This is a genomic window from Paraburkholderia sp. BR10937, assembly GCF_040965695.1.
GTDB lineage: Bacteria > Pseudomonadota > Gammaproteobacteria > Burkholderiales > Burkholderiaceae > Paraburkholderia.
Window position 1 is genome coordinate 114,171 of record NZ_JBFRCL010000013.1, and the last position, 57,175, is coordinate 171,345.

40 protein-coding genes and 2 pseudogenes (1 of these 42 running past the window's edge) are annotated in these 57,175 nt (G+C 63.1%); 26 read left to right on the forward strand and 16 right to left on the reverse strand.

Translation table 11 applies throughout. The features are described 5' to 3' along the window. A protein-coding gene (locus AB4Y44_RS13435) for an AAA family ATPase (protein ID WP_368699837.1) crosses the window boundary here: on the forward strand, positions 1-3,959 show its 3' portion. Its footprint begins 1,579 nt before the window's first position; the window shows 3,959 of its 5,538 coding nt (coding positions 1,580-5,538); its start codon lies beyond the left edge, outside the window; the stop codon is at positions 3,957-3,959. A gap of 31 nt (positions 3,960-3,990) precedes the next feature. On the opposite strand, the gene AB4Y44_RS13440 is transcribed toward AB4Y44_RS13435, so the two are convergent. Beyond that, on the reverse strand, positions 3,991-4,587 hold the full coding sequence (locus AB4Y44_RS13440) for a cytochrome b (protein WP_368699838.1): 597 nt from the start codon (positions 4,585-4,587) through the stop codon (positions 3,991-3,993). Beyond that, positions 4,584-5,645, reverse strand: coding sequence for a catalase family peroxidase (locus AB4Y44_RS13445; RefSeq protein ID WP_368699839.1), 1,062 nt, complete (start codon positions 5,643-5,645; stop codon positions 4,584-4,586). Before AB4Y44_RS13445 ends, AB4Y44_RS13440 begins: the two co-directional genes overlap by 4 nt. Before the next feature lie 230 nt (positions 5,646-5,875). On the opposite strand from AB4Y44_RS13445, the gene AB4Y44_RS13450 reads away from it, so the two are divergent. Beyond that, positions 5,876-6,253 (forward strand): BON domain-containing protein, encoded by a 378-nt coding sequence (locus tag AB4Y44_RS13450; protein ID WP_368699840.1) that lies wholly within the window; start codon positions 5,876-5,878, stop codon positions 6,251-6,253. A gap of 104 nt (positions 6,254-6,357) precedes the next feature. Here the strand turns inward: AB4Y44_RS13450 and AB4Y44_RS13455 are convergent, their stop codons facing one another. Then, entirely contained in the window at positions 6,358-7,047 is a 690-nt protein-coding gene (locus AB4Y44_RS13455) for a type 1 glutamine amidotransferase domain-containing protein (RefSeq protein WP_368699841.1), read from the reverse strand. A gap of 121 nt (positions 7,048-7,168) precedes the next feature. Further along, complete coding sequence (locus AB4Y44_RS13460) at positions 7,169-7,804, reverse strand: SDR family oxidoreductase (protein WP_368699842.1); 636 nt, start codon at positions 7,802-7,804, stop codon at positions 7,169-7,171. Between the two features lie 510 nt (positions 7,805-8,314). Between AB4Y44_RS13460 and katG the strand changes: the two genes are divergently transcribed. Beyond that, positions 8,315-10,579 carry a catalase/peroxidase HPI gene (gene katG / locus AB4Y44_RS13465; protein ID WP_368699843.1) on the forward strand — a complete coding sequence of 755 codons (2,265 nt, stop codon included), beginning with the start codon at positions 8,315-8,317 and terminating at the stop codon, positions 10,577-10,579. 44 nt (positions 10,580-10,623) lie between these two features. Here katG and AB4Y44_RS13470 read toward each other — a convergent pair whose 3' ends face one another. From AB4Y44_RS13470 to AB4Y44_RS13485, 4 genes are read right to left on the reverse strand one after another with little or no spacing between them, the layout of a single operon-like run. After that, positions 10,624-11,787, reverse strand: a complete 1,164-nt coding sequence (locus AB4Y44_RS13470) for a response regulator (protein ID WP_368699844.1) — start codon at positions 11,785-11,787, stop codon at positions 10,624-10,626. Continuing rightward, positions 11,775-14,774, reverse strand: coding sequence for a response regulator (locus AB4Y44_RS13475; protein ID WP_368699845.1), 3,000 nt, complete (start codon positions 14,772-14,774; stop codon positions 11,775-11,777). The genes AB4Y44_RS13470 and AB4Y44_RS13475 overlap by 13 nt, the downstream gene beginning before the upstream one ends. A 12-nt stretch (positions 14,775-14,786) precedes the next feature. Further along, the gene (locus tag AB4Y44_RS13480) at positions 14,787-19,790 is read right to left on the reverse strand and encodes an AAA family ATPase (protein ID WP_368699846.1); all 5,004 of its coding nucleotides are present in this window, start codon (positions 19,788-19,790) and stop codon (positions 14,787-14,789) included. A gap of 29 nt (positions 19,791-19,819) precedes the next feature. After that, entirely contained in the window at positions 19,820-20,500 is a 681-nt protein-coding gene (locus AB4Y44_RS13485) for a response regulator transcription factor (RefSeq protein ID WP_368699847.1), read from the reverse strand. Positions 20,501-20,945: 445 nt separating this feature from the next. Between AB4Y44_RS13485 and AB4Y44_RS13490 the strand changes: the two genes are divergently transcribed. From AB4Y44_RS13490 to AB4Y44_RS13500, 3 genes are all read left to right on the forward strand, one after another. Beyond that, on the forward strand, positions 20,946-22,400 hold the full coding sequence (locus AB4Y44_RS13490; protein WP_368699848.1) for a winged helix-turn-helix domain-containing protein: 1,455 nt from the start codon (positions 20,946-20,948) through the stop codon (positions 22,398-22,400). 51 nt (positions 22,401-22,451) lie between these two features. Then, entirely contained in the window at positions 22,452-23,999 is a 1,548-nt protein-coding gene (locus AB4Y44_RS13495) for an ATP-binding protein (protein WP_368699849.1), read from the forward strand. 149 nt (positions 24,000-24,148) lie between these two features. Beyond that, positions 24,149-25,579 carry an NAD-dependent succinate-semialdehyde dehydrogenase gene (locus AB4Y44_RS13500; RefSeq protein ID WP_368699850.1) on the forward strand — a complete coding sequence of 477 codons (1,431 nt, stop codon included), beginning with the start codon at positions 24,149-24,151 and terminating at the stop codon, positions 25,577-25,579. A gap of 68 nt (positions 25,580-25,647) precedes the next feature. Here the strand turns inward: AB4Y44_RS13500 and AB4Y44_RS13505 are convergent, their stop codons facing one another. Further along, complete coding sequence (locus AB4Y44_RS13505) at positions 25,648-25,875, reverse strand: hypothetical protein (protein WP_368699876.1); 228 nt, start codon at positions 25,873-25,875, stop codon at positions 25,648-25,650. On the opposite strand from AB4Y44_RS13505, the gene AB4Y44_RS13510 reads away from it, so the two are divergent. The 4 genes and pseudogenes from AB4Y44_RS13510 to AB4Y44_RS13525 all read left to right on the forward strand — a co-directional run bounded on the left by AB4Y44_RS13510 (position 25,844) and on the right by AB4Y44_RS13525 (position 31,504). Beyond that, entirely contained in the window at positions 25,844-26,650 is an 807-nt protein-coding gene (locus AB4Y44_RS13510) for an alpha/beta fold hydrolase (protein WP_368699873.1), read from the forward strand. The two genes, AB4Y44_RS13505 and AB4Y44_RS13510, sit on opposite strands and share 32 nt — an antisense overlap. Positions 26,651-27,030: 380 nt before the next feature. Then, positions 27,031-28,441: pseudogene (locus AB4Y44_RS13515) on the forward strand (class II fumarate hydratase). 187 nt (positions 28,442-28,628) lie between these two features. Then, complete coding sequence (locus AB4Y44_RS13520) at positions 28,629-30,641, forward strand: FUSC family protein (protein ID WP_368699851.1); 2,013 nt, start codon at positions 28,629-28,631, stop codon at positions 30,639-30,641. Between the two features lie 110 nt (positions 30,642-30,751). Then, a complete protein-coding gene (locus AB4Y44_RS13525; protein WP_368699852.1) occupies positions 30,752-31,504 on the forward strand; it encodes a phosphate/phosphite/phosphonate ABC transporter substrate-binding protein in 753 nt (250 codons plus the stop codon). Between the two features lie 43 nt (positions 31,505-31,547). Here AB4Y44_RS13525 and AB4Y44_RS13530 read toward each other — a convergent pair whose 3' ends face one another. Beyond that, on the reverse strand, positions 31,548-32,270 hold the full coding sequence (locus tag AB4Y44_RS13530) for an enoyl-CoA hydratase/isomerase family protein (RefSeq protein ID WP_368699853.1): 723 nt from the start codon (positions 32,268-32,270) through the stop codon (positions 31,548-31,550). A 165-nt stretch (positions 32,271-32,435) separates the two neighbouring features. On the opposite strand from AB4Y44_RS13530, the gene AB4Y44_RS13535 reads away from it, so the two are divergent. The 7 genes from AB4Y44_RS13535 to AB4Y44_RS13565 all read left to right on the forward strand — a co-directional run bounded on the left by AB4Y44_RS13535 (position 32,436) and on the right by AB4Y44_RS13565 (position 41,242). Further along, on the forward strand, positions 32,436-34,661 hold the full coding sequence (locus tag AB4Y44_RS13535; protein WP_368699854.1) for an ABC transporter permease subunit: 2,226 nt from the start codon (positions 32,436-32,438) through the stop codon (positions 34,659-34,661). A gap of 62 nt (positions 34,662-34,723) precedes the next feature. Further along, positions 34,724-36,007, forward strand: a complete 1,284-nt coding sequence (locus AB4Y44_RS13540; RefSeq protein ID WP_368699855.1) for a sugar ABC transporter substrate-binding protein — start codon at positions 34,724-34,726, stop codon at positions 36,005-36,007. 43 nt (positions 36,008-36,050) lie between these two features. Further along, positions 36,051-37,487: an alpha-glucosidase/alpha-galactosidase gene (locus tag AB4Y44_RS13545; RefSeq protein ID WP_368699856.1), complete on the forward strand. Its 1,437-nt coding sequence runs from the start codon at positions 36,051-36,053 to the stop codon at positions 37,485-37,487. 64 nt (positions 37,488-37,551) lie between these two features. Continuing rightward, positions 37,552-38,613: a LacI family DNA-binding transcriptional regulator gene (locus AB4Y44_RS13550; RefSeq protein ID WP_368699857.1), complete on the forward strand. Its 1,062-nt coding sequence runs from the start codon at positions 37,552-37,554 to the stop codon at positions 38,611-38,613. A gap of 538 nt (positions 38,614-39,151) precedes the next feature. After that, on the forward strand, positions 39,152-39,919 hold the full coding sequence (locus AB4Y44_RS13555) for an H-NS family nucleoid-associated regulatory protein (protein ID WP_368699858.1): 768 nt from the start codon (positions 39,152-39,154) through the stop codon (positions 39,917-39,919). Positions 39,920-39,990: 71 nt separating this feature from the next. After that, entirely contained in the window at positions 39,991-40,635 is a 645-nt protein-coding gene (locus AB4Y44_RS13560; RefSeq protein ID WP_368699859.1) for a DUF429 domain-containing protein, read from the forward strand. A gap of 91 nt (positions 40,636-40,726) precedes the next feature. Then, positions 40,727-41,242, forward strand: coding sequence for a gamma-glutamylcyclotransferase family protein (locus tag AB4Y44_RS13565; RefSeq protein ID WP_368687009.1), 516 nt, complete (start codon positions 40,727-40,729; stop codon positions 41,240-41,242). 35 nt (positions 41,243-41,277) lie between these two features. Here the strand turns inward: AB4Y44_RS13565 and AB4Y44_RS13570 are convergent, their stop codons facing one another. Further along, complete coding sequence (locus AB4Y44_RS13570; protein WP_368699860.1) at positions 41,278-41,817, reverse strand: EF-hand domain-containing protein; 540 nt, start codon at positions 41,815-41,817, stop codon at positions 41,278-41,280. A gap of 135 nt (positions 41,818-41,952) precedes the next feature. Next, positions 41,953-42,738, reverse strand: a complete 786-nt coding sequence (locus tag AB4Y44_RS13575) for an IclR family transcriptional regulator (RefSeq protein ID WP_368699861.1) — start codon at positions 42,736-42,738, stop codon at positions 41,953-41,955. A 188-nt stretch (positions 42,739-42,926) separates the two neighbouring features. Between AB4Y44_RS13575 and AB4Y44_RS13580 the strand changes: the two genes are divergently transcribed. The 7 genes from AB4Y44_RS13580 to AB4Y44_RS13610 all read left to right on the forward strand — a co-directional run bounded on the left by AB4Y44_RS13580 (position 42,927) and on the right by AB4Y44_RS13610 (position 49,915). Continuing rightward, the gene (locus AB4Y44_RS13580) at positions 42,927-44,210 is read left to right on the forward strand and encodes an MFS transporter (protein ID WP_368699874.1); all 1,284 of its coding nucleotides are present in this window, start codon (positions 42,927-42,929) and stop codon (positions 44,208-44,210) included. A 4-nt stretch (positions 44,211-44,214) separates the two neighbouring features. Beyond that, entirely contained in the window at positions 44,215-44,661 is a 447-nt protein-coding gene (locus AB4Y44_RS13585; protein ID WP_368699862.1) for a type II 3-dehydroquinate dehydratase, read from the forward strand. Between the two features lie 147 nt (positions 44,662-44,808). Then, complete coding sequence (locus AB4Y44_RS13590) at positions 44,809-45,669, forward strand: MurR/RpiR family transcriptional regulator (RefSeq protein ID WP_368693060.1); 861 nt, start codon at positions 44,809-44,811, stop codon at positions 45,667-45,669. A gap of 201 nt (positions 45,670-45,870) precedes the next feature. Further along, positions 45,871-46,950: a C45 family peptidase gene (locus AB4Y44_RS13595; RefSeq protein ID WP_342920885.1), complete on the forward strand. Its 1,080-nt coding sequence runs from the start codon at positions 45,871-45,873 to the stop codon at positions 46,948-46,950. A gap of 28 nt (positions 46,951-46,978) precedes the next feature. After that, complete coding sequence (locus tag AB4Y44_RS13600; protein WP_368699863.1) at positions 46,979-48,325, forward strand: aspartate aminotransferase family protein; 1,347 nt, start codon at positions 46,979-46,981, stop codon at positions 48,323-48,325. A 115-nt stretch (positions 48,326-48,440) separates the two neighbouring features. Next, entirely contained in the window at positions 48,441-49,007 is a 567-nt protein-coding gene (locus AB4Y44_RS13605) for a carboxymuconolactone decarboxylase family protein (protein WP_342920883.1), read from the forward strand. 620 nt (positions 49,008-49,627) lie between these two features. Continuing rightward, entirely contained in the window at positions 49,628-49,915 is a 288-nt protein-coding gene (locus AB4Y44_RS13610) for a YodC family protein (RefSeq protein WP_342920882.1), read from the forward strand. 110 nt (positions 49,916-50,025) lie between these two features. On the opposite strand, the gene AB4Y44_RS13615 is transcribed toward AB4Y44_RS13610, so the two are convergent. Both AB4Y44_RS13615 and AB4Y44_RS13620 read right to left on the reverse strand, forming a co-directional pair. Beyond that, positions 50,026-50,658, reverse strand: a complete 633-nt coding sequence (locus tag AB4Y44_RS13615) for a LysE family translocator (protein WP_368699864.1) — start codon at positions 50,656-50,658, stop codon at positions 50,026-50,028. Positions 50,659-50,859: 201 nt separating this feature from the next. Continuing rightward, complete coding sequence (locus AB4Y44_RS13620; RefSeq protein ID WP_342920880.1) at positions 50,860-51,180, reverse strand: superinfection immunity protein; 321 nt, start codon at positions 51,178-51,180, stop codon at positions 50,860-50,862. Between the two features lie 171 nt (positions 51,181-51,351). Here AB4Y44_RS13620 and AB4Y44_RS13625 point away from each other — a divergent pair, with 171 nt between their 5' ends. Further along, positions 51,352-52,812, forward strand: coding sequence for a M20 family metallopeptidase (locus AB4Y44_RS13625; RefSeq protein WP_368699865.1), 1,461 nt, complete (start codon positions 51,352-51,354; stop codon positions 52,810-52,812). Between the two features lie 15 nt (positions 52,813-52,827). On the opposite strand, the gene AB4Y44_RS13630 is transcribed toward AB4Y44_RS13625, so the two are convergent. Then, positions 52,828-53,313, reverse strand: coding sequence for a Cd(II)/Pb(II)-responsive transcriptional regulator (locus AB4Y44_RS13630; RefSeq protein WP_342920878.1), 486 nt, complete (start codon positions 53,311-53,313; stop codon positions 52,828-52,830). Positions 53,314-53,500: 187 nt separating this feature from the next. Here AB4Y44_RS13630 and AB4Y44_RS13635 point away from each other — a divergent pair, with 187 nt between their 5' ends. Next, positions 53,501-55,957, forward strand: a complete 2,457-nt coding sequence (locus tag AB4Y44_RS13635) for a heavy metal translocating P-type ATPase (protein ID WP_368699875.1) — start codon at positions 53,501-53,503, stop codon at positions 55,955-55,957. Between the two features lie 33 nt (positions 55,958-55,990). On the opposite strand, the pseudogene AB4Y44_RS13640 reads toward AB4Y44_RS13635, so the two are convergent. Then, positions 55,991-57,175: pseudogene (locus AB4Y44_RS13640) on the reverse strand (ATP-dependent DNA helicase); the annotation flags it as partial.

Below are 57,175 nucleotides of genomic sequence, written 5' to 3' on the forward strand. Positions count from 1 at the left end.
CACCGCTCGCGAATCTGCACCTCGAACAACTCGTGTGTGACGCGTTGCATTGCCCCACCACACGCGCCGTGCCGCTGGCCCGCTTGCTGCACAAGAAGACCGGCGGCAATCCCTTTTTCACGCTCCAGTTCCTTTCGGCGCTTGCGGATGAGGGCTTGCTGACGTTCGATCACGTCGCCAGCCGATGGTCGTGGGACCTGCAGCAAATTCATGCCAAAGGCTACACGGAGAACGTCGTCGCGCTGATGCTGGACAAGCTGGGCCGGCTGCCCGAGCGCACGCAGGTCGTCCTGAAGCAGTTTGCCTGCATCGGCAATGCCGCGAACGTCGCGCTGCTCGAGACGATCTGCGAGTTGCCGGATGAGGCAATACGCGAAGCGCTTGCGCCTGCGGTGCAGGCGGGACTGGTACTTTGCGCCGGCGGTGCCTATCGCTTTCTTCACGACAGGGTGCAGGAAGCCGCGTACACGCTCGTTGACGAATCGGCGCGACCGTCGATGCATTTGCGCATCGGCAGGCGACTGCTCGACAATACGCCTCCGGTGAATCGCGAAGACGCCATTTTCGACATCGTCAGCCAGTTCAATCGCGCCACGCGGCAACTAGAAGGGCGCGCGGAACGCGAGCAGGTGGCGCAACTCAATCTCATGGCGGCGCAACGCGCAAAGGCCGCGACGGCGTTCGATTCCGCGCTTGCCTATCTTGGCGTCGGCCGGTCGCTGTTGACGGACGCCGACTGGATCGCTAACTACGACCTGCTTTTCTCCATCGAATATCTGCTCGCCGAGTGCGAACTGCTGAGCACGAAGACGCATTCGGCGCAGGCGCGGCTCTCCGGGCTCGTGCGGCGTGCGAGAACGAGGCATCATGCTGCGAGGGTGACGCGGCTGCGCATCACGCTCTATACGACGCTGGACCAGAGCGAGCGCAGCGTCGAGATCTGCCTGCAATATCTGCGGGAACGCGGAACGGACTGGTCGCCTCATCCCGACGAAAAGGCGGTCCGGTGCGAATTCGAGCGGATCGCCGCGCTGCTCGGCGAGCGGGAGATCGAGGACCTGATCGATTTGCCGTTGCTCGACGATCCCGAAGTGCAGGATACGCTCGACGTGCTGACGGAAATCGTGACGCCGGCGTTCTTCACCGACCAGCATCTCTGCGCATTGGTACTGTGCCGGATGGTCAATCTGAGCCTCGAATACGGCAATAGCGACGCGTCCTGCTATGCATACGTGTGGCTCGCGACGTATGCCGGTCCGGTTTTCGATCAATACGAGGCCGGCTATCGCTTTGGCCGCCTCGGCCTCGATCTGGTGGAGAAAAAACACCTCACGAAGTACCGCGCCCGCACCTATACCTCGTTCGGCAATATCGTGGTGCCCTGGGCGCGTCACGTCCTCGAAGGACGCGAGCCGATCCGGCGGGCGCTCGAGATGGCGAACGAAAGCGGCGACCTGACTTATACGCTGTATATCCTCTGCGATCTGACTCAGAATCTCGTTTCGGTCGGGGACAATCTCGAAGACGTGCAGAGCGAAGTGGACAGGGCAGTGGCGATTTCCGAACGCGTCCGGTTTCAGCTCGTCACGGACATGCTCGTCACGTATCGGGGGCTCGTGAGGACCCTGCGCGGGGAGACCGAACGCTTTGGCTCGTTCGATGACGCGCAATTCGACGAGGCGGCATTCGAAGACCATTTGCGCAGCTCCCCGACCCTGGCGCTCCCCGCGTTCGACTACTGGACGCGCAAATTGCAGGCGAGATATCTCGCCGACGAATTTGCCGAGGCGCTCGCTGCGGAACAACACGCCGAAAAGGTGTTGTGGGTCGCGACCTCGCAGTTCGAAACGGCGGAGTTTCACTTCTACGGCGCGCTCAGTCATTCGGCCTGCTGGAGCGAAGCGGGCATGCCGGAGCGGCAGGCGCATGTCGATGCGATCCGTGCTCATCTGGCCCATCTCGAGAAATGGGCTTTGCATTGCCCGCAGAATTTCGTGAACCGCGCGGCGCTCGTGGGTGCGGAAATGGCGCGCATTCGTGGGGACATTGCGCAAGCGGAACAGCTTTACGATCTCGCGACCCGCTCTGCGCGCGAAAACGGCTTCGTCCACAACGAGGCTGTAGCGTGTCAGGCGGCCGCGCGTTTCTACGCTGCGCGAGGGCTGGCGGAAATTGGCGACATGTATCTGGGGAACGCGCGGCAGGCGTTCGCGCGATGGGGCGCGAAAGGCAAGGTTCGGCAACTCGATGCGTTACATCCGCGCATCGAGCAGCCCAATCCGCCTTACTCGGTGGTCAGCAGCATGGAAGCGTCTGTCGAGCATCTCGATCTCGCCACGGTCATCAGGGTCTCGAAGGCGATTTCGAGCGAGATCGTGCTCGACAACCTGATTCAGACGGTGATGCGCACGGCCGTCGAACATGCGGGCGCGGACCGCGGTCTGTTGATCGTCGTAAGCGACGCCGCCTTTCATATCGAGGCCGAAGCGACGACAGGCGACGGGGTGATCGCGGTCAGTCTGGAAAAACGGACCGCGGAGAGCGGGCGCTTGCCCGTGTCGATATTCCAGTATGTGACCAGGACGCGCGAGAACGTCATCATTCACGACGCGAGCGCCCGGCACGACTTTTCGTCGGATCGATATTTTCTGGAGCGCCATACGCACTCGGTGGCCTGCATGCCTTTGCTGCACCAGGGCAAACCAATTGCCTTGCTCTACCTCGAAAACAATCTCGCCACCAGCGTGTTCACCGCGAGCCGGGTGGCCGTGCTGAAGCTGTTGGCTTCCCAGGCGGCGATTTCGTTCGAGAATTCCCGCCTGTATCGCGATCTCGCGGAGCGCGAGGCGAAAATTCGCCGTCTTGTCGATGCGAATATCGTGGGCGTCTTTATCTGGGATTTCGTGGGCCCGATTTACGAAGCCAACGAGGCGTTTCTGCGCTTGATCGGTTACAGCAAGGACGATCTTGCGGCGGGGCTCGTCGACTGCAGGCGGATTACGCCCGACGAGTGGCATGAGCAGGATCTGGCGGCCATTGCCGAATTGCGAAAGAAGGGTGTGCTGCCGCCTATCGAGAAGGAGTATATCCGCGCCGACGGCAGCCGCGTCGCGGTGCTGCTGGGTGCCGCGATGTTCAGCAGTTCACCGGAGCAGGTAGTGGCGTTCGTCGTCGATCTCACGGAGCGCAAACGCGCCGAGGCGGACGCAAGGAGCCATGAGCAGCGCTCGCACGAAATCGAAATGGAGCTGACCCACGCGAACCGCGTTGCCTCGCTGGGGCATCTCACCGCTTCGATCAGTCATGAGATCACGCAGCCTATCGCATCGGCGGTGTTCAATGCGCAAGCCGCCACGCACTGGCTGGACGCAAGCCCGCCCAATCTGGGCGAGGTGCGTGCGGCTATCGCGCGCGTCGTGAAGAACGGCACGCGCGCCAATGACGTGATTCGACGGATCAGGGCGCTCGTCAAAAAGCAGCTGGCGAAGCAGGAGTTATTTCTGGTCAACGACGCGATTCGCGAGGTCATCGTGTTAACGCGCGGCGAAGCGTCGAAACACCGTGTTACGTTGCACGAAAACCTGGAGGCGGATGTGCCGACGGTGGAGGGCGACCGCGTCCAGTTTCAGCAGGTCGTCATGAACCTGATCATCAACGCGTTCGAGGCAATGAGTGATTGCGCCGACGGCGTGCGGCAACTGACGATCGCCACGCGCGCCGGCGACGCCAACACCGTGCGGATAACGGTAAGCGATACGGGACCGGGCATCGGCGAAGCGGATGCCGAACGGCTGTTCGAACCGTTCTTCACCACGAAGGCTGCGGGCATGGGGATGGGCCTGTCGATCTGCCGTTCCATCGTCGAAGCGCATGGTGGCACGTTGCAGGTCCACGCGAACGTGCCCACGGGCGCCGTATTCGAGTTCGAATTGCCGGGCGTCGACTACGGCGTGCCGTGACCCCTCGGGCATGCCGGTGTGCCGCCGTGACCTAGTTGCGGCTGGAGGTCTTGCCGGCGACGAGGCCGTTATCGACTGGCATGCCCGAAACGGTATCGCCCCACGGCGCCATGGCTTCGAATACGCCGTCGCGCCGGATCAGCGCGTGCAAAAGCGCGGCAGCGATATGAGCGACGATAAGGAAGAAAAACAGTAGCGCGAGAAATTTGTGCGAATTCCAGAACAGCGTGTGCAATATGTCGCTGTGCGGCGAAATGGGGGGCAAGCGCACGCCGGCAACCACCACCGGATAGTCCCCGGCAGAGAGCATGCTCCAGCCAAGCAGCGGCAACGCGATCATCAAAAGATAGAAGGCAAGATGCGAGAGATGCGCGGCGAGCTTCATGACGGGCGGCATCCCGGCGGGCAACGGCGGCGCACCTTTTACCAGTCTTACCGCAAGGCGAATCAGGGCGAGCACGAGAATCAGAATGCCGAGCGGCTTGTGGATGGAAAGCAGCGTGAGATGGTCGGAGCGAATGGTGGACACCATACCCACGCCGATGAACAGCATGGCGAGAATCGCAAGCGCCATGAGCCAGTGGAGCAGGCGCTGCAGCGTCGAGAAGCGTTGGCCGGTCGGGTTCATTGTGCGACTCCTGCCGCGGCGGTATGGGGATAGTCGCCGGCTTCGGCGGCCCTTCTGTTGAACGACACGGAATACGCGGCCGAGCGTGCCGCAGGGAACGGATCGTCCGAGACATGCATGCCGGGCGGAAGCACCGTCGGGTCGAAGTTGAGATCGCGGCACGGGCCGTCGGCTTCGGGCTCGATCGCTTGCACGACCAGCGTGCCTGCTGAAATCTTGCGGCGATCGTCGGGCCATGCCTTGCTCGGATCGGCGCTCGGGTCGCCGGGATTGGCGACGGTGACGATCATCGTCCATCGTTGCGGCGCATTGGCTACGCGCTGCACGATATCCGCGTCGAGAAAATTGGGCCCGCGCTGCTTCAACTGGTCGGCAGAGAGCAGTTCAGGCTTCGCAGAAGGCACGAAGGACCAGCGCACCGTGCTGTCCTGCCCGGCCGTATTGGTAAACACAAAGCTGTCGAGGCTGTTGAACTGCTCTTCGGCAAACGAGGACGTCATCGGCGTTTTCGTGAGCCACGCGCCGAACGCGGGGAACTCCGGGTGAGCCGCAATGAACTGCTTCATCGCGTCGGGGTCGTCCTTCTTTCCCAACGCCTGCAGCAACGCATAGAACGCCTCGGGCGTCGACACCGCGAAGAACGGCGCATCGATCATCGCCGAGCGCCACTCGCTGCCGTCAGGCGTGACGACGCGCAGGCCGAGCCCGCGCACGCGAACGGCCGCATCGGCCGCCTTGGGGTCGGGGGACCCGAGATTGAAACGTCCGGTCACGGGATAGGTGCCGGCAACGAACATCGGCGCCTTCGAGACGGATGCCGCTGCGCCACTGGACTCGAAAACGCCCGTGAAGCAGATCCCCTTGGCGTGATTTCGCCGGAATCCGGGCGCCGCTCCACCGGGCGGTGCGAGCGCGTCGATGAGTTTGGCCGGCGTCAGCCGGCCGGGAGAAAGCCAGCCCGCCGTGAAGCAAAACGCGATGACGAGCACCGCAGCGACAAGCACGATGATGACGAGCGAACGTGTCCCCGAGCGCGCGGTATTCGGCTTGGTATCCATCTGGCTCTCCCGACCAACAAACCGGTGATGTCTGCTCGCAGGTTAGCCGCTTCCGCGAAACGGCGCCGCGCTCAGTGCGCCTGCGCAAAACGTGCGAATAAGGAATATCGGGCACTACCGTTCATCTCCGCAATCCCTCGTATGTTTTCGAAAGAAGCTCGGTGACGTGCGGCGTAGTATCAACGCGGATTCATCTGGATTTCGTTTCACCCAACAATGGAGGTGCCGCGATGAAGCTTCAAACGGTAATGACCGGGTGTTTCGCACTGCTGTTTTCGTCGATGGTTTTTGCGCAGAACGCGGTCGAGTCGTCGGGTATGGTGGGCGCCGAGGCGAACGGCGATGCGGTGCAGAAGGCGTCGAGCAAATCATCCGCACGCGAGGCGAATCGTCAGTTTGCACGCACCGTTCAGCGCGCGATCTACAAGGACCGTGCACTGGGCGAAGCGGACATCGTCGTTTTTGCGAATGCAGGCACGGGCAAGGTGGTTCTCGTCGGGCTGATCAACGATCCCACCCAGGAGCGAACCGCAATCGATGCGGCGCGTCAGGTTGCGGGGGTCACGGGCGTCACGAGCAAACTCAGTCTGCACGAGGAAGGCAATTGACGAGCGTTTGCGCCTTTGCGCGCGATTGACTTCGAATCTGGTTCGAATCGCCCTTGGTCCGCGAGGCGGCCTTGGGCGTTTCGAACCAGTCTGTTTTGCCGGGTCTATTTGTTCATGCTGTCCAACTTTTTCAGCAAGGCGTGAGCGCCTGGCCCCGAAGATGCCGGATTCTGCCCCGTGATGAGCAGCCCGGCTTCGAGAACGTACGGCTGCCAGTCTGCGACGCTCGAATAATTGCCACCCTTTGCCTTGAGTTCGTCTTCCACGAGAAATGGCACGACGTGTGTCAAACCAACCGCGGCTTCCTCGGAATTGGAAAAGCCTGTCACCGGCTTGCCTTTGACCATCGGTTCACCGTCCGCTCCCTTTACGTGACGCAGCACGCCGGGCGCATGACAGACGAGCGCGACGGGCTTGCCTGCGCCTATCGTGCGCTCGATGAGCGAGATCGAATCCGCGTCTTCGGCGAGATCCCACATCGGACCGTGGCCACCCGGGTAGAAAACGGCGTCGAACGCGTCGTGGGCAATATCCTTGAGTATCGCGGTGCTTGCGAGCGCCGCTTTCGCACTGGCGTCGGCCTCGAAGCGGCGAGTCATGTCGGTCTGGTTCGCGGGTTCGTTGCTCTTGGGATCGAGCGGCGCTGCGCCGCCCTTGGGCGACGCCAGCGTCAGGTCCACGTTCGCGTCCTTGAACACGTAGTACGGTGCGGCCAGTTCCTCCAGCCAGAAGCCCGTCTTGCGGCCCGTATTGCCCAGTTGGTCGTGCGACGTCAGGACTACCAGAATCTTCATGACTTTCTCCTTGCCCGGCGACGGGCGCTGAGGGGACATCGAGGAGATCTCATTGTGACTTGGGAGTGCCTGTCGTTGCTTCCGTAAAACGAGGCGTTATTTCGCTTTTGCACTGAAGTCGTCAAACCGCGGCGAGTGCGCTGGCGATCGGATCCTTGCCGCCCGCGAAGCCGATGACCTTGCGCGAGAGGCCCGCCTTGAGCGCTTCGACGACGACCTCGGCAACGTCGTCGCGCGCCACCGGGGCGTGCGGCGATCCCACGTTCGAGACGATCTGGATCGTGCCGACGCCGGGCTCCACGCTCAGCTGGCCGGGCCGCAATATGACGTACTCCAGGGCGCTGGCAATCACGTAGTCGTCGGACTGCTGCTTCATTTCGGCGTAATGGCGCAGCGTATCCGGCGCGCGTTTCGGATCGAACGCCAGCAACGCGCTGACGACGAGAAAGCGGTTCACGCCTCGTTGCGTCGCGTAGTTCGCCGCGTGAATGACCGCGTCGCGGTCGATCTGACGCTCCTGATCCGCGCCTTCGGTTTCGGCGGAACCGGCGGCATAGACCACGGCGTCGATCCCCGCGAAAGCCTGCGAGAAGTCGCTCTCGAGGTCCGCGATCGCTGTATCGGCGCCGAGGCGAAGGAATTCGTCGGCTTTTACCGCGTTGCGTATCAGCGCACGAAAAGGCATGGCCGCAGCGTGCAGTTTTTGCGCGACCGACCGGCCGGTGCGACCGCTCGCGCCGATAAGCAAGACCTTCATGACGCTCTCCTGGGGTTCATGGTCAGTTCTCGCAGTCTAGTCCGATCCGCGTTTCGCCGTTGAGTAGGCGTTGCGCGGTTACCGATCTGCATGGCTTGCCGATTCAAACTGCGCGCAGGGGGTGTTGCGCTAACTGCTTTAGATTCCACGGGACAGTCCACACTTTCCGGAATCTCAGAGAGGCGACATGAAGTTGCGATGTTCCATCGTGGCCGTGAGCGTGACGCTGGCATGCGCCGCAGGACCGGTTCGAGCGTATTCCGTAACGAGCTATGAGGCGCTCGGAGCGAGCCGGGTCGAGGCGTGTGCCACGGCAAAGAAGAACGCCGAATCTGCAACGGATGAGCGAGCCCACGGGCGCCTGGAGAGCATCGGCGCCTGTCAATGCAGCCACGAGAGCGACCCGAAGGCGCAGGGACAATGGCGATGTCTCGTCGAAGCGATTCGCAGCAAATAGGTCATGTTGCCGGAAAACCGGTGCATCAATCTGGACCCGCAAGGAGGTAGCGAATGTCAACCGATGCAACGTGTCCGTTCACCCATGCGGCGGGAGACGGGACCAACAATCTCGAATGGTGGCCGCATCGGCTGCGGCTGGAACTGTTGAGCCAGCACTCGAGCCGATCGAACCCGTTGGGACCTGATTTCAGTTATGCGGCGGCCTTCGGGAAACTCGACTTCGCGGCGCTGAAAAGAGACCTCGCTGCGCTCATGACCGACTCACAGGCGTGGTGGCCCGCCGACTTCGGCCACTACGGGCCGTTCTTCATCCGCATGGCATGGCACGGCGCCGGCACCTACCGCACGGGTGACGGTCGCGGCGGCGCAGGGCGCGGGCAGCAGCGTTTCGCGCCGCTCAATAGCTGGCCGGACAACGCGAACCTCGACAAGGCGCGACGTCTGCTTTGGCCGATCAAGCAGAAATACGGCCAGAACATTTCCTGGGCCGATCTGCTGATCCTGACCGGCAACGTCGCGCTCGAAACCATGGGCTTCAAGACGTTCGGCTACGGTGCGGGCCGCGAGGATACGTGGGAGCCCGACGAGGACGTCTATTGGGGAAGCGAAAAGACCTGGCTCGGCGGGGACCTGCGCTACGGCAAGGGCGCTGCCCCGCGGGACGACAGCAAAGACGGCGTGGTCGCGGCCGACGCGGCTATCCATGGCGAGGAAGCGACCCGCGCGGCGAGCGGTCGGCATCTGGAAGATCCGCTTGCCGCCGTGCAGATGGGTCTGATCTATGTGAACCCCGAGGGACCGGAGGGCAACCCCGACCCGGTGGCCGCGGCGCACGACGTCCGCGAAACCTTTGCGCGCATGGCGATGAACGACGAGGAAACGGTCGCGCTCATCGCAGGCGGCCACTCGTTCGGCAAGACCCATGGGGCTGCGCCGGCCAGCCATGTCGGTCCCGAACCGGAAGCGGCGAGTCTCGAGAACCAGGGCCTGGGCTGGAAGAACAGCTTCGGAACCGGCAACGCCGCCGACACGATCACGAGCGGTCTGGAAGTCACGTGGACGGGCACGCCAACGCAATGGGGCATGGGCTTCTTCATGAACCTGTTCGGCTTCGAATGGGAACTGACGAAGAGTCCGGCCGGCGCGCATCAATGGGTCGCGAAGCACGCGAGCGCCATGATTCCCCACGCGCATGACCCGTCGAAGAAGCTGTTGCCGACCTTGCTCACTACGGACCTCTCACTGCGCTTCGATCCCGCGTACGAGAAAATCTCGCGTCACTTCATGGAGAATCCCGATCGGTTCGCAGATGCGTTTGCGCGCGCCTGGTTCAAGCTCACGCATCGCGATATGGGGCCGCGCGCGCGTTATCTCGGACCGGAGGTGCCGACCGAACAACTGATCTGGCAGGACCCGATCCCGGCTGTCGACCACGAACTCGTCGACGAAAGCGACATCGCCGTGCTCAAGCAGAAGATAGCGGATTCGGGGCTCTCTGTTTCGCAACTGGTTTCGACGGCCTGGGCGTCCGCGTCGGTGTTTCGTGGCTCGGACAAGCGCGGCGGCGCCAATGGTGCGCGTATACGTCTCGCACCGCAAAAGGACTGGGCCGCGAATCAACCCGCGCAGCTGGCGCAAGTGCTGGAATCGCTCGAAGCCATCCAGCGTGCGTTCAACGACGCGCAGTCCGGCGGCAAGAAAATATCGTTGGCAGACCTGATCGTTCTGGCGGGCGACGCGGGCATCGAAAGGGCGGCGCAAGACGCTGGCTACCATGTCACCGTGCCGTTCGCGCCGGGCCGCATGGACGCCTCGCAGGAGCAAACCGATGCGCACGCGTTCGAAGCACTGGAGCCGTTCGCCGACGGGTTCCGCAACTTCCTGAAGGGAACAAGGAGCGTGCCTGCCGAGCACCTGCTGATCGACAAGGCACAATTGCTCACGTTGAGCGCGCCGGAGATGACCGTGCTGATGGGCGGCCTGCGCGTGCTGAACGTGCATTCGGGAGAGGGGGCTCACGGCGTGTTCACCGAGAGACCGCAGACGCTGACCAACGACTTCTTCCGCAATCTGCTCGACATGAGCACGGAGTGGACGCCACGTTCGCCGGCGCGGGATATCTTCGAAGGGCGTGATCGCAAGACAGGTGAGCTGAAATGGACCGGCACGCGCGTCGATCTCGTCTTCGGTTCGAATGCGCAATTGCGCGCGCTATGCGAAGTCTATGCAAGCGACGACGGACAGGAAAAGTTCGTGCGCGATTTTGTGGCCGCATGGGCGAAGGTCATGAATCTCGACCGGTTCGATCTGGCATGATCCGCCCTTCGCGAGACGCCGGGCCTCGTCGCGCGAAGGGCGGATCATTCCGCTCTTCGCATCGTCATGGTGGCGGTGAGGCCCGGATTGTTGTCGGCGAACACCAGCGCGCCTTGATGGAGCGTGGCGACGGCCTTGACGAGCGCGAGACCCAGGCCGACGCCAGGTGTCCCTCTGCTGCGGTCGCCCCGATAGAAGCGTTCGGTGACTCTGGCGCGCTCGGCGACGGGGATGCCGGGGCCGTCGTCGGCAACCGTAATCTCGATCGCGTCCGGGGTCTCGCCGAGTGAAACCGCGACCTCGCCGCCTTCCTGCGCGAACTTGAGGGCGTTGTCGATGAGATTCCCGATCGCCTGCGCCATCAACAGCGGGTCGACGACGGCCATCAACTGGCCTTGCTTGCGCAAATGGAGCACGAGCGAAATGCCGCGCAACTCCGCGACGGGCTGATAGAACTCGACCGCATCGGAAACGATGGCGGTCAGGTCGACTTCGACAAAGCCCGAGCGGCGCACGCCGGCGTCGATCTCGGCGAGGCGCAGCAGCGCATTGAAGATGCCGATGACACGGTCGACGTCGGCGACGGCCACTTCGAGCTGATTCAACGTCTCGTCGTCGCCTTTCTTTTTGAGTCCGAGCATCAGGATTTCGAGTCGCGAGCGCAGCTCGGCAAGCGGCGTGCGCAGGTCGTGAGCGATCGCGTTCGAGACGTGCTTGACCGCGCCGAGCACTTCGAGCAAGGCGTCCTGCGCGCGAATGCGTGTCTTGATCTCCTCTTCGAGCCGCACGTTCTGCTCCTGCTGCGTGCGTTGCAGCGCGCGCAGCTTGAGATGCGTCTGCACGCGTACAGCAACTTCCTCCATCTGCAACGGCTTGGTGACGAAGTCCATCGCGCCCACGCGAAAGCCGTTGATCTTGTCCTCGGTCTGCGATAACGACGTCATGAAGATGACGGGAATATCGCGTGTTACCGGATTTTCCTTCAGCGCACGGCAGGTTTGAAATCCGTCGAGCCCCGGCATGATGACATCGAGCAGGATGAGATCGGGCTTGACGATTTCGGCACGGCGCAGCGCCTCCTGGCCGTCACGCGCCACCGCCGCGCGCAGACCTTCTGCTTCGAGCGTTTCGACAACGAGACCCAGGTTCGCCGCGGTGTCGTCCACGACGAGCACCACGGGAGCGTCATCGCTCTTTATTTCTCCCATTGTCCTTTCCCTTCACTGTTGAGATAGCGTTCAATCAAGGAAAGCAAGGCCTGCGATTCATAGGTCATCGCGAGCTGCCGCAATCGCGCGGCGAATGGTTCGTATCGCTGGTTCAGCGCCACGAGGTGATCGGCTTGCCGATGGATATCGCGCATGGAGCCCAGCAATGCGTAGCGGTGCAACTGCGCGAGTTCGCTTTGAGGCGGTGCGACGATCGGCTGGGCCGGTTGCTCCGGGTGGCCCGCCTTGTCGGATTGCGACGCAGCTTGCTGGAGTGTCATGCCGAGCAAACCGGCGATCGCCTGGAGCAGTTGGGCCAGATCGATCGGCTTGTCGAGGAAGAGACTCGCGCCCGCCTCGATATTGGCGCGTGCGTTTTGCTCGGATGCGTCGGCCGAGACGACGATAACGGGCATGGCCGCGAGATCGACTGACTTGCGCAGGCTGCGCAGCACCTCGATGCCGCCCATCACGGGCATGACCGTGTCGAGGATCATCAGATCCGGTTTGTTCGAGGCAATTTTTTCGAGCGCGTCGCGTCCGTCCGCGCTTTCGATGACTTCGAAGCCCGTGCGCTCCAGCACGTCGGCGAGCAGGCGCCGGTTGGTCGCAACGTCGTCGACGAGGAGAATGCACCGTCCCGCGCCGTCCAGACGGCCGCTTTCGAGGCTCGTTGCGCACACATCGACCTCCAGCGCGGAAGCGGGCGCCGCGAGTTCGAACCAGAACGTGCTGCCTTCTCCCACGGTGCTCGTCACATAGATCTCGCCGCCCATCATGCGCACGAGCTGCCGGCTGATCGCGAGACCGAGCCCCGCACCGCCGGTGCGCCGCACATTATCGCCTGCCTGCTCGAACGGTTGAAAGATCGCCTCCAGCCGATCGGCGCTGATGCCGATGCCGGTATCGTGCACGTCGAAGCGCAGCCGGTCCGCTTCGCCGGGCCTCACAGAAAGCCGGATTTCCCCGCGATCGGTGAATTTGACCGCATTGGCGAGCAGGTTGAGCAGCACCTGCCGCAGACGGCGTTCGTCCACGCGCACCACGGCGGGCAGGTCCAGCGCAGGAACGTAGTCGAGCACGAGATTCTTCTGTTGCGCGCGCACGCCAACGATCTCGGCGATGGTTTCGAGAAATGCGCCCAGCGACACGTTTGTCACCTGAAGCTCCAGCTTGCCCGCGCCAAGCCGGGTGAAGTCCAGAATGTCGTTGATGAGTGTGAGCAGATGATGGCCGCTCTGTTCGATTACGCCGACGCCGGCCAGTTGCCGCGCATCGAGTCCCGAATCGCGCAGCAGCATCTGCGCATATCCCAGAATGCCGTTCAGCGGCGTGCGCAGTTCGTGGCTGATGTTCGCAAGGAACTGGTCCTTGGCCCGGTTGGCGGATTCCGCCGCTTCCTTGGCAATCCGCACCGTTTCTTCGAGCGCCTTGCGCGCCGAAATATCCTGGATGATGGCGATGACATGGCTGGGTTCGCTGGCTGTGCCGTGCTGAAGCGCGAGCGAAAGGCTAACCCAGATCAGTGCCTCGTCGGCGTTCACGAGGGGCACTTCTTCCGAGCAGTGGGCAATTTTCCCTCCCGTCAACAGGCGGAATTTCTCCTCGCTGGCGTCCCGATACTCCGCGTGAACGAGCGCGTGCAGCCGCATGCGCTGCAGTGCGTCCCGCTCACGGCCGACGATCTCACACGCGCGCTGATTGACGCGCAGAAAGCGGCCGTCCAGATCGCAATGGGCGACGCCCACGGCGGCGTTTTCGAACGTGCCGCGAAAGCGCTCCTCGCTGGCGCGCAGCGCCTGCTCGGTCTGCTTGAGCTGCGTGATGTCCACGATGCTGCCGACGAAGCGCACTGGCTTGCCGCTCGCGTCGTGCCGCGCCGTCCCCCGAACCAGCACCCATCGATCGGTACCGTCGCGATGCCGCAGCCTGTTCTCGATTTCGAAGATGCCGTGACTGTCCGCGAGAAAAGTCGCCATGGCGCGGTCGGTGCTCGCGCGATGGTCGGGATGCAGAACGCTCATGTAGGCTTCGTAGTCGAGACGCGCCTGGGGCGTCCCGAAGCCGAGCCATTCGTAGATATTCGAAAAGCGCGCGAAGCCCCGCTTGTAGTCGCCTTCAGGCATGTCGATTTCCCACACGCCCACGTTCGACCCGTACATCGCCATTTCGAGCCGGGCATTCGTCTCGCGCAAAATCCCGGCTTCCTCGGCGCGGCGCTTTTGCGTCACGTCGCGAAACACGATCACAACGCCGATGGTCTCGCCGCGTTCGTCGGTCATGGGCGTACCGGTGCTTTCGACCGGTATTTCGCTGTCGCTGGGCGTAAGCAGGACGGCGCGGGCCGGCAACCCGCGCTCGCGGTCGTCGCGCAGCACCGCCGCCATCGGGTCCGCAATCGGGGCGCGCGTGAGTTCGTCGAGCAGGCGGAACACACCGGCGAGCGGCCGCCCGGCCGCCTCTTCGCGTCGCCACCCGATCAGCGCCTCGCCTGCCGGGTTCACGAAGGTCACGAGCCCGGCAGCGTCCGTTGCGATCACACCGTCGCCGATGCTCGAAAGCGTGACGGCGTAGCGCTGCTCGCTCTCACGCAGGCGCCGTTCGGCGCGATACTTGTAGAGCGCCATCTCCACGACGGTGCGCAGCTGGATGTCGTCGAATGGCTTGAGCACGTAGCCGAACGGCTCCGCCTGGGTGGCGCGCTGAACGGTTTCGTCGTCGGCATAGGCGGTGAGAAACACCACCGGCACGTCGCACAGCTCGCGAATCTGCCGCGCCGCGTCGATGCCGTCGAGCTTGCCTTCGAGCCGCACGTCCATGAGTACCAGTTCGGGCGCGAGGCCGTTCTGTGCCTGCGCCACGAGCGCAACCGCTTCTTCGCCGCTCACCGCGCTGCCGACCACGCGGTAGCCGCTGCGGGTCAGTTGTTGCGCGATGTCTCGCGCAACAATCCGGTCATCCTCGACGATCAAGATTCGTGCGGTCATGGCGAGTGTCGATCAGGGTTCGGCGGCGGCGTCGAAATGAATCGTGAATGTGGTTCCCTGCTGCTGGCTGACGTCCACGCTGCCGCGCAACTGCAGCACGAGATCGTGCACGAGCCGCAGGCCGAGCGTTTCGTCGCGCTCGAAAGAGAATTCCGGCGCGAGCCCCACGCCGTCGTCCGCCACGCGCAACTCACAGCGATGACCGTCCAGCGCGCGCAGGCCGATGTTGAGCACGCCGCCGCGCTGAGCGGGGAAAGCATGCTTGAGCGCGTTGGAGACGAGTTCGTTGATGATCAGGCCGCACGAGACCGCGCGATTCATGTCGAGCTGGACGTCGTCGACGGCGATCTGCATGTCGACGCCCAGCCGTCCCATGTCGTAGACGCGGGCAAGGTGACCGCATAGCGTTTTCACGTGGACCGTCATGGGAATGCGCGCGAAGTTGCCCGCGCGGTACAGGTTTTCGTGAACCATGGCCATCGAGCGCACGCGATTGCGGCTGTCCGCGAACAGCTCGGCGACGGCTTTGTCCTCGACGCGTTCGGCCTGCAGGTTCAGCAGGCTGCTGATGAGTTGCAGATTGTTTTTGACGCGATGATGCACTTCGTGCAGCAGGGCATCCTTTTCCGCGAGCAGCGTCTGCTTTTCTTCGAGCGACGCGTTTTCGAGCGAGATCGCCGCCTGCGAAGCCAGCAGCCTGAGCACGGCGAGCCTTGCCGGCGTGAACGCGCCGGGCGCGAGTTCGTTTTCCAGGTACAGCACGCCTATCAGTTTCGACTGCTTGACGAGCGGCAGTGAGAGCACCGAGCGCGAACGGTTGGCGACGAAATATTCATCGGCATAGAAGGCTTCATCCGCCGAAGCATCGTCGATCAGCACCTGGCGGCGCATCCTGATGCTTTCATGGAGCACCGACTCGGCCAGATCCCGCGGCGAGACCGGTTTGCGTTCGATGCTCACGTCCGTGCCCTGGCGCGTCGCCACGGCCACGGCTTCGATCCACAGCTTTTCCTCGCGCGGCAGAACGAGCAGGGCGCGCCGTGCCCCGGCGTGTTCGAGCATGATGGTCATCAGCGTATGGATCAGGCGGCCGGGAACGAGTTCGGCCGAGATCGCCTGAGAGGCCTTCATGACGGTATCGACGTCGATATGGCCGGCTACGGTGTCCGGAGTCGGTCCGTATGCGGCTTGCTCCCGAAGCAGCTCGGGATAGCGCCTGTCGAGTTCTTTTACCCGCGCAATCGCCCCCCAGCGCAGCCAGCCGAGCCGCGCATTGCGCAGATACATGCCGGCAATGGTCGTGAAGCCCCGCTCCAGGTAGAACATCGCGGCAATGTCCTGGGCGAGCGCTTCGTTGTGGACGAAGCCATACTCGCGTGCGAGACGGATGGCTTCTTCGTAGCAGCGCATTGCATCGAAATCGCGGCCTTGGAGGCGGGCGATTTCGCCGCGCACCAGCGCCGCGCGGCTACCGAAATTACTCGGGCAGTACCTGGCCCACAGTTCGAGCTGATGGTGGTGTGCCGCAAGTTTCTCCAGATTCTCCGCTTGCGCGTCGCCTTGGGCTTCGGCGTGCCAGCGTGCACGCGTGAGCGCGGCGAAGAACTGGAATTCGGCCATCTCGAAGTGCCCGGAAGACGTCCACAGGAGTGGGGCCGCCTTGTTCCCGGCATCCATCGCACTCCTGATGTCGCCGGCCAGATAGCGCGCCTGCTGCTTGCGTATCCAGTACCAGCAGGCGGCGATCGCGAGGCTCGGGTCGCTTTCGAGTCGCCGCTCGAACGCATCGTCGCAGAAGGGAGCATGTTCGTCGCCGGGATCGGCCGTGCCGGCGCGCAGCGAACGGATCAAGGCCAGTTGCGCCGTGATGATATCGACGATCAGGCCGAATTTTGCCGCCTGGACGATCTGCAGACGCCGTATCGCCTCCTGTTCCACCTCGCCGAGCGACTCGCCGGCGGCGAGCAGCGTGGTGACCGTGCAGCAGCTGCTAAAGCCGATATAGGTCAGGTCGCCGGCTTCGCTCGCGGCTTCGAATGCGAGGCGCAGCAGCGGAATGCCCGTGCGGATGGGCTTGGTCCACGGCGTGACGTGATAGGCGAAACACATGTAGACGCGCGCCTTGAACCGGTCCAGCCCGCGCTTGTCGACGAGCGCGAGCCCGAGCTGACCAAAGCGGTAGCCGGCGTCGTAATCGTCGAATAGCGGTCCCGCAACCATGCCGAGGTAGGCATAGCCGAGCGATGACGCGTCGCTGTTGCCATGCGCGAGGCTCAGATTCGCCATGCGGCAAAGCACGAGGCAGACGAGATTCTCGTCGCTGAAAAATGCCGGCGGCAACACGGCCGTGAGCACGTTCATCGTCGCGGTCATTTCCGTGTCGCCGAGCAACGGTAGATCGACGAGCGCTTCGATCGGTGCGTTGGCGATGCCATCGAGAAGCCGGTCGTATTCCTCGCGAGCGGCGCTGCGACCGGGGTGCGCGACCCAGTCGATACCGACATGCCGCAAATAGCTCAGACAGGTTTCGACAGCCACGTTGACCTGATCGAGCGCGGTATAGAGCGTGATGCGCAGGAACGTGATGGCTGCGCGGTCGCATAGGGTGCGCGCGCGCTGATCGAGCATCGAGAGTCGCTCCTTGCTGCTTTCCGTGGCGCCGGTCAGGAATTCGCATTCGGCGCGCTGCGTTTCCAGCAGAAACTTGCGCGCGTAGTGATGATCCCATTCGTCTTCGCCCAGCAGTTCGCTGCCGACGGCAAGGTAGGTGAGCGCCGAGCCGTACGCCGATGAGGCGCGAGCGCGTCGCCCGGCCTCGAGGTTGAAATCGACGACCCGTTCGCGCTCCTGCGAGGTATCGATGAGCGCGAGGACGCGGTTGTACTGGTTGACGATTTCGAAGACGTCACGCTCCTCGTCGGTTGGCGCCTGCGCGGCGAGAATGCGGCCGATGCGCAAATGGGCGCGCGCGCGCTCGTCCTCGTGAATCAGATCGTAGGTCGCTTCGTGCACCCGGTCATGCACGAAAGCGAAACCATCGCGGCGGCGATATAGCAAACCCGCTTCCACGCCGCCGGCGAGTGTCGCCTCCACATCGGACCCGGTCATGCCGCTGATGCGCGCGAGCAGCGCAGAACTCGCACGGCCGCCCAGGCAGGCGAACTGCGTGAGCAGTTGCTGGGTTGGCGCCGGCAGCCGTTCGATCTTCTCCACCATCAGATCGACGATGCTCTGCGCGAAGCTGGCCGCGCGCAACCGGTCGCTGTCCCAAAGCCAGATGCGGCGTTCGCGATCGAACACGAGATGATGCTCGTCGCTCAGGAACTTCAGGAACTGCACGACGTAGAACGGGTTGCCTCCCGTTCGTTCGAAGACCAGTTTGCTCAAGTCGCGCAATTCGGTGCGCGTGGTTTTGAGCGCGTCGCCGATCAGTCGCGAAACGTCGTCGAATTGCAGCGGCGCGAGCATGATTTCATCGACATGCGTACCGGTCTGCCGGATGGAATCGATCGACTGTCTCAGAGGATGCGTGAATCCCACCTCGTTGTCTCGATACGCACCGACCAGCAGCACATTTCGCACTTCGGACTCGCATAGTCGTTCGAGCAAGGCGAGCGTGGCGGCATCGCTCCACTGCAGGTCGTCGAGAAACAGCACGAGTGGCCGTCCTTCATGCGGAAACGCGCCGATGAAGCGCGTAAAGACGGCGAGAAAGCGCGTGCGGGCGTCCTGGGGCGGAAGTTCCTGAACCGGTGCCTGCGGCCCGATGATCTGTTCGAGTTCGGGAATCAGGCTGGTCATGAGCACGCCGTTTGCGCCGAGCGCGTCGACGAGGCGCGCACGCAAGCCTTCGCGCGCGGCGGGACTGCTGTCGATCACCTGCCGGATCAGATCCTGGAATGCTTGCGCGAGCGTGGCGTAGGGAATATCGCGCTTGTAGCGCTCGAACTTGCCGGACGCGAACCACCCGCGCGAGCTGGACGCCGACGTCGCGCGCAGGCTGTTGACGAGCGTCGACTTGCCGATTCCCGAATAGCCGGACACGAGCGCAAGCACAATCTCTTTATGCCGGACCACACGGCTCAGCGCCGCTTCGAGCATTTCGACCTGCTTTTCGCGGCCGTAAAGCCGAAACGGATAGTGCAACTGGTCTGGCGAATCGGCCGCGCCCAGTTCGAACGATTCGATGCGGCCTGACTGGCGCCAGGCGTCGAGGCAACGGCGCAGATCGTGGGCGAGCCCCTCTGCGGTCTGGTAACGCTGTGCGGCGTCCTTGGCCAGCAAACGCGCAATGATGTTGTTGACTGGGTCGGGCACGGCGGCGCCCATGCATTCGGAAACGGGAATGGGCATTTGCGCGGTGTGGCAGTGCAGCCATTCCGAAGTGGAGCTCGCGCGATAGGGCAATTGACCCGTGAGCATTTCATGGAAGACAACGCCCAGCGAATAAAGATCGGCGCGCGAGTCGGACCATCGGTTCATCAGGCCCGTGCGTTCGGGAGAAAGATAGGCGAGCGCTTCGCTCGCGAGCATGGGCGGATCGCGTACGGGGCGCTCGCGCGGCTCGGGGGAAACGAGGCCGAGACCGGTGAGGGCGACTTCCAGCGTCTGCTCATCGAGAAGGATGTTGCCCGGCCGGATGTCGTTGTGCGTGAGCCCACGGTCGTGCAGCGTGCAGAGCGCCGCGACGAGGTTTGTCGCGACGGCGAGAAAACGTTCGAGCGGGAACGGGCCTTTGAGCGCGGTGCGCAAGGGGATGCCGCCGGGATCTTCGAGCACGAGCGTGACATTGCCATGGTCTTGCAGCAGCGAATGCGGCATGGCAACACGCGCGTCCTGGAGCGCGGCGCGCATCCGGTAGGCGCGTTCGAGGCGCTCCTGGCTTTCGGGCAGCGGCCGGTAGGCGGACAACGTAACGGTCAGCCAGCTCTGGCTTTCCCCATGGCTGCGCAGGCGCGAGAGGACGAACTGGCCGTCGTCGCTCAGGTTCGTTCGATCGTAGTCCGTCAGCCTCATGGTTGCGCCCTCGCGAGAGACGCCTCGATTCAAGGATTGGCCGTCAGCATGTAACCCGCATTGCGGACCGTTCGGAGCATGGAGCGCTCAAACCCGGTGTCGATCTTCTGTCGCAGCTTGCTCACGTGCACGTCGATGACATTGGTTTGCGGATCGAAATGGTATTCCCAGATGTTTTCGAGCAGCATCGTGCGCGTCACGACCTGTTCGGCGTGGCGCATCAAATACTCGAGCAGCTTGAACTCGCGAGGCTTGAGGACGAGCGCCTTGCCGTCGCGTGTGACCTTGCGCGAGAGAAGGTCCATGCAGAGTTCCCCGACTTTCAGGGTCGTATCAAAGTGATTGTCCTGGCTGCGCCGCGCCAACGCCTCCAGCCGCGCCACGACTTCGCCAAAGGAAAACGGTTTCACGACGTAGTCGTCGCCGCCCGCCTTCAGGCCGCGAATGCGTTCGTCCACTTCGTCGAGTGCGCTCAGGATCAGCACCGGGACCTTGTTGCCCGACGCGCGCAGCGCCGCAACGATGCCGAGCCCGTCGATGCCGCCAGGAAGCATGCGGTCGAGAATGATGGCGTCGTAAGCCTCCCCGATTGCGAGCGCCATGCCATCGCGGCCATTGTCCGCCCAGTCGACGACATGGCCGGTTTCGTGCAAGCCCTTCTTCAGGAAGCCTGCCACCTGCTGATTGTCTTCGACCAGGAGTATTTTCATGTCCATTACTCGCGGTCAGTGCAACGAGCGCCATACGCGCGCTGTCACACAGACCACTGAAGCACGGCGGGCGGGCGCCCAGGATCCTGCCGCTTCGGCCACTTATTATCGCGCGCAGCACGCGGGTGAGGCTTCGACGGCAGATTAAATTTTTTTAACGTAGCCGCCTCGCCGGACCAAACTCGCGCGGCTACTGAGATGCGAAAAGGTTGAGATGTCGCCTTAAATAAGATTAACGTTTCGGCCACCTTCTGCATAGCTGCGCCGGCCTAACATGGCAGCGTGATTTTTTCCGTGTAGCGCCATGAGCCAGATCGTCCTTTCGTGCCAGGCAGCGGAAGCGGCGGGCGCGCCTTCCGAATGGCGTGCGCCTTGTGTTCAACCTGCTTTCGAAATCCTAACGATTGATGGCGCGACGCGCGAGCTCTCGCTTGCTGAGGGAACTATGCGCCATGAGGCAAGCCGCGCGAGCGCAGTATTCGATTCGGTGTTTGAATTCGGACCGTTTACTTTCATGCCGGCGCGGCGGTTGCTGCTCGACGGCGAATCGCGCGTGCGGATTGGAAGCCGTGCCCTCGAGCTATTGGCGGTGCTGGTGGAACATGCCGGCGAAGTCGTGACGAGGCAGGAGTTGATGGCCCGCGCCTGGCCGAGGTCCGTCGTGGACGAGGGCAATCTCAAGGTTCAAATCGCCGCCTTGCGCAAGGCGCTCGGAGAAACGAGCCTCGGTGAAAGCTATCTGGCGACGGTCGTGGGGCAGGGTTATCGGTTTGTGGCGCCCGTGAGAGCGAGGACGCCTCTCGCGGACAACGCGCGGCCCCGCGAACGCCAGGGCGCCGCGCACAACGTGCCCGCGGGCCTCACGCGGCTGATGGGCCGAACGGCGGACATCGTAGCCATACTCGCGCAGCTGCCGTGTACGCGCATCATGACGGTGACGGGCGAGGGCGGCGTCGGCAAGACCAGCGTCGCGCTGGCGGTCGCCCGCTCGATCGTTGAAACGTCCCATTACGACGTTTGGTACGTCGACCTTTCCGCGCTTGCGGACCCGCGCTTCGTGCCGTGCGCGATCGCGACCGCGGTTGGCTTGACCGCGTATTCAAGCAATATCGCCTCGGCGCTCTCGGCATACTTTTGCTCGCGCAGCCGTCCGCTGTGGCTCGTGCTCGACAACTGCGAACATGTCGTCGAAGCCGCGTCGGCAGTCGCAGGGCGGCTGGTCTCGTCGGCGCCGCGCATGCGAATTCTCGCCACGAGCCGCGAACCGCTTCGTGCGACCGGAGAAAAAGTGTACAGGCTCGCGCCGCTCGGGAGTCCGGTCGAATCGGCGGGGCTCAGCGCGAACGAAGCGCTTCGGTACCCGGCAATCCAGCTCTTTGCGGAGCGGGCGGCGGCTCGCTGCAGCGACTTCGCGCTGGGCGACGACAACGCGCCCGTGGTCGCCGAAATCTGCCGCCGGCTCGATGGCATTCCGCTGGCGATCGGACTGGCGGCCGCGCGTCTCGATGCGTTTTGCGTTCGCGAGCTGCTGGCCCAGCTCGACGACCGTTTCATCGCGCTCGGCAGCGGTCAGCGTACGGGCGCGCAGCGGCACAGGAGCTTGCTGGCGACGCTCGACTGGAGCCATCAATCGCTGACTGAAGTCGAGCGTCTCGTCTTACGGCGCCTCGGCGTGTTCGCCGGCGCGTTCAGCCTCGATGCGGCCATGACGGCTGCGGCCGACGAGGAACCTCAGGCGGCTCGAGTCAGCGCCGCGCTGGCGAGCCTGGTTGAGAAGTCATGGGTAACGGTCGAGCAGGACGGCGACCACGTGCGCTACCGGCTATTGGAGACGACGCGCCATTACGCCCGCCGCAAGCTCGCCGAGGCGGGCGAGATCGACCTGGTAGCCCCGCGATAAGCGTTGAGACTGGCTGTTGAGCATTCCTGGGTGACGGTAGCTGGGGCGAAAATGAATGTGCTGCTCGCGGTAGACAATGTTCGCGTTGCCCGCCATCTCGAGGCTGGGTTGCTCAAGGCCGGCCATTGCGTGGAATTCGCCGAAACCGGGCGCAAGCGAATCTTTCTCGCTGCCATTGAAACCTACGATGCGATCATCTGGAACCGGAACCTGCCCGGCACGGTTGCCGGAATCGGCGTGGTCTCGACACTGCGGAGTTCGAGCAGCGAGATACCGATTCTTCTGATCAGTGAACCGGCGTCCGCAAGCGGGCGCGCACGAGATCGAGGCGAAGGCGCGGCCGAGCGTGATGACGATCCCGTGCAGTTTGCGGAATTGCTCGCGTGGCTCGATGTATTGGTCGGGTCGTCACGCGGCCGTCTGCCTGAAGCCGGGCGACGCTCCGGGAGTGTGCGCGACGGGAATCGGGAGGGAATGCACGCGCAAGCTCGGCTGGAGGAAGTCGAATCCATGCTCGCTCAAGTGCAGAGACTGAGCGAGACGGAAAGCTGGTGGTGGAATATTGAAACCGGTGAAATAAGCCCGGCTCTGAAAATCGGGGCAATGCTCAGACTCGTCGCGAAAGGGACGACAAAACAAACGATAAGCGGCTTGCTGGACGCCATGCATTCAGACGACAGGCCACGTGTTTCAGCGGTGATTTCCGGGGCGATAGAGAAGCGACAGGATTTCGACGTGCAATTCAGAGTCGTTGACGAGGATGCAATACGATACTTTCGTACCGTCGGCGAGGGGCGACGAAGCGAAAGCGGTGACCTGTACTACCTGTGCAGCAGCATGGACGTGACCGGGCGAGAGCGGCGCAAGGAAGCCCTGCGCCGCGCCGAGGCGGAGATTGCGCACCTGGCGCGGGTGCATGCGCTCGGAAAGGTTACATCGTCTATCGTGCATGAAGTGAATCAGCCGCTTTCCGCCATCGTGACCTATGGGACCGCCGCATTGCACTGGCTGCACCGCGATCAGCCGGATGTCGATGAGGCAAGCATTGCCATGAACAGAATCATCCGCGATGCCACTCGCGCCAGGGACGTCATTGCGCGAATACGCCGGCTCTCGAAGAGCGGACTGCCGCAGAAGACCCGATTTTCGATCACGGAGGTTATCGAAGAGACGCTGACCCTGCTCGCCCGCGACCTTCACACGAGACACATCACGATCGACTACGCCGTCTCGCACGCACTGCCAGAGGTCTCGGGCGATCGAGTGCAGATCCAGCAAGTCCTGATCAATCTCATTCTGAATGCCATCGAGTCACTCGAAGCGGTTCATACGCAGATGCGGGCGATCACCGTTTCGGCAGAGGCGGTGAACGCGGGCCAACTGCGCGTGGTCGTGCGTGACAACGGACCGGGCGTCGCCCCCGACGCCAGAGAGCGGCTGTTCGAGCCATTCTTTTCGACCAAGGACGAAGGCATTGGCATGGGGCTGTCGATCTGCCGTTCGATCATTCAGGCGCACAACGGCGCACTGGCCTTGCTGTCGACGCAAGAGCCCGGTGCGGCATTCGAATTCGTGCTGCCTGTCACGCAAACCGCTTGAGCGAAGGGTATATCGGGCGCTTGCGCATTTCCCCGTGCGCTTCGAAAAGCGCCCGGAAGACACTGGACGTAACATGCTCTGGTCCGGGCGCGCGTCGCGCCAGGGCATACGCGCGCACGCGTGGTATGAGCGGCAATCGGAAAAGTTGCGTGTTCAACGTTATCGTGGAGACGACGATGAAGAGTGACGTGGCGGCACTGGAGGATGCATCGGTATCGCGCAACCCGGCAACGGGCGAGGTCATCATGACCTACCCGCTTCAGCGGCCTGACGAAGTCGAGCAGATGCTGGCGGAAAACGCGGCCGCTGCCAGCCGCTGGCGCGCCACGACGATGACGGAACGCGTCACCTGCTACCGGCGGCTCGCATCGACACTGCGTGAAAGACTCGAACCGCTGGCGCTGCTGGCGACGAGCGAGATGGGCAAGACGATCGGCGCCGCGCGTGCCGAGGTCGAAAAGTGCGCAGCGGCGGTGGACTGGTTCAGCGAACACGGTCCCGCGATTCTGGCCGACGAGCCCGCGCCCGTGGATAACGGCGATCGCGTGTACGTGTCCTTTCTGCCGATCGGCACCGTGCTCGGCGTGATGCCGTGGAACTTCCCGTACTGGCAGGTCATGCGCGCCGCGGCGCCCATCATGTTGTCGGGCAACGGCTTTATCCTGAAGCACGCGCCGAACGTCATGGGCTGCGCGTATGCGCTTCAGCAAGCCTTCGAGGCGAGCGGATTTCCGAAGGGGGCGTTCGGCATCCTGCACGTCGGCAACGAGATGGTGGCGCGGGTCATCGAAGACCCGCGCACCTCGGCAGTGACGGTGACGGGCAGCATGCGGGCCGGTTCCGCAGTCGCGTCGATCGCGGGCAAGGCGCTCAAGAAGAGTCTCCTCGAACTCGGTGGCGCCGATGCGTTCATCGTGCTCGCGGACGCCGATCTCGACCGCGCAGTGGAAGTCGGCATCGAGGCGCGGTTCCAGAACGCGGGGCAGGTGTGCCTTGCCGCGAAGCGCTTTATCCTGGAGCGGCCGATTGCGGAAGCCTTCACGCGCAGATACGTCGCCGCGGCGTCGAAAGTCAAGGCCGGTAATCCACTCGATCCCGCCACGACGATCGGACCGATCGCACGCAGCGATCTTCGTGACGGCGTGCATGACCAGGTAGTGAGAACGATAGCGAGCGGCGCGAAGGTGCTGCTTGGCGGCAAGCTGATCGAAGGCCCGGGCTTTTTCTACGAGCCCACGGTGCTAGGCGATGTCGCGCCGGGAATGGCCGCATTCGACGAAGAGATTTTCGGACCCGTCGCCGCGCTCACGGTGGCGGACGATCTGGAGGACGCGATCCGTCTTGCCAATATGAGCGACTACGGGCTGAGCAGCGATCTGTGGACGTCGGACACCGCGAAGTCGAGCGAGATCGCCAGACGCCTCGAAACCGGTGGCGTGTTCGTGAATGGGTTTAGCGCTTCGAATCCGCGCCTTCCGGTGGGAGGCGTGAAAAAGAGCGGGTATGGGCGGGAACTCTCGCATTTTGGTTTGCGCGAATTCGTCAATGCGCAGGGCGTCTGGATCAAGAAGGTGCCGTGAATAAAATGCGTGCGTTGCCGAAAGAACGATAACGTTTGCCTCGATACCATGATGGTGTGTTGGTCGCCTCAACCATCGTCCTGAAAAAAAGGGGAAATCGTGGCTACATCAAGCGCAAACCATTCATCGGATCGCCGGTACGTGTTGACCGCGGGAGCGGGCGCGGCAGTCGCGGCAATCGCGGCGCCGGCCGTTGCCATGGCAGAAGCGACCGTTGGCAACGGGCACACGCACACCGCTTCCCGCCATGCCGCCGACTCGGTCATGGCCAAAGACGGCACGCGAATTTTCTTCAAGGATTGGGGCAGCGGAAAGCCAGTGGTGCTTTCGCACGGCTGGCCGCTCGACGCGGACGCATGGGATGCCCAGATGCTGTTCCTCGTGCACAACGGCTACCGCGTGGTCGCGCACGATCGCCGCGGCCACGGGCGCTCTGGCCAGTCTGCGTCGGGCAACGACGTGGACACCTACGCCGACGATCTCGCAACTGTGATCAACGCACTCGACCTGAAGGGGGCGACGCTCGTCGGCCACTCGATGGGCGGCGGCGAGGTCGCACGCTATATCGGTCGCCACGGAACGTCGCGGGTGGCCAAGGCCGTGCTGATCAGCGCCGTCGTGCCATACATGGTCAAGACCGACAACAATCCGGACGGCTTGCCTGAGTCCGCATTCGACGGCATCCGCAAGAACCTGACAGGCAACCGGTCCGTGTTCTTCAAGAACCTGGCGCTGCCTTTTTACGGCTTCAACCGGCCGAATGCAAAAGTCGAGCAAGGCACCATCGACGAATTCTGGCGCGAGGCGATGGGCGGGTCGATCGTGGCACAATATCAATGCGTCAAGCAGTTCGAGGTGGATTACACCGGGGACCTGAAGAAGTTCGATGTGCCGACGCTGGTCCTTCACGGCGACGACGACCAACTCGTGCCGGTCGACGTTGCAGGGCGGATGACGGCGAGAATCGTGAAGAATGCAACCTTGAAGGTTTATCCGGGTGGGTCGCACGGCATGTGCACGACGGAGGCCGACAAGGTCAATGCCGATCTGCTCGCCTTCTTGCAAGGCTGATCCAGGGCTTTAGCGCCGCCGCGCAGGCACTCGGTATCTCCAACTCCGTCGCAAGCGAAGGAAATCGAAAGCCAACGCGATTTGTGCCTCTCGGCTGACTTCGATAGCCATTGATGCATCACGGTTGATAAGTGGCCGCCGCGAATCCGGATTGTGATCGGATTCGCGCGGCCCTTGCCGCATTCGCATACCTGAATTGACTCCCGCAAAGCGATCGACTTTGAATTCCAGTGCGTTTCAGGAAGATCGACGCGCGAAACGGTCCCATACTTTCCTCGACAGGGTGGGTAGCACCCGTAAGAGGCAAGCAAATGAACCGCAGACAAATGATGCAAACGACGCTCCTCGCATCGCTTGCCGTGGGTGGCAGTTCCGCGTGGGTGTCGGCCGAGGGCGCGGAGCAACCGGAGCCCGCCGCGGGCTTTCGTGAGGAAAGCGATAGCCTCGGCGTCGTCAATGTGCCGGCAGACAAACTGTGGGGCGCGCAAACCCAGCGCTCGCTTCAGCATTTCAGTATCGGCGACGATCTGATTCCGCGTGAAATGATCATTACCTACGCGATCCTGAAAAAGGCGGCGGCCAACGTCAATTTCAAGGAACAGCGGCTGGGTGCGACTCAGCGCGATCTCATCGTCAAGGTGTGCGACGAGATACTCGCCGGCCAGCATCACGACATGTTTCCGCTGCACGTATGGATGACCGGCAGCGGTACGCAGTTCAACATGAACGTCAACGAGGTGATATCGAATCGCTGCTGTCAACTCGCCGGCACGCCGCTCGGCAGCAAGACTCCCGTGCATCCGAACGATCATGTGAACATGTCGCAGTCGTCGAACGATTCGTTTCCGAGCGCCATGTATATGGCAGCGGCAATCAACGTCAAGGAGCGGCTCGTGCCGACGGTTACCGCCTTGCGCGACGCGATTGGTGTAAAGGCGGTTGCCTGGAAGGACATCGTCAAGATCGGGCGCACGCATATGCAGGACGCGACTCCAATCACGCTGGGTCAGGAGTGGTCCGGCTACGAGGGCATGCTCACCGACAACCTGGAGCGGCTCGACGATGCGCTAAAGGGCGTCTATCGCCTTGCGCTCGGCGGCACGGCGGTTGGCACGGGCCTGAATTCCACGCCCGAATTCGCGGGCGCCGCCGCTGCCGAGATTGCCCGCCTGACGAATCTCCCGTTCGTCACGGCCCCGAACAAGTTCACCGTGCAAGGCGCGCACGATGCGCACGCTCGCGTGCTCCCTCTACAAGATCGCCAACGACATTCGGCTGATGTCGTGCGGGCCGCGCGCCGGATTCGCAGAACTGATCATTCCGGAGAACGAGCCGGGCTCGTCGATCATGCCGGGTAAGGTCAATCCGACGCAGGCCGAGGCGCTCGCGATGGTCGCGACGCAAGTGATCGGCGACGATGTGGCAACGGGGATCGGGGGCGCAAGCGGCTATCTGGAGATGAACGTCTACAAGCCGCTGATCATCTTTGACATCATGCATTCCATCGCCATCGTGAGTGACTCATGCACGAACTTCCGCAAGTTCCTCGTGGAAGGGACGAAGCCGAACCTGGCGAAAATCCAGCAAGATGTCGACCGCTCGCTGATGCTCGTGACGGCACTTTCGCCGGTTATCGGCTATGACAAGTCGTCGAAGATCGCGCACTATGCATACGACAACGATCTCACGCTCAAGCAGGCCGCCCTGAAACTCGGCTATGTGACTGAAGCGCAATTCGACCAGATCGTCGATCCCAGGAAAATGGTCAAGCCGTACGTAGCGCATCAATAGATTGTCGATCGCGGTTACGGTCTGCAGGGCCCACACGCCACCTGGCAGGCGCACTCGCGCACGAATTGCCCGGCTTTCCGTGCTACGCTAAGCGCGCTTCGAAAGCGCGCGAGCGCGCCGGGCCGCCATTTCTCGACGACGCGGTGTCATGCCATCCAGTTCCACGTCTGCATAAAGCGAAGGCGTCATGGACAACCTTGCCAGGCTGGTCTCGATCGTCAGTCGCCGGACTTCCAGGGCGGAAGGCCATGTCTTTGCCGTCACGCCCGAGCGCGTGGCGATTGCGGAGGGCGTGCGTGCCGCCCTCGCGATGGCGCCGATGCTGGCCGCGGCAATGCTGCTGGCACGACCCGAGGTTGCGCTGGGCGCCGTCGCGGCGTTCTGGAATTGCCTGTGCGATCCCCAAGGGGAGAAAGCCGCACGCCTCAAGGCGATGGGCACCTTCACGATCCTGGGGGGCATCGTCATGCCGCTCGCTGCCTACGCCGCGAGTTGGGGCTATATCGCGAGCCTCGTCACGTTGTTCGTCCTGGTCTTCCTGTGCGGACTGGCACGATCCTACAAACCGGCGCTTGGCCCGATGCCTACGCAGGCAGGTCTCGTTGCCTCGCTCGCCGTCGTCATTGGGGTTGCGTTGGCCAGACCTTTGCCCGGCGCCCTCGAACTGGCCGGATATTTCCTGCTTGGTTCCGTCTGGACCATGCTGTTCTGCGTCTTCCTCTGGCCGATTCCGTTCCGGCAGTCCGCCAATCTGATGCTGTCGACGGTCTTCGGAAGACTGGAGTTCATGGCGGGCTTTTTGCTGGCGCTGGATCCTCTCCCAGGTATGAATGTCACCGGTTGGGAGGAGTTCGATACCGTGCACCGCCGGGGCGTACGCATGTCGATCGAACGGGGAAGGGCATTGGCGGCGCTCGACACCAGCAGTGGATCGCGTCTCGGGGTGTATATCGACACGGCGGCCAGAATCTTTTCCGCGTTGATTGCCCTCGGTCATTCCCGGCGCATTGCCGAGGCGCCCCTCAGCGCGAAATCGCGGCACCTGCTGCAAGGACTGCAGGAGGTGCTAAAGGGGTTGAGCGCCCATGCCCTGCTGGATCGTCCGCTGCCCGATGCGCTGGTCATGCAGTCGAACGCGCTCGTGCGCCAGGCTGTCGGTCGGGACGAGATGGCAGCGCGATCCGTGACGTTTGCGGCGAGCGCCATTGTCCGCCTCGCTGAGGGCGGCTTCGCCCCGGTCGTCGGCAGCAAGGCGTCTCCGGTCGCCGAAGCGCGTTCCCGCCAGATCGTGGACTCGCTGGTTTGGCGCCACGCCCTGAGAGTTGCGATGGCAACCGTGGTCGCTTTTGTCATCGGCACCTGGCTGAACGTCGCGCTCGCCTATTGGGGCGCGCTCGCGGCCATCATCGTGACACAACCGATTTCCTCCAACACCTGGCTGCGCGTTCTGGAGAGAGCGATCGGCAGCCTCCTTGGCGGACTGATTGCCGCGGCACTTCTGGCGACGTTGCCGGGTCCGGGTGCCGTGCTCGTCGCCATCCTGCCGCTTGCCGCTGCGGCCATTGCCTCGAGGCTGGTGAGCTACGGGTTGTTCGTGGTCTTTCTCTGTCCCATGTTCATGCTGGTTTCCAACTTCATTCACCCGACTGGCGGTTTGATTGCTGCACGCTTTTTCAATGAAATCATTGGTGCCGTCGTGGGCGTGGCGGCCAGCTTCCTCCTGTGGCCCGAGCGGAGCAGCGACGCGCTTACCGCAGCCGTTTCCGCGGCGATTTCTGCCAACATGCGCTTCGCGTCAGCCGCGCTGCGCCTCGACGCCGGCTCGGCAACCACGCTGGATGACCTGCAACGAGATGCCGGACTCGCGAGCACTCGCCTGGAAGCGGCACGAGAGCGCATGCTGCTGGAGGGACGTTGGCGATCCGCGTGGCTCGAGCGCCTGCGGGACGTCATCGTGGCCTTGCGCTCGGTTTGCGGTGCTGCCGCCGTGCTCGAGGTCCTGCGGGAAGGCGACCCCGACACGGTTGATCGCCAAAGGGCCGACGGCTACGACGCGATGACCATACAGCTGCTGCACGCGCTGGCCTCCCGGACCGCCTGGCAGTCACCGGCGGCTCAACCGGCCGGCGTTGCCGAAGACGACCTCGGGCAGGCAATCCGTAACTTGATAAGCGCTTTCAATGCCTACGTTTTCAGATAGCTGAGAAACGTGCAGTTCGACAAAAAGCATATTATTTTCGTCATCGCTACTTTGCCGATCCACATAGAATGACTTCGGCCTCATGTCTTCGCACAGGAAAGGGGGCAGCCATGGCAAAGCTGAATCTGACGTTTCTTCTGAACAGGAATCTGGATTTTCCCGTTACCGCGGAACCCTGGAAAAGTCTGTTGTCAGAGGCAGGCATGAACGCCGAGGTGACGACGGACATTCCGGAGATGAACCGGTCGCTCGAGGCGGGCAGCCCGAATATGGCCTACGTTCCAGGGGCGGGTTTCTGCGTGATGATGCGAAAGGGTAATCCGCACTATCGCGGACTCGTCATCGCAACATCGAAGTTCTCGGGTCAACCGGCTCAACGCACGCTCCTTGTGCTTCGTCACGACGATCAGGCAAATACGCTCGACGACCTTGAAGGATCGACGTACGGATACCTGAACAGGTCGTGTTCTTCCAGTTTCTTTCCGCCTGCCATCATGTTGAACGAGAAAGGTAAGAAGCTTGAAACCTTCTTCGAACTCAAGCAGGTTGCGGGGTGGCAGGACCGGGTCGATGCGGTTGTCGCGAAGTCCATTCGCGCAACGATGATTCTGGAAGACGTATGGAAGATGACACCCGCGAACGTGCAGACGACGAAGGTCATCGGTCAATATGATACTTGCGTACCCGCGGTTCTGATCGTACGCAAGGATCTCAGTCCGGACGTCGCGACAATATTTCGGGAACATCTCTTGAGCTACATGCCGGACTGGAAAAACGTCTACGGGGCGTTCCGGCCATTTTATTTCGCCGATATCCAGACCTTTTACCACCAGGTTTGCCAGCTGCCTGACGATGAGGTTTGATTGGCGTGACGTCGGGGCCGAAGGCAAAACCGTTGATGCACCGCTAACCGTGCTGCTCGAGCGCAAATCCGAGCGAGAACTGTGCGGCCTCGACGCTGTTCAATAGTTTCTTCGCTGCGCGCTGCCGATCGGATGGCAGCTCGAGCAGTTCTCCAACCAATGCATTCGTTGCGTCTTCGAGTTCGCTGTCCATCGCGAATTCAGTGGCAATGCCCCAGTCATAGGCCTGCACCCCACATATCAGTCGGGAGCGCATGACGATGTCCTTTGTCCGCCCGGTGCCGATCAAGCCACGCAGGCACGCCGCGCTTTCGAAGCCGACGACCCGGCCCGTGGTTTGCTCGGGAAGTCCGTAAAGTGTCGTTTCCGTGGCGAGCCGAAGGTCGCACGCAAGAGACAACTCGAACGCCGCGCCGAAGCAGTAACCTCTGTTTGCGGCAATGACCGGCTTGCTACAGCGCGATGGTGAGCTCAGCGCCCACGCGAGCCGCGACTCATGGTCTGTCGATACGTCAATACATTCGTGTTTGAAGTTCCCGCTGGAGAAGTGTTCGCCCGCGCCGCGCAGCACGATCACGCGGACGGCCGCGTCAGCGTCCAGAGTCTCGAATACGTGACGTATCTGCTCGCATTGCTTGAGGGACATCCGGTTGAAGGGCGACCGGTCGAGAACGATTTCGGCACTTGAGTTCTTCGGACTGAATTCGACGCGGAAGCCGTCGAACCGGGTTGGCAATCCGGGTGCCTGAAAGGCAAGCGTCGTCATGGTTTCCTCAGATGCTAAACCGCCCATCCTCGAGCGACGTATTCATATGAACATGCGAGGTGCTACCGGAATACGGGTGCGAATTCCGCTGATGGCGCGCTACAAGTGCGTAACACTCAATACCAATCTAACACGAGTTAGTCAATTTTCAACCGTGAAGTCACTATGAGTGAAAATGAGAAGATTTTGAGCGATTCAGCCTTGAAATCGCAAGCGACGAGCAATCGGCAATGGATCTTCACGCGGACCTGTGGTATTTCCTTCCTCGCTTCGCGAGCCGACTTCGCGAGGTTTGCAAATGACGCGCCCCAAACCGGACCGGCCCAAACTTCTCCCCCTCGTGCCGTTGACCTCTACCGCTCGCCGTACTTGAATGTTCCTCGCGAATTGGCTAGCCTGAATGCAGGCCTCATCAGGAAGGCCGCGTTTTATGCACGGACGCACGAAGGCGTCTTTTTTTTGCATCCAGGGCTAACGCGCGTTAGCCCTGCGATCTTCAGGAATGCCATGGCAACGGCTCCGGCAACAAGCGGTCGGTCGCTGATAGCAACCGTGCGTCCATCCACGCGGCAGCGCAACGGGGAAGCGCTCACGGCGTGGATGATGATCCTGCCTTCGCTGATCGGTCTCGTCGTGTTTTATCTGGTGCCAACGGTAAGGGCCATAGGTGTCAGCGCAACCGACTGGAACCTCATGTCTGCACCACGCGGCGTCGGACTGGATAACTATCGCGCAATGCTCACCGATGGCGAATTCTGGCACGCACTGATTCTGTCCGCATACTATGTGATCCTGAATATTCCGCTGCAGACCGCGTTCGGACTGCTGCTCGCCGTGCTGATGGACCGTCTATGTGGAGCGATTGCAATCCGCGCGATCGTGCTGTTGCCATTTCTTCTCTCCAATGTGCTCGTCGCGCTGATGTGGGTATGGCTCCTCGACCCAATGCTCGGTTGGATCAATGCGTTGCTCGGGGCAATCGGCCTTGCAAACCGGTCATTCTTCGGCTCACCGGTCGAGGCGCTCGCCACAGTCGCGGCCGTCAATACGTGGCGATATACAGGCATGGTCGCGTTGCTGTTTCTGGCCGGCATGCAGCGCATTCCCCGCTGCCTTTACGAGGCAGCAATACTGGATGGCGCCGGCGAATGGCAGCTGTTTCGCAGAATTACGGTTCCGCTGCTGCGGCCCGTGAAGTTGTTCGTGATCATTACGAGCATGACCGGTGCGTTCCAGATCTTCGACACGGTCGCCGTGGCGACACATGGCGGGCCGGCCAGCTCGACGCGCGTGATCGTCTACTACATCTACGAAAACGCGTTCAGGTTCCACAGGATGGGCTATGCGTGCGCCATGTCGATCGCATTGCTGTCCATCATGGCCGTGTACACCGTGGTGCAGATGCGGCTTTTTCGTGCAAGCGAGTCTGAGCTTGCTCTCTTGAGTTCCGATCTCGGCGCGCTCGATCACGCGGTCGCTGCGCCAACACACGTACGGCATATCAGCATGGGGCGAGTGCTTGCCTGGTGTGTGCTCGCGGCGATGATCGCCGTGACGGTGGTTCCGCTCCTGATGGTCCTGCGCACCGCGCTGACACCGCCCACTGATGTGTATACGTCAACGGGAAAATGGTTGTCTCCGGCATTCACGCTGGAGAACTTTCGTCGCGCCCTTGGATGGGTGAACGACGACATCGCGCTTGCCGATGGGGGATCGGGCGGCAACATCGATTTCCTGAGAGCGTTGCTGAATTCGGCGATCTTTACGGGGCTGGTCGTAATCGGTCAGGTCGTGTTCAGCGCCATGGCCGGCTATGCTTTCGCGCGCTTGCGTTTCCGGGCGCGCGAGTCGTTGTTTGCACTGTTCCTCGTCTCCTTGATGCTGCCGAATATCGTTCTGTTCATTCCAAACTTCATTCTGATCAAGGAACTAGGTTGGCTCAACACCTATGCAGGCATGGTGGCGCCGTTTTTTCTTGTATGGGCGTTCGCGATCTTCTTTCTCCGCCAGGCATTCTTGTCGATTCCTCGCGAGCTGGAGGAGGCAGCACTGCTCGATGGGGCATCGCACTGGAAGATATTCTGGAGCATCGTGCTTCCGGTCAGTTGGGCGCCGATTGCGACCGTCGCGATTCTATCGGCCGTCAATGCCTGGAATGAATTCCTTTGGCCGTTCATCGTGGCGAACGCCGACGACATGCAGGTACTGACCGTTGCCTTGCAGGCGTTCAAGTCGCAAGCGCCCCAGGGCGCTCCCGACTGGACCGGCCTGATGGCTGCCGCATGTCTGGCCGCTCTTCCGATGCTTGCCTTGTTGATTGCTTTCGGGCGCTATGTGGTCGACAGGCGGGCGGCAAAGAATGAGTGGCTTCGAGTCCGGACGCGCATATGAAGATTCCTTCGTTCCGCAGCAGGCGATATCCGATCCCGCAGGTCGTTGCGGTGTTTACCGCGATGGCCACGGCGATCGTCGCGCATGCGGCTGGCACCGTCGAAATCAGGTACGCGCTCTGGGATGCGAATCAGCGACCTGCCTATCAGGCGTGCGCCACGCAGTTCGAGAAAGAGAACCCCGGAATCCATATCAGGATCTCGCAAGTCGGATGGTCCGACTATTGGACGGTGCTCACGACGCAGTTCGTGTCAGGCACGGCGCCCGATGTATTCGCCAATCACTTGATGAAATATCCAGAGATGGTCACCAACGGGCAACTCGTCGATCTGGCTCCGTACATCCAGCGCGACAAGGTCGCGACTGGCGGTTTCTATCCCGCATTGCTGTTGAACTGGTCGAGGAACGGACATCAATACGGCTTGCCGAAGGACTGGGATACCGTAGCGCTGGTCTACAACAAGCAGATGTTCAAGGATGCGGGCATCGACCCGGCAGCGATCTCGGGCTGGACATGGAATGACCGGGACGGCGGTACATTCGGGAAGGCAATCGCGCGGCTGACGATCGACGCCAACGGCAATCGCGGAGATTCGAAGCAGTTCGACGCGCAGCACGTCAAGGTGCGCGGGTATCAGATCGGACGGGCGGGCGGCATGATGGGGCAGACCGAATGGAGCGCGTTTGCGGTGTCCGAGGGCTTCAGATATAACGATGGCCCCTGGACCACTCACTATTACTACGACGATCCGCGGCTGGCGCGCACGCTTGAATGGATCGTAAGCCTGATGAAGAAGGGCTATTCGGCGCCCTTCGAAGAAGCCAGCAAGCTGGGAAGTTCGGCCATGCTTGCCGCGGGGAAGGTAGCAATGGTGAGCGACGGCTCGTGGATGGTCAACTGGTACGCACAGAACGCCAGATTCGAGGTCGGATACGCGGTGCTACCCAAAGGTCCGGCCGCGCGCGCGACCATGTTCAACGGGCTGGCGGACTCGATCTGGAGCGGCAGTGCGCATCGGGAAGAGTCGTGGAAGTGGGTCAGGTTCCTGGGTTCCGCGACTTGCCAGAAGATCGTTGCACAGACTGGCGTCGTGTTTCCGGCAATACAGGGCCTCGACCGGATCACGGTCGACGTTCATGCGAAACGCAATATCGATACCCAGGCCTTCCTCGATATGAGGCAGGCAACGACATACCAGCCTCCCGTCGCAACGGGCGCCGCGCAGATCGACGCGATCATGGATGCGACCATTGAATCCATTTTCCTGGGCCGCGCCGATGCCGCCACAGCGCTCAAAGAGGCCAATGAGAAGGTTAACGCGGTCGCGCGACACCAGGGCGATTGAGTCACGCGCGCTCACCCAGGCGCACACAACGGAGTAGACGTGCATGCCATCGAGACAGCCAGTCAAGATCGCCTTGATCGGAGCGGGTAGCACGGTATTCGCGCGCAATCTGCTCGGCGACATTTTCAGCTATCCGGAACTCGCGGACGCGAGCATTGCCCTGCACGATATCGATGAGCGCCGGTTGGAACTCTCAGCGCTCGTTGCGAGCAGGGTGGCGGGACAATTGCAGGCGAGTCCCCAGATTGTGGCGACGACCGATCGCGCACGCGCGCTCGATGGCGCCGACTACGTGCTGAATCTGATTCAAGTAGGCGGCTATAAGCCAGCCACCGTGATCGACTTCGAGATTCCGAAGCGCTACGGACTCGAGCAAACGATCGGTGACACCATCGGCATCGGCGGGATCATGCGAGGGCTGCGCACCATTCCGGTAATGCTCGAATTGCTCGCAGAGATGGAGCGCGTCTGTCCCGATGCCTTGCATCTGAACTACGTGAATCCCATGGCGATCGTGTGTTGGGCGATGAGCCGCGCGTCGTCGATCCGCACGATCGGGCTATGTCATAGCGTGCAGGCCACCGCGGCGGAGCTCGCGAAGGACATCGGCGTGCCGTTCGATGAGGTCCGCTACACGTGCGCCGGCATCAATCACATGGCGTTCTTCCTGACCTTTGGGCGGCGCGGCGAAGATCTCTATCCTGCGCTGCATCGGGTGCGAGCGGAAGGGCGTGTCCCCGACTCGAATCGCGTCCGATACGAGATGCTTCATCGGCTCGGCTATTTTCCGACGGAGTCGAGCGAACATTTTAGTGAATATGTGCCGTGGTTCATCAAGCGCGGACGCGATGACCTGCTCGAGAGGTTCAATATTCCAGTGGACGAATATCTCGGCCGCTGCGAGGTCTATGAAGCTTCGAGGGAGTGCCTGGAACGAGAACTTCGTGAGCCGGGGTCGCAGGACCCGGAGGGCTTGCGAGCCACGTTACTCGCGCAGCGGTTCAAGGTCATGGACAAGCGTCATGATGATGCGGTGGCGCGTCTCGAAGGTCTGCGCACGATGACGCGCTCGCAGGAATTCGGGGCTACGATTATCCACTCGATAGCGTCCGGCACGCGCAACGTGATCTATGGCAACGTGCCCAATACCGCGCTCATCGATAACTTGCCGCAAGGATGCTGCGTCGAGGTCCCCTGTCTCGTCGATGCGAATGGCGTGCAACCGACCCATATCGGCCCGTTGCCGCCCCAGCTTGCTGCATTGATGCGCACGAATATTGGCGTGCAGGAGTTGACGGTCGAGGCAGCGCTCACGGGACGCCGCGATCACGTTTATCATGCCGCGATGCTGGATCCGCATACGGCGGCGGAACTGGATGTCGAGCAGATCGTCGCGCTGGTCGACGATTTGCTCGACGCGCATCGCCACTGGCTTCCCGAGAGTCTGTCGAGGCGCGTGCATGGCGGAGTCGGGAACTGATGCGCAAGTTCAGCGCAACGCATTCGCGTGTGCGCCATGCGCCGCCCCGGTTGTGCATATAAAAATGAGCCCGAAAATCACCACAACGAGAGTGACAAGCAGCCAGGTCGCAAAGCTAGCGGGCGTCTCGCGCACAACGGTCTCCTTTGTTCTCAACGATGTCCCGCACATGGGAATCAGCGAGGAGACGCGCGAACGCGTGCTGAACGCTGCCCGTCAGTTGGGCTATGTGCCAAACGCGGCTGCGCGTTCGCTGGTGAGCGGCGCAACCCGCACTGTGGCGCTCGTGACGCCGCATAGCGAACACCTGAAGGTCGATGCGTTCATTCCACGCATGCTTGCGGGCGTGAACGACACCTGTCACGCGCACGGATACAAGGTGATATTCGAGCCGATCATCGAGACGGGACGTTCGGGTGGCAGCTTCATCGAGCTGGTCGACAGCCGCCGTATCGACGGACTCATTGCCATCAATACGCCGCGCTCCGATGATGTCCACCTCGCGCGTCTCGCGTCCGAAGGCTTTCCGCTTGTGGTCTTCGGATCGAAGCTTGCCGAACACGCGAACATCTATAGCATCGACGTCGACATGCGCGAAGCCTCGCGCGTCGCAACGCGGCATCTTCTCGCGCTTGGGCACAAGCGAGTCGCCTACCTCGGGTTTGCGTCCGATGAGTACCACGGGGTCACGGAGCGCCTCTACGGATATCGCGACGCCATGCGGGAGTTCGGTCTCGGCCTGGAAGCCGAGTGTGTCGGATTCGCGAACTTCAACGCACAAAGCGGTTACGACGCCATGAACGCAATGCTCGAGCGCGGCCCATCCTTCACCGCACTGTTTGCAGGCAACGACACCGTCGCATTTGGTGCGATGGCCGCATTGCGCAAGGCTGGCTTACGCATACCTGATGACGTTGCCGTCGTCGGATATGACGATATTCCACTGGCCGCTTTTGCGACGCCGCCACTGACGACAATGCGGACGTCGCCTTATGAGCAGGCATGCGAGGCATCTAACCTGCTGGTACGCCTTATGGCTGGCGAACGACCCGACGAGTTGCATTCGTTGATGGCGGTTCCGCTTATCGTGCGCGAGTCTTGCGGCAGCAGAATCGGACAGGCGTAGCCCTGACGCGGCATTCGCAGCACTCGTCCATTCTGCGCGCACTTTGAAGGCCGGAGAATCGCACCGGGCGCGAGCGGTGCGGCCTTCATCATGCTCATCGGCCACACAAGGCACTGTATGTTTAGACAGTGTCCTGCCGAACGCGGCCGCGCCGCTAACTTCCTTCAGCAAATAGCAGATAGAAGACGGAGTTGTCTCGTGCCAACGGGATTTGCGTCGCCGGTTGCACGCAACAGGTCGCCGACCAATCTCCGATGGTTTGTCGCGAGTATGAGGTATCGCGAGAGCCTATTGATATTCCTATGGTCAATTCGTGTACCCGCCAGCCTTCGCATAGCGGGTAAGAGCACGCTGAATTGAAGTGAAGGGGCGAAAAACACGACGGCACTTCCACGCCGACAGTCAGACAACTTATCGATCTTGAAATAGAAAGTAATGTTTCTCACTGCCTGGCGCAAACTAATTCGACACCAAATGTTGTATTCGTCGTCCGATGTGGCATAGTGGAAAAAACTAACTTATCAAAGGAATTCCACGAATGGCTACGCTCCAATCGATTCAGGCAAGAATCGCAAAGCTGCAGGCTCAAGCAGAATCGCTGGCCACAACGAAATCGTCGGCGGTACTCGAGAAGATTCGCGGCCTGATGGACAAGCATGCCGTGACGGTTGCCGACATTGAGGCATTTGTCGGCAAACGGCGCGGCCGCAAGCCGGGAAAGACGGTTGCCGCGAAGCAGGGCTCGTCGGCAGCGAAATATCGCGATCCCAAAACCGGCGCGACCTGGACCGGCCACGGTCGTGCTCCCGCGTGGATTGCAAATGCAAAGGACCGCAGCAAGTTTCTGATTGCAGGCGCGGCGCCGAAATCGGCCGCTGCTGTGAAATCGCCTAAGGCAGGTAACTATGTGCGCGGACCGCAGCCGCCGAAATATCGCGACCCGAAAACCGGCGCGACGTGGTCCGGTCGTGGCATCGCACCGGCATGGCTCGCCGGCGCGAAGGACCGGTCGAAGTTTTTGATCGAAAAGGCTGAGCCTGCAGCGAAGACGGCCAAGGCGCCGGCAGCGAAGAAAGCCGCTGCAAAAAAGAACGCTGCAACGAAAAAGGCCGCTGTCAAGAAGGTGTCTGTGAAGGCGGCGGCATCGCCGGCACGGAAAGCTGCGCCGAAGAACGGCGCAGCGGCGAAATCACCGGTCGTCCGAAAAGCCCGTGCGCCGAAGCTCGTGGTGAAATCACCGGCGCCCGTCGAAGCCGCTGCGCCTGCGGCGGCCACTGAAGCTGTGAGCACGGCCGCTGCGGCCTGAGTGGCACGCGCCGGGCTCCGGAAGCCTGCTTCCAGCCCGGTTCAGCGCTTGTTACTCGTGGCGGGGACCGCGTGAACACACGGACGGTTGCTGGCATCGACGTGGGCGGTGACAAGAAGGGCTGCCATCTGGTCATTCTGGAGGGCAGCCGTGCTTTCCGGCCTGCCGACACGAAAACCCCACAGGAGATGCTGCAAGCGTGCCTCGAGTATGACGTCCAGGCCGTCGGGATCGACGCGCCTTGCCGATGGGGTGTCGAAGGCGAAGGGCGGCGTGCGGAACGCGAGCTTGCGCATCAACGCATCTTTTCCTTTGCCACGCCAACCCGAAAGCGGGCCGATGAAAACCCCAGTCGCTTCTACCGGTGGATGTTCAACGGAGAAGCCATTTACCAGGCCTTTTCTTCCGACTATCCGCTGCTGTCATCTCGCGATTTCCAGGGCGGGCGTGTCAGCTTCGAAACGTTTCCCCATGCCGTGACCTGTGCCCTGCGCGGCAAGGCGGGGACGTCTGCGAAGGAGAAGCGCCGGCAGCGGCCTGAAGTCCTGGAAAGCGCTATGATCGACGCCTCTGGCTTGAAATCGATCGACGACTTCGACGCCGCGCTGTGTGCGCTGACCGCGAGATACCTGGTCGAGGGGCGCACATTTGCTTACGGCGACGTGGACGGTGGTTACATTCATGTTCCGATTCCGCTTTCGTTGAACACGTATTGACGCTAATACCGTGCCGCCGTGTGGGAAGGCGTTGCAGGTGGCTTGCCGTGCGTTATGTCCCACTGCAGTTGTCGCGAGGGCAATCCCAGCTATGCACTCGAGCAGCGAATTTACCTATTTCGCGTACGGCTCCAACATGTCGGTACGACGCCTCGTCGTGAGGCTGCCGTCAGCGAGGGTCGTCACCACGGGGTTCGTGACAGGCTACAAACTCGCGTTCGACAAATTGAGCAAGAAGGACGGCTCGGGAAAATGCGATTGTGAGCATACGGGAAACGTCGGTGACAGAGTCTATGGCGTCATTTTCTCGGTCGTGCGTGGCGAACGGGAGGCGCTCGACACATTCGAAGGAGCGGGTAAGGGTTACGAGCCTTTGAGTGTCCGGGTCGAAACCTCGACCGGCGGAGTGTATGCACTGACCTACGTCGCTACGAAAAAGCAGCCCGGCCTTCAGCCCTACCATTGGTACAAGCAGCATGTATTGGTGGGCGCAAGGGAGGCGAATTTGCCTGAAGACTACGTGCGAGCCATCGAGGCAATTCACTCTATCGACGATCCTGATTCAGCCCGAAGCGAGACGGAGCTTCGGGCTTACTCCGCGACTTGACGGCTCGCGACGACACTACCGTGGCAAACACCAGTTCACCGACTGAGGTTTTGCCAAAAAGCCGTCGCTTTTGCCACCCCGGCGCTGAGGAAGTTGTCGGTGGCGGTTTGGTCCAGATTCCCGTTCGCATCCCTCGTATAGGAATCCATGAGGTCGTTGAACACCTGGCTTCCGCTCTTGATACTCGTGCTCACGCCCTCGACAAACTCAGTCAGCGACACCTGACCATCGTCGGATGTGTCGAAGCTCTTGAAAAGCTGCTTTGCGGCGTCGGCCGCTACGCCGGCTCGTGAGAGTTGGGCCTGAAACTCTTCAAGTGACAGGGAATCGTCATTGTTCGTGTCACCCTGTACGAACATCTGGGGCGCCCATGCAACGGCAAGCGGCGTCGCTTGCAGTGTTTGAGTTTCGCTCGCGCCGGTGGCGGTATTAACGGCCGTCACCACCTGTCGAGTCGTCAGCCCTTTGAGGGTGGCGGCGTCGGGGGAATCGGACGAAGCGGAGTTTTTCTTCTGCGCAAAGCTGGAATAGGCCTGGTAGGCGGAGTTCAGACTGCTTGCAGATGACACGGACATAGCAGGATCCTTTGACAGTGAATTGATATTGGGTAGGGCAGGAAGCTGCATGCCGACGCTGGTACCCGGCTGTATTACGGTTGCATTTCAGTGCGACTTTAGATATTTTTTAAATATTGACTGAATTCCGCGTTCTCATCCCTTTCCGAGCGGCGGCCGATGTGAGAATCCCGCCATATTGCTCAACTGGGCCAACTCATTGGCAGCCTCGCGTAGCAGTCCCGAGTACTGGTGAATTTTCCCGGTCGTTAGTCGTACCCGAGGACCGGCCAGGCTGATGACGCCGACGCAGCGCGAGCCGCTCACCACGGGCGTGGCCACTGCCGACATGCGCGGGGCAAATACCTCGTCGATCATCGCGTAGCCGCGCACGCGCGCCGCATGCACGAAACCGAGCAGCGCTTTGAGCGTCGTCGGCGCATTGGGTCCGAACTCATTCGGCTGTCCGAAGCCTTGCTTCAAGACGAGCGCGGCCGCCTGTTCGTCGGTCATCGTCATGAGCCATGCGTGTCCGGTCGCCGTGCAGGAAAGTTGTGCCGCCTGGCCCATGTCGGGATCGTAGCGAAAGCCGGTGCGTTGTCCGTCCGCCTTGCCGACCCAGATGATCGCTTCGCCATCCACCAGCGACAGCCGCGCGAGTTCGCCCGTCTGTGCAGCCACGCGTTCGATGATCGGCTGGGCGATATCGGCGATGCCCGTGAGGCTCAGGAATTCGAGTCCGTTCGACGTCATCCGCATTGTCAGAATGTAGCGGCTGTGATCGACCCGTTGCCTGACATACCCGCTTTCAACGAGTTCGGCGAGCAGGCGGTGGCAGGTGCTGCGCGGCAGCGACAAGGCATCGGCAATGGCCACGAGGCCCGCACCTTCGCCTTGCGACGCCAGCAAATCGAGAATTCTCAGGCCGTTTCTAAGCGACATCTTTCGCCAATATCCATATTATGAAATGCAGTTCCGGTGCGGAACGTCTCGCCTGTAGAGCGCAAACAATGGCACCTGTTCGTCGCCAGAAACGAACGCTACGACATATCGAGAATTCAGGAGACAACATGTCATTTTTTGCTGATTCGGACCTCGCCGCGGAAGGACGGTCTGCGCAGGCTCACTTGATGGCGCGTCGGGCGGTAGCGGGGGCAACCGTCGGTACAGCGCTCGAATGGTTCGACTTCGCGCTGTATGGCGTGGTCGCGGCCACGATCTTTCCCAAGCTGTTTTTCCCGTCGCTCGACCCAACCGCTTCGCTGCTCGCGTCGCTGGCAAGTTTCTGGGCAGGATTGGCCGCCCGCCCGCTCGGCGCGGTGATCTGCGGGATGCTCGGTGACCGTTGGGGACGCCGCAAACTGATGCTGATCACCGTGTCGGTGATGGGCGCGTCATCATTCCTGATGGGCTTGCTGCCCACTTACCACCAGGTTGGCATCCTTGCGCCGACGTTGCTGGTGTCGCTGCGCATCATTCAGGGTTTCGCGCTGGGCGGCGAATCGACCGGCGCGCAACTGATGGCGGTGGAGCATGCATCCGCGAACCGGCGTGGCTGGTATTCAGGTCTGCTTGGCATTTGTTCGCCGCTCAGCCAGATTCTCGCCAATTTCTCGCTCTTTACGCTCGCCGCGTTGCTTTCGTCGGACGACTTCGATAGCTGGGGATGGCGAGTCCCGTTTCTCGCGAGCTTTGTGCTGGTGCTGCTGGGCATCTACATCCGCAGGAAGGTGAGCGAGACACCGGCCTTCGAGGCGCTCAAGAGGACTGGTGCATCCACGCGCGCCGCCAATCCGCTCGGCACCGTCTTTATATATCACTGGCGCACCGCGCTTCGCCTGACGCTGTTCTTCTGCGGCCCGGCCGCACTGTTTTATCTGATCGTGGTCTTCTCGCTCAGCTACCTGACGAAACACCTCGGCGTACCTAAGCAGACCGGTTTCATGCTGCTGATGGTGGCGAATGTCTGCGCCATCGTGGGCGCGCTGGCGGGCGGCTATCTGAGCGACCGGATCGGACGCAGACGTGCGCTGATGATCGGTTCGTCCTGCACGCTGATCTGCTGCCTGATTTACTTTCCGATCCTCAACCACAACTCGATCGCCATGACGATGGCGGTGATGGGCGCCTTCCTCGGCTTCACGCAGTTCCAGAGCGGCATCCAGCCGGTCTGGTTCGCCGAGTCATTCCCGACCGAGGCGCGCTACACGGGGTCCGCACTGTCATACTCGGGGGCCAACCTGCTCACCGGCGGCCCGATGCCCATCGTCGCCGTGGCGCTGCTCAATGCCTTTCACGGTTCCCCGTGGGCCATCGTAGCGGTTTGCGGCTCGCTGAACCTGATCTCCTTCCTGATGATCGCAATATCCCGGGAAACCAAAGACACGGCTTTGGATCGTTCTTCTACACATTGACACCATGACGCGCAAACTCTACATCCTCAACGGCTCCAACCTGAACATGCTGGGCGCGAGGGAGCCCCATCTTTATGGCAGCACGACGCTGAAGGACATCGAACAGAATTGCCTCACGCTCGCCGACGCTCTCAAGTTCGACTGCGTATTTCGTCAAACGAACAGCGAAAGCGAGTTGATCGACTGGATTCAGGAAGCGTTCCTGCAGGACGCCGCGCTGATTATCAATCCGGCCGGCTTTTCATTCGGTCGCATTCCGGTGCTCGACGCAGTCAAGCTCATCCGCCGGCCAGTCGTGGAATTGCATATCACCAATATTCATCAACGCTCGGAGGAATATCGTCACTCGACGATTTCGGTGGCGGCCACAGCGGTAATTTGCGGGGCGGGAGCGAACGGATACTTGCTGGCGATCCGCGCGATCGACGATCTGTGGGGTAAGCAGACTTGAACCGGCTCCTCCATTTACATTTATGAAGTACGCGGGCTCCTGGATGGAGCCCGCTTCGGTCGGCATGCGCCACATCATCTGTCCCGACTTGCAACATCCGGCAACACCGGTGGTAACATTTGTTGTCACCCACTGCCCGAGCGACGCATGCCAGACAGTTTCGACCAGCTCGCCGCGCTGATCCGCGCGCGTTTCTCCGACTTGAGCCCGCAGTTCCAGACCGGCGCTGCCTTCCTGCTCGACCATCCCGACGAAGTGGCCGTCTCGTCCATGCGCAAAGTGGCCGAGCGCGCCCGGGTGCAGCCCGCTTCGCTCGTGCGGCTTTCCCAGCAACTGGGCTTTCCGGGCTGGAACGAGCTGCGGGACCTGTTCGTCGCGCGCGTGCGCACGCGGCCGGAGCCGCTTTCCTCGCGGGCCCGCTCGCTCGTGGCGGGCCATGCGAAGGACGGCCTGGCGCGCGACCTGCTCGTGGCGCAACAGCACAATCTGGAGGCGAGCGCCGCGCACAACACCCGCTCGATGGTCGAGGCGGCGCGCGTGTTGCGCCGCGCGAAGCACGTGCACGTGGCGGGCTTTCGCTCGTGCTATGCGGTGGCGTTCGGGCTCGTCTACGGTTACCGGCTGTTCCGGCCTTCGGTTTCCTTGCTGGGCGGCGAGGCGGGCACGCTGGAGATGCAGTTGCTCGGCATCGAGCGCGACAGCGCAACGATTGTTGTCAGCTTCGCACCATATTCGGTCGAGGCGGTGCGCGTGGCCGAGGCCGCGCTCGCCAAAGGCAGCCGCCTGATCGCGATTACCGACAGCGCCGTCTCGCCCATTGCGCTGAACGCCGACAAGGCGCTGATCTTCACGCACGAAAGCCCGTCGTTTTTCCCTTCGCTCGTCGCTGCGACAGCGTTGGCCGAGTCGCTCGTCGCCCATCTGCTGGCGCTCGAAGGCTCGGGCGCGATCGCGCAGCTCGAACAGGCCGAGCGTTCCCTGAATGCACGCGGCGCTTACGTGCCCTGAGCGCCGCCCCGGCATTTCCGCGCCATTTCACGCCTGTTTTCCCGCAGCTGGATGCCGTTGTGAGGCGGCATCCGGTTTTGTCTCGTCCGTATCTATCGCATTTGTTGTAATTGATATTTAAATTGACAACATATGTTGTTGAGGCGTATAAAGCGCACTATCGGATGAGATAGACCCATCGTTAGCTAAAGCGAGAAACAGATGCAGGAACTCAAGACATTCCGGGGCGCGGCCCTCAGCGCGGCCGGCTCGCCCGAGGCGATCGGCCGGCAGCTAGGCGCACACGTGAAGCCGATGTTTGCCGGCTACATGGCGCAAAGCAGCGCCTGGCAGGCGGTGAGCCGCTGGCGCGGCAGTCCATTCGCGCAGCAGTTGCGCGCCGCGGCCGTACAGCATTTCCCGGCCTATGTCGCGGAAATCGACGCAATGGCGCAGGCGCTCGACTGGTCCGCGGACGACCTGTTTCTCTGGAATTGCCGCGGCGAGTTGATCCACAACGCGCCGGACGGCTGCACGACGCTTGCATCGTGCACCCCGGGCGCGGGCCTCATTGCGCATAACGAAGACGGCGACCCCCGGCTGCATGGCCGCTGCAGCGTGGTCGAGGTCGAACCCGAAGGAAAGCCCGGTTTCGTGAGCTTTTACTACCCGGGCTCGCTGCCGGGGCATACCTTCGCAGCCACGCGCGCGGGACTTGCGCAAGCGATCAACAACGTGCGCATCCGCGAGCCGCGCGTGGGCGTGCCGCGCATGATTCTGGCGCGCGCCGTGATCGATTGCGCGACCCTGGAAGAAGCGCTCGCGCTGCTGCGCAACACGCCGCGCGCGAGCGGCTTCCACCACACGATCGGCGGGACCGACGAGGCGGGCGAGGTGCGTGTGGTTAGCGTCGAAGCGACCGCGCAGCGCGCTTCGATGCGCGAAGTGAGCGCGCCCTCGGGCCACGCGAATCACCTCATCCACATGGGCTGCGAGCACGAGGCGCAGATCGTCACCGACTCGTCGCGCGATCGCCAGGCCCGTCTCGCCGAACTGTTGCCCGCGCTTGGCGCGCAGCCCGACGGCGCAGCTTTCGTGCAGGTGCTGCAGGATCGGGCGGGCACCGGCCTGCCGATCTTCCGCGACGACCCGCACGACCCCGACGACGAGAACACGCTCGCGACCGCTTGCATGCGCATCGAGCCGCGCGGCGTGGCGTTCGACGTCTGGCAGGGCGGCGAGCGCGTGCTCGGCCGTTTTATCGATTCGAACGCGCGCGATGTGGACGGCGCAACCCGCTAATCATTCACGGACTTCATCGAGGACCCATATGACCAAGGTGTTTCACCGGATGCCAAAGCAAACCTTGCCCGTCGCGGTGGCGGGCGAAGGCATCGAAATCATCGATTCCACCGGCAAGCGCTACATCGACGCAAGCGGCGGCGCCGCGGTTTCATGCCTCGGCCACAGCAACCAGCGCGTGATCGACGCGATCAAGCGTCAGGCGCAGCAACTGCCGTACGCGCACACCTCGTTCTTCACGACAGAGGCCTCGGAGCAGCTGGCCGATCACCTCATCGCCGCCGCGCCCACGGGGCTCGACCATGTGTACTTCGTGTCGGGCGGTTCGGAGGCGATCGAGGCCGCGCTCAAGCTCGCGCGCCAGTACTTCGTGGAGAAGGGGGAGCTTGCGCGCCGCCACTTCATCGCGCGCCGCCAGAGCTATCACGGCAACACGCTCGGGGCACTTGCGATCGGCGGCAATGCCTGGCGCCGCGAGCCGTTTCTGCCCATCCTGATCGAATCGCATCATGTGAGCCCGTGCTTTGCGTACCGCGAGCGCCACGATGGCGAAACCGACGAGGCCTACGCGCAGCGTCTTGCCGACGAACTCGAGCAGAAGATTCTCGAACTCGGTCCCGAAACGGTCGCGGCCTTCGTCGCGGAAACCGTGGTGGGCGCGACGGCCGGCGCGGTGCCGCCCGTGCGCGACTACTTCCGCAAGATCCGCGCGGTGTGCGACCGCTACGGCGTGCTGCTGATCCTCGACGAAATCATGTCGGGCATGGGCCGCACCGGCTATCTGTTCGCCTGCGAGGAGGACGGCGTTGCGCCGGACCTGCTGACGATCGCGAAGGGCCTGGGCGCAGGCTATCAGCCGATCGGCGCGACGCTCGTGAGCCAGCGCATCTACGAGACGATCGTGGGCGGCAGCGGCTACTTCCAGCACGGCCACACCTATATCGGCCACGCCACGGCCTGCGCGGCGGCGCTCGAAGTGCAGCGCGTGATCGCCGAAGAGAAGCTGCTCGACAACGTGCTCGCCCGTGGCGAACAACTGCGCGCGCGTCTGCACGAGCGTTATGCGGACCATCCGTACGTGGGCGACGTGCGCGGCCGCGGCCTGTTCGTGGGCGTCGAGCTGGTGAAGGACCGCGCCACGAAGGCGACCTTCGACCCGGCGCTGAAGCTGCACGCGGCGATCAAACGCGAGGCGTTCGCGCGCGGCCTGATGGTCTATCCGATGGGCGGCACCGTGGACGGGCGCGACGGCGATCACGTGCTGCTCGCGCCGCCTTTCATCTGCACGGAGCAGAACATCGACACGATCGTCGAGCGGCTCGCAGCCGCGGTCGACGGTGCGCTCGACGCAACGGGCGTGGCGCGCCCGGCGTAAGCTTCGCCGTATGGGAATGAAGTGCAACTAACTGTCCGCCGCTAGCGGCAGCCGAAAACGCGGCGACCGCAAACGGTCGCGCGCGACCGGCCATGACCTCCAACGGAGTCCACCGATGACGCAAAACCCGACCTCGCGGCTTCCCGCATTCGACGCTGCCCAGGCTTCGCCGGAACAGAAGGCGGTGCTGGACGAGATTCTTTCCGGTCCGCGCGGCAACCTCAACGGCCCGTTTCTCGGCTGGATCCACAGCCCGGAACTGGCGCAGCATGCGCAGCGCCTTGGGGCGTTCTGCCGCTACCAGACGGGCTTGTCGCTGCGCCTGTCCGAACTGGCGATTCTCGTCACGGCCGCGCGCTGGCAGGCGCAGGCCGAGTGGTACATCCACTATCCCATCGCGCTGAAGGCGGGCGTGCCCGAGGCGCTGGCCGAGCAGATCCGCACGGGCGCCACGCCCCGGTTCGACGAGCCCGACGACGCGCTGATCTACGCGTTCACGACCGAGCTGTACGACACGAAGCGTGTGTCCGACGCGACCTACGCCCGCGCCGTCGAGCGCTTTGGCCACGCAACCACGATCAACCTGGTCGGGCTGCTTGGCTACTACGCGTTCGTCGCGATGACGCTCAACGTCTTCGGCATGCGCGCCGAAGGCCAGACGACCTTGCCGTTTGCCGAATGAGCGCGGCCTGACCGCGTCCTGCACACGCGCTGCCCCATCCGTTTTTGCCGGATGGGGCTTTTTTTGCACCGCACTGCAATTCCATTTAAGTGACAACCGTATTTCAAGTGCATAAATTTTGAGGCCATCCGGTAAAACATGAGGATTTGCCCGCAGAGGAACAGTTCGAGTGCGGCGCGAGCGGATTAATCGAACGGACGGTTTATTGGTGCAGAAAACGTTTCCACTCGCTCTGGCCGGGCTGACGGTTTCTGGACGAAATCGTTAATGCAGTCGCCGCGTGCCATGTTTATTGCCGCTGCATTGCGGTATTTTTTGGCTGGGAATTCGAAATAATATGACTGTTTCGTGGAGAAACCTTGCCCGGTAGCTTTTGCCAGCCGTGTACGGCTTTCCGCGTAAATTGTGCGGGACGGGATTAAGCGGGGGTTTCGCCGTGCGTCGAATAACAGGGTTTTCAGCAGGTTTAATGGAAACCACTTGCACGCATTAATTCGTGTTGTTAGTCTTGCCAAACTTATTAATGACCGCCCCATTCTCATTATCGAAAGGGCGGAGGGAGCCGGGGGCTAGCCCGCCCGGGTTTTTTCTCTGTGCGACTTTTTTTAACGGGGAACATCATGCTTGATACGACCATCGACGTAGCCGAAAAGCCGCTCGCTGCCATGGCCGGAATTGGCGACGTTGTCACCCTGAAATCGGGCGGTCCGCGTATGACCGTCATGTATGCCGGCCCGGTTGGCTTTGCCAGCGGTCACTGGCTGATCTGCCAGTGGTTCGACGAGCAAGGCGAACTGCGCCAGGACATGTTCGCCCAGGACATGGTGCAGCTCGAACCGCGCTCGATTCCCGCGGCATTCGTCAAGATGCGCAGCCCGGCTGGCGGAAGGGCCATCGGCGGGTTCTGAAGCGTAGGCCAGACTGCCCTGCTTACGCACACACGCGTCGCAGGCGTGCCAGCCAGGGACGAAGACGGACGAAGAATAGCGGCCGGGTCAGATGCGCCCGGCCGTTTGCTTTAGCGCTGGCCTTCGGCGGCGATACGCACGGCGAGTCCGGCCAGCACCGTACCCATGAGCCAGCGCTGAAGCTTGAGCCAGCCCGGCCGGTCGCCGAGAAACGTTGCAATCGTACCCGCCGTCATCGCCACGGCGGCATTCACGCTGATCGAAAGAGCAATCTGCACGCTGCCGAGCACGAGGGACTGCGCGAGCACGCTGCCGTGATGCGGGTCGATGAACTGCGGCAGCAGCGACAAATACAGAATGGCGATTTTCGGATTCAGCAGGTTCGTGACGAAGCCCATCAGAAAGAGCTTGCGCGGGCGGTCGGCGGGCAGCTCGCGCACCTGGAACGGCGAGCGGCCGCCGGGCTTGAGCGCCTGCCATGCGAGCCAGAACAGGTAGAGCGCGCCGCCCAGGCGCAGCGCGTCGTAGGCGAACGGCACGGCCATGAGCAATGCGGTAATGCCGAAGGCGGCGCACAGCATGTAGAACACGAAGCCGAGCGCGACTCCGCCCAGGGAGATCAGGCCCGCCTTGCGGCCCTGGCAGATCGAGCGCGAGATCAGGTAGATCATGTTCGGTCCGGGCGTGAGCGCCATGCCGAGTGCGACGGCGGCAAAGGCGAGCAGCGGGGCGGCGTGTGGCATGACGGGGCTCCGTGTTGAGGGTTGCTCTCAGGTGTGAGGGTGACTCGAGCGACAGGCACAGGCCGGTGCGCTTCAGCGTCGTCTAGCGCGATCAAAACGGCCAGGCCAACGCAGCTAGATTCCCGGTGATTATTTCATGCGACGGCGGCGCTTGCGCGCCATGGCCTGCAGCGTTGGCCAGACGGACAAGCGCGAGCGGCCTCAATGCGAGGAGCGCTTGCTTTCGGCGGCGCGGGTTTCGCGCGCCTGGACCCGATCGTCGAGCCGGCGCGAGAAGAGCAGCATGCCCAGCCGGCGGTTGCGGACCCGGGTCTGGCCGCCGAGATCCTTCGGCGGATTCGGTTGCAGCGCCCAGAAGAACGCCAGCAGCCAGCCGAGCAGCGTCCAGCCGAGCACGGCATTGAAGACTGCGATGACCAGCAGGTCGTGACGCTGGCGCCTGTCGGCGATCAGCGCTGGGAGAAAGTAGAGCGCGACCACCGCTGCGAGAACGACGATCTCGAAGAGGGAACGGCTCACCATGTTTCCAATCTCCAGAAAAAAGGGCGGAATATTCCCGATTCATCATTGTCGCGCGGATTGGCCCTGAGCGCACGCCATGCCCTGGCCGGACGGCCGACACCGGCGCGAGGGGTGTCGGCGAGCGGGGGTTCGGGTCTATCATCGGGTTTTTCATTGCTGGGAACCCACACCATGATCTCCGACCCCTCCGAGGCCACCCGCCAACTCGATCACGACGAACTGCGCGCCTTCGTCGAACGCAAATGGCATGACGAGATCGTGCCCGCGTTGACCGACTACATCGCGGTGCCGGCCAAGAGTCCGGCATTCGACCCGCAGTGGGCCCAGCACGGCTACCTCGAGCGCGTCGTGCAGGATGCCGCGAGGTGGGCGGAACAGCAGCCGGTGCGCGGCCTGAAGCTGGAGATCGTGCGCCTGCCCAATCGCACGCCGGTGATTTTCTTCGAGGCGCCCGCCACGCGCTCGGGTAGCAGTGAGACGGTCGTGCTCTACGGCCACCTCGACAAGCAGCCGGAATTCGCGGGCTGGCGCAACGACCTCGGCCCCTGGACGCCGAAGCTCGAAGACGGCCGCCTCTACGGTCGCGGCGGCGCTGACGACGGCTATGCGATCTACGCGAGCGTCACGGCGCTCGCCGCACTCGACGCGCAAGGCATCGAGCGTCCGCGCTGCGTGGGTCTCATCGAAACCTGCGAGGAGTCGGGCAGCTACGACCTGCTGCCTTATGTCGATGCGCTGCGCGAGCGGCTCGGCAACGTCGGTCTCGTCGTGTGTCTCGATTCGGGCGCGGGCAACTACGACCAGCTCTGGTTGACCACGTCGCTGCGCGGGCTCGTGGCGGGCGACCTCGAAGTCGAAGTGCTCGAGGAGGGCATTCACTCGGGCTCCTACGGCGGCATTGCGCCGTCCAGTTTCCGCGTGATGCGCCAGCTCTTCGAGCGTCTCGAAGACGCCGCGAGCGGCACGCTGCTGCCCAAGGGTTTCCATTGCGCGATTCCCTCGCAGCGCCTGAGCGAAGCCGAGGCCACGGCGAAGATCCTTGGCGAAAGCGTCTGGAAGACCATACCTTGGGCGTGCGGCCAGGACGGCCGGCGCGTGCTGCCCACCACCACGGACCCGCAGCAGGCGCTGCTCGATTCCACGTGGCGGCCCTCGCTTTCGGTAACGGGCGCGGCGGGCCTGCCCGCACTCGCCGACGCCGGCAACGTGCTGCGGCCGCGCACGGCTTTCAAGCTCTCGCTGCGTTTGCCGCCGCTCGTCGAGGCTTCGAAGGCCGTCGCCGAACTGAAGGCGCTGCTCGAACTCGATCCGCCGTATAACGCCAAGGTCACCTTCAAGCCGGACGCGGGCGCAGCCAACGGCTGGAGCGCACCGGAACTCGCCCCGTGGCTCACCGAGGCACTCAACGCCGCCTCGCGCACGCATTTCGGCGCGGACTGCGCCTATCTCGGCCAGGGCGGCACGATCCCGCTCATGAACGTGCTGCAGGCTGGGTTTCCCAAGTCGCAGTTCATGGTGTGCGGCGTGCTCGGCCCGAAGTCCAACGCGCACGGGCCGAACGAGTTCCTGCATGTGCCCTACGCGAAGAAGCTCACGGCCACGGTGGCCGAAGTGATCGCCGCCGCGCTTTGAGTCGCCCTTGAGCGGCTAGTGGCGGTGAGGGGCGGGTGCGCCGTCTGCGGGCGGCGCGTCCTGTGCGGCGTGCCCGTCGCCATGGCATGAGCAGCTTTCATCGTCGATGGGCTGTTCGAGGCTCTTCATGATTCCGCACTCCGCGCTGCTGCTCTGATGGGCATGGCAGCTCTCGCGCAGCGTTCGTAACTGCTGCTCGAGTACGCGCATGGCTTCGATCTGCTGATGAATGCGCTCGATCTGGCTGTCGATCAATTCGTTGACCTCGTCGCAGGGCTGGCTCGGGTCGGCCTGGAAGCGGCGCAGCATGCGGATGTCCGCGAGCCCGATGCCCAGCGACCGGCAATGGCGGATGAAGTTGAGTTGCGCGGCGTGCACGGCCGTGTAGCTGCGGTATCCGTTGGTTTCGCGCGCGGGCTCGTCCAGCAGGCCTTCGCGCTCGTAAAAGCGCACCGTTTCGACATCGCAGTGCGCGCAGCGCGCCAGTTCACCAATTCGCATGGTCGCGGCTCTCCCAAATGACTTGACCCTGTAGTGGCTACAGGCTGTTCAATGATTGTGTCACTTTCGGGAGAAACCGGCTATGAACCAGAGCTATGTGTCGCGGCTCGGCATTGCGCAGCGCCTGCGCGCGCGTGATGAGGAACGGACGGCGGGCGCTGCGCACGGGTTAGGCGGCGTGGGCGGCTTGGGTGGCGCGTGCGGTGGTCGCGGGCATGGCCATGGCCCGGATCAAGGGCACGCCCATGATCATGACCACGGTCACGCGCATGCCCACGGCCACGCCCAGGAGCATGACCACGACCATGCGCATGCCGGGTCGAAAGACCACGCTCACAGCTGCTGTTACGGCGGCGCGGCGCACAGCACGCCACCGCAAAGTCGGCGCGACACGGCCCCGGCGCCCGAAGGCACGCGCCGCGCACGCTGGCGCATCGAAAACATGGATTGTCCGACCGAGGAGCGTCTGATCCGCAACCGGCTCGAACCCATGCCGGGCGTCGTGCGCCTCGACTTCGACCTGCTCGCGCGCGAACTGACCGTGCATCATCGGCTCGACGACACTCAGCCTGTCGTCGCCGCACTGCGCGCGCTCGACATGGCGCCGCGTGCGCTGGACGATAGCGCGGCCGCGCAAGCCGACCCGCCTGGGTCGGTCGGTCTCGCGCTGCGCCAGAAGCTGCTGCTGGCGGCGAGCGGCGTGGCAGCCGCAGGCGCCGAGGTGCTCGCCTGGAGCACCGGCCGGGAAACCAGCCCGCTTGTACTCGCCTGCGCAGTCATCTCGATCGTGTGCGCGGGTCTGCCCACGCTGCGCAAGGGCTGGATCGCATTGCGCAATTTCACGATCAACATCTATTTCCTGATGTCGCTTGCGTTGATCGGCGCCGTTGCGATCGGCAAGTGGCCCGAAGCGGCGATGGTGGTCTTCCTGTTCGCCCTCGCGGAGGAAATCGAGGCGCTTTCGCTCGAGCGCGCCCGTCAGGCGATCCGCGCGCTCACCGCACTCGCGCCTGAAACCGCCGAAGTCTGGCAAGCCGGCGATGTCGCACCCGGACAAGGCGAATGGCGCGAGTCCGCGGTGGGCGATGTGGCTGTCGGCAGCCGGATTCGCGTGCGCACCGGCCAGCGCGTGCCGCTCGACGCGCGCGTGATCGCCGGCCGGGCCGCGCTCGATCAGGCGCCGATCACGGGCGAAAGCCTGCCTGTCGACAAGGAGACCGGCGCGGCGCTTTACGCGGGCAGCATCGTAGTCGATGGCGTGGTCGAGGCGCTCGTCACCGCGGCCGCGAAGGACAGCACGCTCGCGCGCATCGCCGCGGCTGTGCAGGAAGCGCAGGCGCAGCGCGCGCCCACGCAGCGCTTCGTCGACCAGTTCGCGCGCTACTACACGCCGGCCGTGGTCATGCTCGCCGTGGTGCTGGCGCTGGCCGGGCCGCTCGCGTTTGGCGGCGCGTGGAGTGCGTGGCTCTACAAGGCGCTCGTGCTGCTCGTGATCGCCTGCCCGTGCGCGCTCGTCGTCTCGACGCCGGTGACGGTCGTGAGCGGCCTCGCCGCCGCCGCGCGCCACGGCATGCTCGTGAAGGGCGGCGTGTGGCTCGAGCGCGGCCGGCTGCTCAAGGCCGTCGCGCTCGACAAGACCGGCACGCTCACGCGCGGCGAACCTGTGCTGACCGATGCGCTCGCGGCGCCGGTTCGGGCATTGGCCACTGCAGGGCAGTCCAGCGAAGCGCCGCTGTCGACGCAAGCAGCACTGCGCATCGCCGCGAGCCTGGACGAGGCCAGCACTCACCCCGTCGCTCGCGCGGTGGTCGCAGGCTGGCGGGCGCGTGAGCCCGATGCGCGCCTGCTCGCGGTCGATCAGTTCGCGGTGCTGAACGGTCGCGGCGTGCAAGGCCGCCTCGACGGCACGCTCTGGCGCCTCGGCAATCACCGTTTGGTGGAGGAGCTGGGTTTGTGCTCGCCCGAACTCGAAGCACAGCTGGCAGCGCTGGAACTGGCGGGCAAGACGGCGATCGTGCTGTGCGCGCCGCACGAGGCCGTCGCCGTGTTCGCCGTGGCCGACGCGCTGCGTACGGAAAGCGCACCGGCCGTGCGCGCGTTGCGCGCGCTCGGCGTGACGCCCGTCATGCTGACCGGCGACAACGCGTCGACCGCGCGGGCGATTGCCGATCAACTCGGCATCGACGACGCGCGCGGCGATCTGTTGCCGCAGGACAAGCAGGACGCGATCGCCGCGCTCTCGAAGCAGTACGGCATGGCGGCAATGGTCGGCGACGGCGTGAACGACGCGCCCGCGCTCGCGCGCGCCGACATCGGTTTCGCGATGGGCGCGGCGGGCACCGCGACCGCGCTCGAAACCGCCGACGTCGCGATCATGGACGACGATCCGCGCAAGATCGCCGCGTTCATCGGCCTCTCGCGCAAGACCGCGGGCGTGCTCAAGCAGAACATCGCGCTTGCGCTCGGCATCAAGGCGGTGTTTCTCGTGCTCGCGATGGCAGGCGAGGCCACGCTCTGGATGGCCGTGTTCGCCGACGTGGGCGCGAGCCTGCTCGTCGTGGCGAACGGTCTGCGCGTGCGCCGGCATTTCGACGGCACGCGCAACGTCACGAAGCCTTCCGTGCACGCAGCACAACGCAACTAACAGCCAGTCCAGCCCGCCACCGCCCAGCGCGCCTCACCAAGGCTTGGCGAGCCGCGCGCGGAGTTCGGCGCGCGTGCTCTCGTCGAACTCGCCGAGAAAGCCGTAGCGGCCGGCAACGAGGGTGGCGGCCGGCACGCCGTCGCGGAACACGATGCGATTGCCGGCGAGCGCGGGCACCTTCTCGCCGGGCAGCAGCGTGCCGAGGAGATTGAGCGGATCGGCGGCGCTCACGCAGACGAGCGCGCCGCCTTCGCCTTGCGCTGCTGCGCGCCGCCGCACGTCGCGCAGCAGCGCCACGGCTTCGGGCAGCGCGAACTGTTGGCCCGAAATCCCGGTGACGAAGCGTCCGCCGCGCACCTCGCCGCGCGCCTCCATGCGATGCAGCACGCGCAGCAGGTCGCGCCAGGGCGGCAGCCAGGCCGCCTCGCGTCCGAGCAGGTGCCAGCTGACCACGCCGTAACGGCGCAGCAGCACATTGGCGACGTGCTCCAGCAATTCCGGGTCGGCCGGCGGCCGGCGCGCGGCGCTGGCGGTCGTTTGCCTGGCACGCGCAAGCGCCGATGAGTGCAGGCCCGCTGCTGCGTGCGAAGTCGGTCCAGCCAGGTCCGTCGCGACGAGCGCTGGTTCATCGTCCAGATCCGGAAGCGGAGCGACCGACGCATCGGCCGATGCATTGGCCAGCGCAACACGCCGCAGCGTCGCCCAGCGCCCCGCGTCGGCCATGCCGCCCGCGAGCGGCCCGAAGCCGCGCGGCCGGCGTCGGCCGTGATGCGCGCTGCGCTGCGCGGCCGGCTTCACGAGCGCGCGCAGCCCGGCAAAGCTGTCCGCGTTGACGAGGCCCGCCGCCACCAGTTCGCCAAGCGCGTTCTCCAGCTCGACGCCGAGCAGGTGCGCGTCGGCGGCCAGTTCGTCGAAGAACATCGCGCCGTGCCGCAGCAGCGCCTCGTAGACGCGCTGCGCGCGCGCCGAGAGGCCGGCCGTGTCGGTCGTTTCGACGAGCGCCATCCAGCGCGCCAGCTCGCGCCGCGCGAGCAGCACGACCGGCGTGCTGCGCACCGTCGATGCGGCCGCCGCGCGCGCGGGCAGCCGCGCCCAGGCGAGCCGCCCCGAGCGGCACAGCTCGTCGAGCAGCATGGGCGTGTAATCGTCGATGCGCGCCGGCAGGAGTTCGTCCTCCCACGCGAGCGCCGAGGCTTCCCAGCCTTCGAGCTGGTCGAG

Excerpts from the sequence above, each read along its gene's own strand:
- AB4Y44_RS13440 (WP_368699838.1), bottom strand. The coding sequence starts at position 4,587 with ATGAACCCGACCGGCCAACGCTTCTCGACGCTGCAGCGCCTGCTCCAC.
- AB4Y44_RS13445 (WP_368699839.1), bottom strand. The coding sequence starts at position 5,645 with ATGGATACCAAGCCGAATACCGCGCGCTCGGGGACACGTTCGCTCGTC.
- AB4Y44_RS13450 (WP_368699840.1), top strand. The coding sequence starts at position 5,876 with ATGAAGCTTCAAACGGTAATGACCGGGTGTTTCGCACTGCTGTTTTCG.
- AB4Y44_RS13455 (WP_368699841.1), bottom strand. The coding sequence starts at position 7,047 with ATGAAGATTCTGGTAGTCCTGACGTCGCACGACCAACTGGGCAATACG.
- AB4Y44_RS13460 (WP_368699842.1), bottom strand. The coding sequence starts at position 7,804 with ATGAAGGTCTTGCTTATCGGCGCGAGCGGTCGCACCGGCCGGTCGGTC.
- katG (WP_368699843.1), top strand. The coding sequence starts at position 8,315 with ATGTCAACCGATGCAACGTGTCCGTTCACCCATGCGGCGGGAGACGGG.
- AB4Y44_RS13470 (WP_368699844.1), bottom strand. The coding sequence starts at position 11,787 with ATGGGAGAAATAAAGAGCGATGACGCTCCCGTGGTGCTCGTCGTGGAC.
- AB4Y44_RS13475 (WP_368699845.1), bottom strand. The coding sequence starts at position 14,774 with ATGACCGCACGAATCTTGATCGTCGAGGATGACCGGATTGTTGCGCGA.
- AB4Y44_RS13480 (WP_368699846.1), bottom strand. The coding sequence starts at position 19,790 with ATGAGGCTGACGGACTACGATCGAACGAACCTGAGCGACGACGGCCAG.
- AB4Y44_RS13485 (WP_368699847.1), bottom strand. The coding sequence starts at position 20,500 with ATGAAAATACTCCTGGTCGAAGACAATCAGCAGGTGGCAGGCTTCCTG.
- AB4Y44_RS13490 (WP_368699848.1), top strand. The coding sequence starts at position 20,946 with ATGCGCCATGAGGCAAGCCGCGCGAGCGCAGTATTCGATTCGGTGTTT.
- AB4Y44_RS13495 (WP_368699849.1), top strand. The coding sequence starts at position 22,452 with ATGAATGTGCTGCTCGCGGTAGACAATGTTCGCGTTGCCCGCCATCTC.
- AB4Y44_RS13510 (WP_368699873.1), top strand. The coding sequence starts at position 25,844 with ATGGCCAAAGACGGCACGCGAATTTTCTTCAAGGATTGGGGCAGCGGA.
- AB4Y44_RS13520 (WP_368699851.1), top strand. The coding sequence starts at position 28,629 with ATGGACAACCTTGCCAGGCTGGTCTCGATCGTCAGTCGCCGGACTTCC.
- AB4Y44_RS13525 (WP_368699852.1), top strand. The coding sequence starts at position 30,752 with ATGGCAAAGCTGAATCTGACGTTTCTTCTGAACAGGAATCTGGATTTT.
- AB4Y44_RS13530 (WP_368699853.1), bottom strand. The coding sequence starts at position 32,270 with ATGACGACGCTTGCCTTTCAGGCACCCGGATTGCCAACCCGGTTCGAC.
- AB4Y44_RS13535 (WP_368699854.1), top strand. The coding sequence starts at position 32,436 with ATGAGTGAAAATGAGAAGATTTTGAGCGATTCAGCCTTGAAATCGCAA.
- AB4Y44_RS13540 (WP_368699855.1), top strand. The coding sequence starts at position 34,724 with ATGGCCACGGCGATCGTCGCGCATGCGGCTGGCACCGTCGAAATCAGG.
- AB4Y44_RS13545 (WP_368699856.1), top strand. The coding sequence starts at position 36,051 with ATGCCATCGAGACAGCCAGTCAAGATCGCCTTGATCGGAGCGGGTAGC.
- AB4Y44_RS13550 (WP_368699857.1), top strand. The coding sequence starts at position 37,552 with ATGAGCCCGAAAATCACCACAACGAGAGTGACAAGCAGCCAGGTCGCA.
- AB4Y44_RS13555 (WP_368699858.1), top strand. The coding sequence starts at position 39,152 with ATGGCTACGCTCCAATCGATTCAGGCAAGAATCGCAAAGCTGCAGGCT.
- AB4Y44_RS13565 (WP_368687009.1), top strand. The coding sequence starts at position 40,727 with ATGCACTCGAGCAGCGAATTTACCTATTTCGCGTACGGCTCCAACATG.
- AB4Y44_RS13570 (WP_368699860.1), bottom strand. The coding sequence starts at position 41,817 with ATGTCCGTGTCATCTGCAAGCAGTCTGAACTCCGCCTACCAGGCCTAT.
- AB4Y44_RS13575 (WP_368699861.1), bottom strand. The coding sequence starts at position 42,738 with ATGTCGCTTAGAAACGGCCTGAGAATTCTCGATTTGCTGGCGTCGCAA.
- AB4Y44_RS13580 (WP_368699874.1), top strand. The coding sequence starts at position 42,927 with ATGGCGCGTCGGGCGGTAGCGGGGGCAACCGTCGGTACAGCGCTCGAA.
- AB4Y44_RS13585 (WP_368699862.1), top strand. The coding sequence starts at position 44,215 with ATGACGCGCAAACTCTACATCCTCAACGGCTCCAACCTGAACATGCTG.
- AB4Y44_RS13590 (WP_368693060.1), top strand. The coding sequence starts at position 44,809 with ATGCCAGACAGTTTCGACCAGCTCGCCGCGCTGATCCGCGCGCGTTTC.
- AB4Y44_RS13595 (WP_342920885.1), top strand. The coding sequence starts at position 45,871 with ATGCAGGAACTCAAGACATTCCGGGGCGCGGCCCTCAGCGCGGCCGGC.
- AB4Y44_RS13600 (WP_368699863.1), top strand. The coding sequence starts at position 46,979 with ATGACCAAGGTGTTTCACCGGATGCCAAAGCAAACCTTGCCCGTCGCG.
- AB4Y44_RS13605 (WP_342920883.1), top strand. The coding sequence starts at position 48,441 with ATGACGCAAAACCCGACCTCGCGGCTTCCCGCATTCGACGCTGCCCAG.
- AB4Y44_RS13610 (WP_342920882.1), top strand. The coding sequence starts at position 49,628 with ATGCTTGATACGACCATCGACGTAGCCGAAAAGCCGCTCGCTGCCATG.
- AB4Y44_RS13615 (WP_368699864.1), bottom strand. The coding sequence starts at position 50,658 with ATGCCACACGCCGCCCCGCTGCTCGCCTTTGCCGCCGTCGCACTCGGC.
- AB4Y44_RS13620 (WP_342920880.1), bottom strand. The coding sequence starts at position 51,180 with ATGGTGAGCCGTTCCCTCTTCGAGATCGTCGTTCTCGCAGCGGTGGTC.
- AB4Y44_RS13625 (WP_368699865.1), top strand. The coding sequence starts at position 51,352 with ATGATCTCCGACCCCTCCGAGGCCACCCGCCAACTCGATCACGACGAA.
- AB4Y44_RS13630 (WP_342920878.1), bottom strand. The coding sequence starts at position 53,313 with ATGCGAATTGGTGAACTGGCGCGCTGCGCGCACTGCGATGTCGAAACG.